The organism is Cellulomonas sp. (genome assembly GCF_017744555.1).
Lineage (GTDB): Bacteria > Actinomycetota > Actinomycetes > Actinomycetales > Cellulomonadaceae > Cellulomonas.
This window is the reverse complement of sequence record NZ_JAGIBD010000006.1, coordinates 57414-115084: the sequence shown is the minus strand read 5'-3', so window position 1 is coordinate 115084 and position 57671 is coordinate 57414. Positions and strand designations below refer to the sequence as shown.

At 74.3% G+C, this 57671-nt stretch carries 50 protein-coding genes (2 of these 50 cut by a window edge); 32 read left to right on the top strand and 18 right to left on the bottom strand.

What is annotated here, in order from left to right; all coding sequences use genetic code 11:
• From J7523_RS06065 to J7523_RS06050, 4 genes are all read left to right on the top strand, one after another.
• Positions 1-700 carry the 3' portion of a thymidylate synthase gene (locus J7523_RS06065; protein ID WP_291883630.1) on the top strand. It extends 116 nt beyond the left edge of the window, so 700 of the gene's 816 nt are visible here — the last part of the coding sequence; its start codon lies off the left edge, out of view; the stop codon is at positions 698-700.
• Entirely contained in the window at positions 697-1203 is a 507-nt protein-coding gene (locus tag J7523_RS06060; protein ID WP_291883626.1) for a dihydrofolate reductase, read from the top strand. Before J7523_RS06065 ends, J7523_RS06060 begins: the two co-directional genes overlap by 4 nt.
• Positions 1204-1268: 65 nt before the next feature.
• Positions 1269-2186, top strand: coding sequence for a 4-hydroxy-tetrahydrodipicolinate synthase (dapA, locus tag J7523_RS06055; protein WP_291883623.1), 918 nt, complete (start codon positions 1269-1271; stop codon positions 2184-2186).
• Between the two features lie 14 nt (positions 2187-2200).
• On the top strand, positions 2201-3886 hold the full coding sequence (locus J7523_RS06050) for a ribonuclease J (protein ID WP_291883620.1): 1686 nt from the start codon (positions 2201-2203) through the stop codon (positions 3884-3886).
• A 97-nt stretch (positions 3887-3983) separates the two neighbouring features.
• Here J7523_RS06050 and J7523_RS06045 read toward each other — a convergent pair whose 3' ends face one another.
• Together J7523_RS06045 and J7523_RS06040 are read right to left on the bottom strand one after the other, a co-directional pair.
• Positions 3984-4949 carry a DMT family transporter gene (locus J7523_RS06045; RefSeq protein ID WP_291883618.1) on the bottom strand — a complete coding sequence of 322 codons (966 nt, stop codon included), beginning with the start codon at positions 4947-4949 and terminating at the stop codon, positions 3984-3986.
• Between the two features lie 131 nt (positions 4950-5080).
• Positions 5081-6034 (bottom strand): helix-turn-helix domain-containing protein, encoded by a 954-nt coding sequence (locus tag J7523_RS06040; RefSeq protein ID WP_291883615.1) that lies wholly within the window; start codon positions 6032-6034, stop codon positions 5081-5083.
• Between the two features lie 70 nt (positions 6035-6104).
• Between J7523_RS06040 and J7523_RS06035 the strand changes: the two genes are divergently transcribed.
• Entirely contained in the window at positions 6105-6887 is a 783-nt protein-coding gene (locus tag J7523_RS06035) for an MBL fold metallo-hydrolase (protein WP_291883614.1), read from the top strand.
• Between the two features lie 61 nt (positions 6888-6948).
• Here J7523_RS06035 and J7523_RS06030 read toward each other — a convergent pair whose 3' ends face one another.
• Together J7523_RS06030 and J7523_RS06025 are read right to left on the bottom strand one after the other, a co-directional pair.
• Complete coding sequence (locus J7523_RS06030) at positions 6949-8115, bottom strand: crosslink repair DNA glycosylase YcaQ family protein (RefSeq protein ID WP_291883613.1); 1167 nt, start codon at positions 8113-8115, stop codon at positions 6949-6951.
• 79 nt (positions 8116-8194) lie between these two features.
• The gene (locus J7523_RS06025) at positions 8195-8794 is read right to left on the bottom strand and encodes a TetR/AcrR family transcriptional regulator (protein WP_291883610.1); all 600 of its coding nucleotides are present in this window, start codon (positions 8792-8794) and stop codon (positions 8195-8197) included.
• 77 nt (positions 8795-8871) lie between these two features.
• On the opposite strand from J7523_RS06025, the gene J7523_RS06020 reads away from it, so the two are divergent.
• The 3 genes from J7523_RS06020 to J7523_RS06010 all read left to right on the top strand — a co-directional run bounded on the left by J7523_RS06020 (position 8872) and on the right by J7523_RS06010 (position 14229).
• Positions 8872-9282 carry a hypothetical protein gene (locus J7523_RS06020; protein ID WP_291883609.1) on the top strand — a complete coding sequence of 137 codons (411 nt, stop codon included), beginning with the start codon at positions 8872-8874 and terminating at the stop codon, positions 9280-9282.
• Positions 9283-9526: 244 nt separating this feature from the next.
• Positions 9527-12037, top strand: coding sequence for a DNA translocase FtsK (locus J7523_RS06015; protein WP_291883606.1), 2511 nt, complete (start codon positions 9527-9529; stop codon positions 12035-12037).
• On the top strand, positions 12034-14229 hold the full coding sequence (locus tag J7523_RS06010; RefSeq protein WP_291883603.1) for a GGDEF and EAL domain-containing protein: 2196 nt from the start codon (positions 12034-12036) through the stop codon (positions 14227-14229). Before J7523_RS06015 ends, J7523_RS06010 begins: the two co-directional genes overlap by 4 nt.
• A 16-nt stretch (positions 14230-14245) precedes the next feature.
• On the opposite strand, the gene J7523_RS06005 is transcribed toward J7523_RS06010, so the two are convergent.
• Positions 14246-15622 (bottom strand): CapA family protein, encoded by a 1377-nt coding sequence (locus J7523_RS06005; protein ID WP_291883600.1) that lies wholly within the window; start codon positions 15620-15622, stop codon positions 14246-14248.
• 86 nt (positions 15623-15708) lie between these two features.
• Here J7523_RS06005 and pgsA point away from each other — a divergent pair, with 86 nt between their 5' ends.
• From pgsA to J7523_RS05990, 3 genes are all read left to right on the top strand, one after another.
• Positions 15709-16302, top strand: coding sequence for a CDP-diacylglycerol--glycerol-3-phosphate 3-phosphatidyltransferase (gene pgsA / locus J7523_RS06000; protein ID WP_291883597.1), 594 nt, complete (start codon positions 15709-15711; stop codon positions 16300-16302).
• Positions 16303-16324: 22 nt separating this feature from the next.
• Positions 16325-16816, top strand: a complete 492-nt coding sequence (locus J7523_RS05995; RefSeq protein ID WP_291883594.1) for a CinA family protein — start codon at positions 16325-16327, stop codon at positions 16814-16816.
• 236 nt (positions 16817-17052) lie between these two features.
• Positions 17053-17394 carry a helix-turn-helix transcriptional regulator gene (locus J7523_RS05990; RefSeq protein ID WP_203755220.1) on the top strand — a complete coding sequence of 114 codons (342 nt, stop codon included), beginning with the start codon at positions 17053-17055 and terminating at the stop codon, positions 17392-17394.
• A 93-nt stretch (positions 17395-17487) separates the two neighbouring features.
• Here the strand turns inward: J7523_RS05990 and J7523_RS05985 are convergent, their stop codons facing one another.
• Both J7523_RS05985 and J7523_RS05980 read right to left on the bottom strand, forming a co-directional pair.
• Positions 17488-18273: a DNA-formamidopyrimidine glycosylase family protein gene (locus J7523_RS05985; RefSeq protein WP_291883587.1), complete on the bottom strand. Its 786-nt coding sequence runs from the start codon at positions 18271-18273 to the stop codon at positions 17488-17490.
• A gap of 33 nt (positions 18274-18306) precedes the next feature.
• The gene (locus tag J7523_RS05980) at positions 18307-23223 is read right to left on the bottom strand and encodes an ATP-dependent helicase (protein WP_291883584.1); all 4917 of its coding nucleotides are present in this window, start codon (positions 23221-23223) and stop codon (positions 18307-18309) included.
• 65 nt (positions 23224-23288) lie between these two features.
• Here J7523_RS05980 and J7523_RS05975 point away from each other — a divergent pair, with 65 nt between their 5' ends.
• The 6 genes from J7523_RS05975 to rny all read left to right on the top strand — a co-directional run bounded on the left by J7523_RS05975 (position 23289) and on the right by rny (position 30013).
• Positions 23289-23522, top strand: coding sequence for a DUF3046 domain-containing protein (locus J7523_RS05975; RefSeq protein ID WP_291883581.1), 234 nt, complete (start codon positions 23289-23291; stop codon positions 23520-23522).
• Between the two features lie 3 nt (positions 23523-23525).
• Positions 23526-25592 (top strand): alkaline phosphatase family protein, encoded by a 2067-nt coding sequence (locus J7523_RS05970; protein ID WP_291883578.1) that lies wholly within the window; start codon positions 23526-23528, stop codon positions 25590-25592.
• Positions 25589-26356 carry an MBL fold metallo-hydrolase gene (locus tag J7523_RS05965; protein WP_291883575.1) on the top strand — a complete coding sequence of 256 codons (768 nt, stop codon included), beginning with the start codon at positions 25589-25591 and terminating at the stop codon, positions 26354-26356. Before J7523_RS05970 ends, J7523_RS05965 begins: the two co-directional genes overlap by 4 nt.
• Before the next feature lie 234 nt (positions 26357-26590).
• Entirely contained in the window at positions 26591-27631 is a 1041-nt protein-coding gene (recA, locus tag J7523_RS05960) for a recombinase RecA (RefSeq protein WP_291883572.1), read from the top strand.
• Between the two features lie 17 nt (positions 27632-27648).
• Positions 27649-28221, top strand: coding sequence for a regulatory protein RecX (locus J7523_RS05955; protein WP_291883569.1), 573 nt, complete (start codon positions 27649-27651; stop codon positions 28219-28221).
• 256 nt (positions 28222-28477) lie between these two features.
• On the top strand, positions 28478-30013 hold the full coding sequence (gene rny / locus J7523_RS05950; protein WP_291883566.1) for a ribonuclease Y: 1536 nt from the start codon (positions 28478-28480) through the stop codon (positions 30011-30013).
• Positions 30014-30098: 85 nt separating this feature from the next.
• On the opposite strand, the gene J7523_RS05945 is transcribed toward rny, so the two are convergent.
• The 4 genes from J7523_RS05945 to J7523_RS05930 form a co-directional block, all read right to left on the bottom strand.
• Entirely contained in the window at positions 30099-30965 is an 867-nt protein-coding gene (locus J7523_RS05945; RefSeq protein WP_291883562.1) for an amino acid ABC transporter permease, read from the bottom strand.
• Positions 30962-31651 (bottom strand): amino acid ABC transporter permease, encoded by a 690-nt coding sequence (locus J7523_RS05940; protein ID WP_291883560.1) that lies wholly within the window; start codon positions 31649-31651, stop codon positions 30962-30964. The genes J7523_RS05945 and J7523_RS05940 overlap by 4 nt, the downstream gene beginning before the upstream one ends.
• A gap of 118 nt (positions 31652-31769) precedes the next feature.
• Positions 31770-32633, bottom strand: a complete 864-nt coding sequence (locus J7523_RS05935) for a glutamate ABC transporter substrate-binding protein (protein ID WP_291883557.1) — start codon at positions 32631-32633, stop codon at positions 31770-31772.
• 92 nt (positions 32634-32725) lie between these two features.
• Positions 32726-33466, bottom strand: a complete 741-nt coding sequence (locus J7523_RS05930) for an amino acid ABC transporter ATP-binding protein (RefSeq protein ID WP_363266556.1) — start codon at positions 33464-33466, stop codon at positions 32726-32728.
• Between the two features lie 189 nt (positions 33467-33655).
• Here J7523_RS05930 and miaB point away from each other — a divergent pair, with 189 nt between their 5' ends.
• Positions 33656-35284 (top strand): tRNA (N6-isopentenyl adenosine(37)-C2)-methylthiotransferase MiaB, encoded by a 1629-nt coding sequence (gene miaB, locus J7523_RS05925; protein ID WP_291883552.1) that lies wholly within the window; start codon positions 33656-33658, stop codon positions 35282-35284.
• A 150-nt stretch (positions 35285-35434) separates the two neighbouring features.
• Here miaB and J7523_RS05920 read toward each other — a convergent pair whose 3' ends face one another.
• Together J7523_RS05920 and J7523_RS05915 are read right to left on the bottom strand one after the other, a co-directional pair.
• Complete coding sequence (locus tag J7523_RS05920) at positions 35435-35956, bottom strand: YbjN domain-containing protein (RefSeq protein WP_291883549.1); 522 nt, start codon at positions 35954-35956, stop codon at positions 35435-35437.
• Positions 35957-35969: 13 nt separating this feature from the next.
• Entirely contained in the window at positions 35970-36581 is a 612-nt protein-coding gene (locus tag J7523_RS05915) for a YbjN domain-containing protein (protein WP_291883546.1), read from the bottom strand.
• An 85-nt stretch (positions 36582-36666) separates the two neighbouring features.
• Between J7523_RS05915 and J7523_RS05910 the strand changes: the two genes are divergently transcribed.
• From J7523_RS05910 to J7523_RS05890, 5 genes are read left to right on the top strand one after another with little or no spacing between them, the layout of a single operon-like run.
• Positions 36667-37437, top strand: coding sequence for a hypothetical protein (locus J7523_RS05910; RefSeq protein WP_291883543.1), 771 nt, complete (start codon positions 36667-36669; stop codon positions 37435-37437).
• Between the two features lie 43 nt (positions 37438-37480).
• A complete protein-coding gene (locus J7523_RS05905) occupies positions 37481-37921 on the top strand; it encodes a YbjN domain-containing protein (RefSeq protein WP_291883540.1) in 441 nt (146 codons plus the stop codon).
• A 4-nt stretch (positions 37922-37925) separates the two neighbouring features.
• Complete coding sequence (miaA, locus tag J7523_RS05900) at positions 37926-38882, top strand: tRNA (adenosine(37)-N6)-dimethylallyltransferase MiaA (RefSeq protein WP_291883537.1); 957 nt, start codon at positions 37926-37928, stop codon at positions 38880-38882.
• A complete protein-coding gene (dapF, locus tag J7523_RS05895; RefSeq protein ID WP_291883534.1) occupies positions 38879-39877 on the top strand; it encodes a diaminopimelate epimerase in 999 nt (332 codons plus the stop codon). Before miaA ends, dapF begins: the two co-directional genes overlap by 4 nt.
• Positions 39877-40191 (top strand): thioredoxin family protein, encoded by a 315-nt coding sequence (locus J7523_RS05890; RefSeq protein WP_291883531.1) that lies wholly within the window; start codon positions 39877-39879, stop codon positions 40189-40191. Before dapF ends, J7523_RS05890 begins: the two co-directional genes overlap by 1 nt.
• An 87-nt stretch (positions 40192-40278) precedes the next feature.
• On the opposite strand, the gene J7523_RS05885 is transcribed toward J7523_RS05890, so the two are convergent.
• Complete coding sequence (locus J7523_RS05885; RefSeq protein WP_291883528.1) at positions 40279-40890, bottom strand: methyltransferase; 612 nt, start codon at positions 40888-40890, stop codon at positions 40279-40281.
• 128 nt (positions 40891-41018) lie between these two features.
• Here J7523_RS05885 and hflX point away from each other — a divergent pair, with 128 nt between their 5' ends.
• The 3 genes from hflX to J7523_RS05870 all read left to right on the top strand — a co-directional run bounded on the left by hflX (position 41019) and on the right by J7523_RS05870 (position 45779).
• Complete coding sequence (hflX, locus tag J7523_RS05880; RefSeq protein ID WP_291883526.1) at positions 41019-42542, top strand: GTPase HflX; 1524 nt, start codon at positions 41019-41021, stop codon at positions 42540-42542.
• A 53-nt stretch (positions 42543-42595) separates the two neighbouring features.
• On the top strand, positions 42596-44701 hold the full coding sequence (locus J7523_RS05875; protein ID WP_291883523.1) for an ATP-dependent DNA helicase: 2106 nt from the start codon (positions 42596-42598) through the stop codon (positions 44699-44701).
• A gap of 76 nt (positions 44702-44777) precedes the next feature.
• Positions 44778-45779: an L-lactate dehydrogenase gene (locus J7523_RS05870; RefSeq protein WP_291883520.1), complete on the top strand. Its 1002-nt coding sequence runs from the start codon at positions 44778-44780 to the stop codon at positions 45777-45779.
• Positions 45780-46243: 464 nt separating this feature from the next.
• Here the strand turns inward: J7523_RS05870 and lexA are convergent, their stop codons facing one another.
• Positions 46244-46957: a transcriptional repressor LexA gene (gene lexA, locus J7523_RS05865; protein ID WP_291883690.1), complete on the bottom strand. Its 714-nt coding sequence runs from the start codon at positions 46955-46957 to the stop codon at positions 46244-46246.
• A gap of 372 nt (positions 46958-47329) precedes the next feature.
• Here lexA and J7523_RS05860 point away from each other — a divergent pair, with 372 nt between their 5' ends.
• The 3 genes from J7523_RS05860 (at position 47330) to J7523_RS05850 (ending at position 50697) form a co-directional block, all read left to right on the top strand.
• Positions 47330-47749: a LysM peptidoglycan-binding domain-containing protein gene (locus J7523_RS05860; protein ID WP_291883516.1), complete on the top strand. Its 420-nt coding sequence runs from the start codon at positions 47330-47332 to the stop codon at positions 47747-47749.
• Positions 47750-48153: 404 nt separating this feature from the next.
• Positions 48154-48675 carry a transcriptional regulator NrdR gene (gene nrdR, locus J7523_RS05855; RefSeq protein ID WP_291883515.1) on the top strand — a complete coding sequence of 174 codons (522 nt, stop codon included), beginning with the start codon at positions 48154-48156 and terminating at the stop codon, positions 48673-48675.
• 9 nt (positions 48676-48684) lie between these two features.
• Complete coding sequence (locus J7523_RS05850) at positions 48685-50697, top strand: S9 family peptidase (RefSeq protein WP_291883512.1); 2013 nt, start codon at positions 48685-48687, stop codon at positions 50695-50697.
• A gap of 18 nt (positions 50698-50715) precedes the next feature.
• Here J7523_RS05850 and J7523_RS05845 read toward each other — a convergent pair whose 3' ends face one another.
• A complete protein-coding gene (locus J7523_RS05845) occupies positions 50716-51732 on the bottom strand; it encodes an aldo/keto reductase (RefSeq protein ID WP_291883509.1) in 1017 nt (338 codons plus the stop codon).
• A 192-nt stretch (positions 51733-51924) separates the two neighbouring features.
• Here J7523_RS05845 and J7523_RS05840 point away from each other — a divergent pair, with 192 nt between their 5' ends.
• Positions 51925-52116, top strand: a complete 192-nt coding sequence (locus J7523_RS05840) for a DUF5302 domain-containing protein (protein WP_291883506.1) — start codon at positions 51925-51927, stop codon at positions 52114-52116.
• 63 nt (positions 52117-52179) lie between these two features.
• Here the strand turns inward: J7523_RS05840 and serA are convergent, their stop codons facing one another.
• Together serA and J7523_RS05830 are read right to left on the bottom strand one after the other, a co-directional pair.
• A complete protein-coding gene (serA, locus tag J7523_RS05835) occupies positions 52180-53379 on the bottom strand; it encodes a phosphoglycerate dehydrogenase (protein ID WP_291883504.1) in 1200 nt (399 codons plus the stop codon).
• Positions 53380-53441: 62 nt separating this feature from the next.
• Positions 53442-55685 carry an AAA family ATPase gene (locus tag J7523_RS05830; protein WP_291883502.1) on the bottom strand — a complete coding sequence of 748 codons (2244 nt, stop codon included), beginning with the start codon at positions 55683-55685 and terminating at the stop codon, positions 53442-53444.
• 217 nt (positions 55686-55902) lie between these two features.
• On the opposite strand from J7523_RS05830, the gene J7523_RS05825 reads away from it, so the two are divergent.
• Entirely contained in the window at positions 55903-57117 is a 1215-nt protein-coding gene (locus J7523_RS05825) for a SpoIIE family protein phosphatase (protein WP_291883500.1), read from the top strand.
• Positions 57114-57671, top strand: partial view of an ATP-binding protein gene (locus J7523_RS05820; RefSeq protein ID WP_291883497.1) — the beginning only. It continues 1005 nt past the right edge of the window; 558 of the gene's 1563 nt are visible here — the first part of the coding sequence; it begins with the start codon at positions 57114-57116; the stop codon falls past the right edge of the window. The genes J7523_RS05825 and J7523_RS05820 overlap by 4 nt, the downstream gene beginning before the upstream one ends.

Genomic DNA, 57671 nt, shown 5'->3' with positions numbered 1-57671 from the left:
GCACCAGATGCGGTTCGACCTGTCGGCCGGGTTCCCGCTCGTCACGACCAAGCGCGTGCACCTGCGGTCGGTCGCCTACGAGCTGCTGTGGTTCCTGCGCGGCGAGTCCAACGTGCAGTGGCTCCGCGACCACGGCGTGACGATCTGGGACGAGTGGGCCGACGCCGACGGCGAGCTCGGGCCCGTGTACGGCGTGCAGTGGCGCAGCTGGCCGACGCCCGACGGCGGCCACGTCGACCAGATCGCGCAGCTCGTCGAGAACCTCACGCGGGACCCCGACTCGCGCCGGCACATCGTCTCGGCGTGGAACGTCGCCGACATCCCGTCGATGGCGCTCGCGCCGTGCCACGCGTTCTTCCAGTTCTACGTGGCCGACGGGAAGCTGTCGTGCCAGATCTACCAGCGCTCCGCCGACCTGTTCCTCGGGGTGCCGTTCAACATCGCGTCGTACGCGCTGCTCACGCACATGGTCGCCCAGCAGACCGGGCACGAGGTCGGCGACCTCGTCTGGACCGGCGGCGACTGCCACGTGTACGACAACCACGTCGACCAGGTCACCGAGCAGCTCTCGCGGGAGCCGTTCCCGCTGCCGACGCTGCAGCTGCGCAAGGCCGCGTCGATCTTCGACTACACGTTCGAGGACATCGAGGTCGTCGGCTACCAGCACCATCCCGGCATCAAGGCGCCGGTGGCGGTGTGATCGGTCTCGTCTGGGCGCAGACGCCGGACGGGGTGATCGGTCGGGACGGCACGCTGCCGTGGCGGCTCCCGGAGGACCTGGCCCGGTTCCGCACGCTCACGTCCGGCCACCCGGTGATCATGGGCCGCGCGACGTGGGAGTCCCTGCCGGCGCGGTTCCGGCCGCTGCCAGGGCGGGACAACATCGTGCTGTCGCGGACCGCCGGGTACGTGGCCGAGGGTGCGCACGTGGTCGACGGGCTCGACGAGGCCCTCGCGCTCGTCGGCGACCGGGACGCGTGGGTGATGGGCGGCGGCGCGGTGTACGCCGAGGCGCTGCCGCGCGCCGGCCGCGTCGAGGTGACCGTCGTCGACACGACCGTCGCGGACGGCGACACGTGGGCGCCCACGCTCGACCCGTCGCGGTGGCGTCGCGTCGCGTCGGACCCCGCCGCCGGCTGGCACACGTCGACGACGGACGGCCTGCGGTTCCGCTTCGAGACCTACGAGCCGGTCCCCGCCTGAACGACGGGTTCGTCGCCGCGTGGGCACCGACGTCGGCCCGCGTGCCTGGGCGGTACCGTGGCCCCATGCCGCACGTCACCGACACCACGCGCCCGTTCGGGCGGGTCCTGACCGCGATGGTCACGCCGATGACCACCGACGGAGCCGTGGACCTCGAGGCCACCGTCCGCCTCGCGCGGCATCTCGTCGACGCCGGCAACGACGGGCTCGTGCTGTCCGGCACCACCGGCGAGGCCTCCACCACGCACGCACCCGAGAAGGCCGAGATCGTGCAGGCCGTGGTCGAGGCCGTCGGCGACCAGGCCTACGTGCTGGCGGGCGCGGGCTCCAACGACACCGCGCACGCCGTCCGGATGGCCGAGCAGGCCGCCGAGGCCGGCGCGCACGGGTTGCTCGTCGTCGCGCCCTACTACTCGCGTCCGTCGCAGGCGGGCGTGCTGGCACACTTCGCGGCCGTCGCCGACGCGACGGACCTGCCCGTCATGCTCTACGACGTGCCCGGCCGCACCGGCGTCCGGCTCGCCCCCGCCACGATCGAGGCCGCCGCCGCGCACCCGCGCGTCGTCGCGATGAAGGACGCCGCCGGCGACCCGTACGCGGCGGCCCGCGCGATCAGCCGGACCGGACTCGCCTGGTACTCGGGCGACGACAGCCTTCTCCTGCCGCTGCTGGCCGTCGGCGGCGTCGGCATCGTCGGCGTCGCGACGCACGTGGCGGCCGCACAGGTCGCCGCCGCGATCCGCGCCTGGGAGGCCGGCGACCACGCCGAGGCCCTGCGCGTCTTCCTCACCATCGCCCCCGCGATCGACGCCGTCAACGGTGCCGGCTTCCAGGCCGTCGCCGCCAAGGCCGCGCTCGAGATCTCGGGGTACCTGCCCACCCGCGCCGTGCGCCTGCCGCTCGTCGCCGCCTCGGACGACGAGCTCGAGACGATCCGGGCCGGCCTGCGCGCCGCCGGGCTGCTCGACATCGCGCTCCGCTGACCCCAGGAGACCCATTGAGTCACCCGCACCCCGAGCTCACCCTGCCGCCGGCCCTGGCCGACGGTGCACTGCGCGTCGTCGCACTGGGAGGGCTCGGCGAGGTCGGCCGCAACATGGCCGTGCTCGAGTTCGCCGGACGCCTGCTCGTCATCGACTGCGGCGTCCTGTTCCCCGAGGACCACCAGCCCGGCGTCGACCTGATCCTCCCGGACTTCGACTACATCCGGGACCGTCTCGACGACATCGAGGCGATCGTCCTCACGCACGGCCACGAGGACCACATCGGCGCCGTGCCGTACCTGCTGCGGCTGCGGCAGGACATCCCGCTGGTCGGCTCGCAGCTCACGCTCGCGTTCGTCGAGGCGAAGCTCAAGGAGCACCGCATCGCGCCGCTCACGCTCGCGGTCCGCGAGGGCCAGACCGAGCGGCTGGGTGTGTTCGAGTGCGAGTTCGTCGCCGTCAACCACTCGATCCCCGACGCACTCGCCGTCGCGGTGCGCACCCCGGCCGGCACCGTGCTGCACACCGGTGACTTCAAGATGGACCAGCTGCCGCTCGACGGCCGCATCACCGACCTGCGGGCGTTCGCGCGGCTCGGCGAGCAGGGCGTCGACCTGTTCATGGTCGACTCCACGAACGCCGAGGTGCCGGGCTTCGTCGCGCAGGAGCGCGGCATCGGACCGGTGCTCGACGGCGTGTTCGCCGACTCGGCGAAGCGCATCATCGTCGCGTCGTTCGCGTCGCACGTGCACCGCGTGCAGCAGGTGCTCGACGCCGCGCACGCGCACGGGCGGCGGGTCGCGCTCGTCGGCCGGTCGATGGTCCGCAACATGGCCATCGCGTCCGACCTCGGCTACCTGCACGTCCCCGAGGGCGTGCTCATCGACCTCAAGCAGGTCGACCAGCTGCCCGACGACGAGATCGTGCTCATGTGCACCGGGTCGCAGGGCGAGCCCATGGCGGCCCTGTCGCGGATCGCGAACAACGACCACAAGGTGTCCGTCGGCCCCGGCGACACCGTGATCCTCGCGTCGTCCCTCATCCCCGGGAACGAGAACGCCGTGTTCCGGGTCATCAACGGGCTCACCCGGCTCGGCGCCCGCGTCGTGCACTCCGGCAACGCCAAGGTGCACGTGTCCGGCCACGCGAGCGCCGGCGAGCTCCTGTACTGCTACAACATCCTCAAGCCGCGCAACGTCATGCCCGTGCACGGCGAGGTGCGGCACCTCGTGGCCAACGCGGCGCTCGCCGTCCAGACCGGTGTCCCGGCCGACCGTGTGGTGCTGGCCGAGGACGGCGTGGTCGTCGATCTCGTCGACGGCAAGGCGTCGGTCGTCGGCGCGGTGCCCTGCGGGTACGTCTACGTCGACGGCTCGAGCGTGGGCGGCATCACCGAGGCCGAGCTCAAGGACCGCCGCATCCTCGGCGACGAGGGCTTCATCTCGATCTTCGCGGTCGTGAGCTCCGCCGACGGGAAGGTGCTCGCCGGACCGCAGATCCACGCCCGCGGGTTCGCCGAGCAGGACCACGTGTTCGAGGACATCCTCCCGGACCTCACGCGCGCGCTCGAGGAGGCCGCGCTCACGGGCGCGACGGACACGCACCAGCTGCAGCAGGTGATGCGGCGGGTGGTGGGGCGCTGGGTCTCCAACCGGCTGCGCCGCCGCCCGATGATCATCCCGGTCGTCGTCGAGGCCTGAGCCTCCGCCAGGCCAGGCCAGAGCACGGCAGGGGCAGGGCAGGACGCGGTCGCCGGATGCCGGGAGCCGTCGCTCCTCGCCACCCGGCCTGGCCGGGTCAGCTCGGACGGGTCCTCGCTCCTTCGCCGTCCCGCACGAGGTCGTCCTCGTCGGCGACGTCGTCGGCGCTCACGGCCACCGTCACCTCGCCCGCGGGAGCCGCAGCGCTCGTCGACGCACCCCGACGTGAGGCCGCGGCCGAGCCCACGAGGATGAGCACCGTCGCGATGACGACCGTCACGGTGATCGGCTCGTCGAGGATCAACGCCCCGAGGCCCACGGCCACGATGGGGTTGAGGTAGGCGACGAGCGTCGAGCGGGCCGCACCGACCTCGGCGATGAGCCGGAAGAACAGGACGAACGCGAGCGCCGTGCAGAGCGCGCCGAGCAGCGCGAGGGACAGGACGGCGTCGGCCGTCGGCCACGGGTGCGGGCCGGTGAGCAGCACGACCGGCAGGTAGACGAGCGCGGTCAGGCCCAGGCACGCGGTGGTGAGCGGGATCGCGGGGACGTCGCGCAGGTACCGGTCGGCGATCATCGGCGCCGTCGCGTACCCGAGCGCGGCGAGCAGCACCTGCGTCACCGCCCACGGGTCGTCCGCGCCGGCGCCCGGTCCGAGCAGCAGGGCCACGCCGCCGAGCGCGACGAGCAGACCGACCCAGCGGACGAGCGCCACGCGCTCCTTGTCGACGATGCGGCCGAGCACGACGGCCGCGATGGGCACGGTCGCGATGAGCAGCCCGGTGAGCGAGCTCGACAGCGTGCGCTCGGCGTTCGACAGCAGGATCCACGGGCCGACGAGCTCGAGCGCCGCGAATGCGACGACCGCGGGCCAGTGCCGTCGGAGCACGCGGAGCCCGCCCGCACGCCACGCGAACGGCACGAGCAGGAGAGCGCCGAGACCCGTGCGCACGAACACGACCGTCGCGGGCGTGACCTCGCCGACGGCGACCTTGATCAGCAGGTACGGGACGCCCCAGATGAGGCCCATCGACAGCAGCAGGATCCATCCGCGGCGGCTCATGGCTTGACCGTCCGGGGGAGGTGGGTGCGCATGCCGTCACAGTAGGCGCGACCACCGACATCGACCGCAGGGATAACCGCCACCGACCGTCGACGTCCTGCCAGCGTCGCGCGGACGAGCGATCCTGCAGGTCAGGGCGCCGACCGGAACGCCGCCCGGTGCTGGTGCGGGCTCGTGCGGAACCGCTCGGCGAAGTGCTGGCGCATCGTCGCCGCGCTGCCGAACCCGGCGCGCCGGGCGACCGTGTCGACAGGCTCGTCGGTCGTCTCGAGCAGCACGCGGGCGCGGGTGAGCCGCTGGTGCAGCAGCCACTGCGCCGGGCTCGTGCCGGTGCGCGCGCGGAACTGGCGCGTGAACGTGCGGCGCGACAGGTGCACCGCGTCGGCCCACGTGTCGAGGTCGACGGGGTCCCCGAGTCGGTTCTGCGCCCAGGCGATCGCGTCGTCCACGGGGTCACCGCCCGCGCTCGGGGCGACAGGGGCCGGGATGAACTGGGCCTGCGACCCGTCGCGGTGCGGCGCCAGCACGAGCGAGCGCGCCACCTCGGTCGCGATCCGGGCGCCGAGGTCGGTCCGCACGACGTGCAGGCAGCAGTCGAGCGCGGCGGCGACGCCGGCGGACGTGAGCACGTCGCCGTGGTCGCTCCAGAGCACGTCGGATCGCACCCGGACCGCGGGGTACCGGGCGGCGAGCTCGGCGGCGGCGTGCCAGTGGGTCGCGACCTCGCGACCGTCGACGAGCCCGGCGGCGGCGACGACGAACGCGCCGAGGCACAGGCTGACGACCCGCGCGCCGCGGGCGTGGGCCGCACGGACGGCGTCGAGAAGCGGCGCGGGCGGCTCGCGGTGCACGTCCCAGCTCGGCAGCACCACGGTGTCGGCGCGGTCGAGCGCCTCGAGCCCGTGCGCGACGTGAATGTCGTAGCCGGCCTCGGTGGGGACAGGGCCGGGCGTCGGTGCGCACACGACGACCCGGTAGGGCCTGCCCGGCGTACCGCCGTAGCGGGCGGTGAAGACGGCCGACGGGACCGCGAGGTGGAACGGGCTGATGCCCTCGAACGCGACGACAGCCACCGTGTGGACCATGGCCCGATCCTAGCGATAGGTGTCCTGCGGGCCACTGGCGTACGGGTGACCTGCGGAGCAGTGTGGAGACATGACCACCACAGCGAGCGACGCCATCCGCACGACGACGACGGCGACCTGGGTGGGGGGACCGACGCTGCGGTTCACCTACGCCGGCCTGACGTTCCTCACCGACCCGACGTTCGACGACGCCCCCGCCGACTACGAGGGCCGCACCACCTTGCACAAGCTGGTCGGTCCCGGTGTCAGGGTCGAGGACATCGGGCACCTCGACGTGGTGCTGCTCTCGCACGACCAGCACGCCGACAACCTCGACGTCGCGGGACGCGCCCTGTTGGCGACGGTGCCGGCCGTGCTCTCGACGCCCGACGCCGCCGAGCGGATCCCCGGCGTCCGCGGCCTCGCGCCGTGGGAGCAGGTCGTGCTCGCGGACGACGTGCGCGTCACCGCCGTCCCCGCGCGGCACGGTCCCGAGGGGGCCGAGGCGCTGAGCGGCGAGGTCACCGGCTTCGTCCTCGAGGCGCCCGGCGAGCGCACCGTGTACGTGTCGGGCGACAACGCCTCGCTCGACGTGCTCGACCAGGTGGCGCGCCGGTTCGAGCGGATCGAGCTCGCGGTCCTGTTCGTCGGCGGGGCGAACGTCGGCCGGTTCGGGGCCGAGCCCCTCACGCTCGACGCCCCCCGGGCCGCGGCCGCTGCGGCGCTGCTGCCGCTCGCGACCGTCGTGCCCGTGCACCACACCGACTGGGCGCACTTCGTCGACCCGCTGTCAGCGGTGCAGGACCGGTTCGCGGCCATCGGGGCGAGCGACCGGCTCGTCGTGCTCGGGCGCGGGGAGCCGACGGCACTCTGACGGCGGCCGTGGCCCGGACGTGCGGCGGGTCGCCCCGACGTGCAGCCGGGTCGGCCCGACGTCAGGCCGGGTCGGCCCCGCGGAAGGCCGCGAGCCGTTCGTGCTCCGCGGCCACCGCGCGGCGGGTCGTCGCGTCCCACGGCACCCACTCGTCGAGCTCGAGCGCGAGCCGCCGACCCGACGCGCGAGGTCGCCACGTGCCGGCGACCTCGCCGTCGACGAGCACGGCGCCCGGCCGTCCGAGCACGGGCCACAGCGCCTTGTGCCGACCGGCGTCGGGCACGAGCAGGTCCCGGTCGCGTGCCTGCAGGTAGAGGTCGTACGGCCCGACCAGGCGGACGACGGGTGGGCTGCCGCGGTCGGTGGTCTCGAGCGCCGGCACGTCCTCCTCGAGCAGGTCGGCGGTGCCGACGTCCTCGATCGCGACGGGCACCACGTCGTCGGGCCAGCGTGCGGTCACGTCCTTGACCGGCGCGTCGAGGAACGCGGCGACCTGCCGGGGGGTCAGGGGGCCGAGCAGGTGGAGCACGAGCCGGACGAGGTCGAACGGTCCGTCGTCGTCGTCCTCCGCGCGGGCGACGACCCCGATCTGCGCGGAGGGGAAGCCGGGCGAGCGGCCGACGACCGGCGGCGACGTCCCTGGCTCGAGCTCGAGACCGGCGTGCAGCGCGGCCAGGCGGAACGGCATCTCGTACATGTGGGTCGCGCCGCACGGCGCGCACCAGCGCAGGTAGGGCTCAGGCAGCTCGGCGGTCATCCGGGTCGAGAGGCTGCCCTTGTCCAGCGGGTCCGTGACGACGTCGCGCATGGTCCGCGCGACGTGCTCGAGCGCGTCGACCGGGGTGATGCCGGCGCTGCGCAGGGGAGTGGCGGCGTTCATGATCCGCTTGGCTGCGTCGGCGTCCGAGCACGGTCGCACGGCACGCTGCACGGCGGGCAGGTCCTGACGGCGGTACGCGTGGGGTGCGCCCCGGAGCGTCCAGGCGAGCGCGAGGTCGTCGGGCCACCGGTCGGCGGTCGCCTCCACGCCGCGGACGACGAGCGCCCAGAGCGACCCGTCCGGCCCCGTGTCCTGGACGCCGAGGCTGAGCACGGCGACGTCGTGCGGCCCGGCCGCCGTCCCGGGCGCGCGGTCGAGCTGCTGCGCGCGCACCCGACGCCGGAGCACCTGGCCGCGGGTCACGGTGCGGGCTGCGCCTGCCAGTCGTGCCGTGCGCGAAGAGGTCACACGGACACCGTTCCACGGGGCACCGACACCCGCACCGCTGCCGCCGCGACCCGGCACCGGGCGCGGCCCGGCACGACCGTCAGGCCGCGGCGAGCAACCCCGGCCCGGCCGCGCGGAGCGTCGCCGCGTACCGCTCGGCGGCGGCCGCCTCGTCGCCGGGGACCAGCCCGTCGAGCTCGAGCTCGACGAGCCCGTGCACGAGCGCCCACAGCCCGAGGGCGGCGCGCTCCGCACCGGCGACGGGTGCGCCGCGGGCGGCGAGCACGGCGGCGACCGCGTCGCGCAGCACGAGGAACGTGGGTGCTTGCGTCATCGGCCCGTGCGAGCCGTCCTGCGCGCCCGTGCCGGGGGTCCCGAACATCGCGCGGTAGAAGTGCGGCTCGTCGCGCGCGTACCGCCGGTACGCCAGACCGAGCGCCAGGAGGTCGGCCTCGGGGTCGTCCGTGCGGGGGACGGCGGCCAGACGGTCGGCGAAGCGGGCGAACGCCTCGTCGCCGACGGCGCGGACGAGCTCGGGCCGACCGCCGAACAGGGAGTACACCGCCGAGGTCGAGGTGCCCGCACGCGCGGCGACGTCGCGCACGGTCAGGCCTGCGGTCCCGTCCTGCGCGAGCGCGGCTGACGCCGCCTCGAGCAGCTGCGACCGGAGTGCGTCGTCGTGCAGTCGGGGTCGACCCATCCGGCGAGTGTAGAAGTCTTGACGGGAGTTTGCGAACGGTGTTCTATAACAACGTTCGCAAACCCAGGAGGCAGGCCATGCTCGAGCTCACCGACGCCGCACGGGTCACCGCCGGGATCGTCGCGCTCACCGTCGTCGGCATCGAGTCCGGCGGGTGGTTCCTGTTCCGCGTGACGACGGGACGGGAGCAGGCCACCGACTTCCAGCGCGCCTTCTACCGCGCCGGCCACGCCCACGCGGGTGTGCTCGTCACGCTCGGGCTGGTGTGCCTGCTGCTCGGCGAGGCGACCACCCTGAGCGGTGGATGGCGGTGGCTCGCTCAGACCGGCGTGCTCGTCGCCGCGATCGTCATGCCCGCGGGGTTCTTCCTGTCGGCGATCGGCCGTGGCCGCGACCGTCCGAACCGCTGGGTCGTGCTGCTGGCCGTCGGTGCCGTCGTGCTCGCCGCAGGCGTCCTGACGCTCGGGGTGGGCCTGATCGTGGGGTGAGGTGCAGCGACACGCACCCCGCGCCGCCGTCCTGACGGCACCGACCCCGGCTAGTTTGAGGACCATGGCGACACGTACGTCCTCCCCGCGGCCGCGCAACGGCGCGTCCGGTGCCGCCGCCAGCCCTCGGTCCTCGGGTCGTCCGGCCGCGGCACGCGGCGGCTCGACGCGCCCGGGTGCGCGGACCCCGGCCCCGGCGCCGCGCCGGCCGGCGCTCCCGCTGCGCATGATCCGCGGCGTCTGGATGGGTTCGGCCCACCTGGTCGGCGGCGCCGCGCGTCACCTCGGCCACGGCGCGCGCGACCTCGACCCGTCGCACCGCAGGGACGGCCTCGCGTTCACGCTCCTCGGGCTCGCGATCGTCATCGCCGCGCGCGAGTGGTGGAACCTGTCCGGCACGGCGGGCACCGCGGTGCACGCGGTCGTCGCCGGCACGTTCGGCCGGGTCGGCGTGGCCGTGCCCGTGGTCCTGCTCGGTCTCGCCGTGCGGCTCATGCGGCACCCCGACAAGGTGCAGGCGAACTCGCGCATCACCATCGGGATCACCGCGATCGCCCTCGCGGCGTGCGGCCTCGTTCATCTCGGCCAGGGCCTGCCGGGCACCGACGACTTCGCAGCGCTGCGCGCCGCGGGCGGCATGGTCGGCTACCTCGTCGGGACGCCGCTGTCGACCCTGCTCACCACCGGCGTCGCCGTGGCCCTGCTGCTGCTGCTGGCCTTCTTCGGCGTGCTCGTCGTGACCGCGACCCCGGTGCACCAGATCGTGCCCCGGCTGCGCGGCGTGTACGACCGGCTGACGGGAAACCACCGCGCCGCCGAGGAGGCGGAGGACGACGACGCGCCGCTCGTCATCAACGCCGGGCACACCGCGGTCGAGGAGGTCGGGCCTCCCGCCCGCAAGCGTGGCCTGCTGGGCCGCCGTCGCCGTGCCGACGCCGTCGACGACGCCGACCCCACGCGCCTCGACGCCTACGTGGGCGACGAGGCGTTCGAGCGGGCCGCCCTCGTCGACGCCGCGCGCCGTGCGGAGGAGGAGGCGACCGAGCAGGTCGCCCCGGTCACCGCACCCACCGAGGTCGTCCGCCCGCGGCCGCCGAAGGAGCTCGTCGCGCCCGAGCCCAAGGGCGTGCCCCGCGGCGAGCAGCCGATGCTCGAGGGCGACGTGCTCTACACGCTCCCGTCCGAGGACAGCCTCGCGAAGGGTGCCCCGCACAAGGTGCGCTCGGCCGCCAACGACCGGGTCGTCGAGTCGCTCACGACGGTGCTCGACCAGTTCGAGATCGACGCCAAGGTCACGGGGTTCACGCGCGGTCCGACGGTCACGCGGTACGAGGTCGAGCTCGGGCCGGCCGTGAAGGTCGAGCGGGTCACCGCCCTGAGCAAGAACATCGCGTACGCGGTGGCCAGCGCCGACGTGCGCATCCTGTCGCCGATCCCCGGCAAGTCCGCGATCGGCATCGAGATCCCGAACACCGACCGCGAGACCGTCTCGCTCGGCGACGTGCTGCGCTCCAGCGCCGCCAAGCGCACCGAGCACCCGATGGTGATCGGCGTCGGCAAGGACGTCGAGGGCGGCTACGTCACGGCGAACCTCGCCAAGATGCCGCACCTGCTGGTCGCGGGCGCGACCGGCGCGGGCAAGTCGAGCTTCGTGAACTCGATGATCGTCTCGATCCTCATGCGGTCCACGCCCGACGAGGTGCGCATGGTGCTCGTCGACCCCAAGCGCGTCGAGCTGACGATCTACGAGGGCATCCCGCACCTCATCACCCCGATCATCACGAACCCGAAGAAGGCCGCCGAGGCCCTCGAGTGGGTGGTCCGGGAGATGGAGGCGCGGTACGACGACCTCGCCATGTTCGGCTTCAAGCACGTCGACGACTTCAACGTCGCGGTGCGCGCCGGCAAGGTGAAGCCGCTGCCCGGGTCGGAGCGCAAGATCGCGACCTACCCGTATCTCCTCGTGATCGTCGACGAGCTTGCCGATCTCATGATGGTGGCCCCCCGGGACGTCGAGGCGTCGATCCAGCGCATCACCCAGCTCGCGCGCGCCGCGGGCATCCACCTCGTGCTCGCGACGCAGCGGCCGTCGGTGGACGTCGTGACGGGTCTGATCAAGGCCAACGTGCCCTCGCGACTCGCGTTCGCGACGAGCTCGCTGACCGACTCGCGCGTCGTCCTCGACCAGCCGGGCGCCGAGAAGCTCATCGGCCAGGGTGACGCGCTGTTCCTCCCGATGGGTGCCGCCAAGCCCATGCGCACGCAGGGCGCCTGGGTGTCGGAGTCCGAGATCCACGCGGTGGTCGAGCACGTCAAGAAGCAGCTCAAGCCCGTGTACCGGCAGGACGTCACCGCCGCTCCCGCGAAGAAGCAGGTGGACGAGGACATCGGCGACGACCTCGACCTGCTGCTGCAGGCCGCGGAGCTCGTGGTCACGACGCAGTTCGGCTCGACGTCGATGCTGCAGCGCAAGCTGCGGGTCGGGTTCGCCAAGGCCGGGCGCCTCATGGACCTGCTCGAGTCCCGCGAGATCGTCGGTCCGTCGGAGGGTTCGAAGGCGCGCGAGGTGCTGGTGCAGCCCGACGACCTGCCGGCGACCCTCGCGATGCTGCGCGGGGACCAGGGCAGCGGCGGGGCCGACGACCGCTATGCCACGGACGAGGGCGCCATGCCGGGCGACCCGCCCGTCGCGACCGACTACTTCGACGACGCGGAGGAGGACGACGCCGGACGCTGGTCCGGCGGCGCTCGGTGATCGCAGCGGCCGCCGCGCCGCTCGGTGTGGTCAGTCTCGTCATCGCCGTCGTCGCCGTCGTCGCCCTGGTCACGGTGCTCGTCCTGCTCGGACGCCAGCGCGCGCAGGTGCGCAAGGCGAACGACCTGCTCGACCTGTCCCGCGAGCTGCGGCACCGGTACGACGCGCTCCAGTCGGTGACCAAGGAGGGCGTGCTCGTCCAGTCGCTCGGCGGGCAGGTGCTCGACATCTCGGAGCGGGCCGCCGCGATCCTCGGTGTCGACGCGTCGACGTCGGTGGGGCTGCGGGTGGCGAACCTGCCGATCGTGCTGCTCAACGAGCAGGGCCTCGCGATGAACCCGGCGGCGGTCCTCGGCAACGGCCGGGTGCCCGTGCCGGGTCACGTGCCGGAGCCCGAGCTCGTCGGCATCGCGCTGCCCGGCACCGTCGGGACCCCGCCACGCATGGTGCAGGTGTCGAGCCAGCTCGTGCCCGGCGCCGACGGCGAGTCCGCCGCCGTGCTGACCACGCTCGTCGACGTCACCGGGCGGCGCGAGGTCGAGGCGGCCCTGACGCGCTCCGAGATGCAGTTCCGGGTCGCGATGGAGAACGCGCCGATCGGCATGGCGCTCGTCGACCTGGACTGGCGGATCGTCGAGGCGAACGCCGCGTTCGCGGAGCTGCTCGGCACGAGCGTCGGCGCGCTGCGCGGCTACCTCATGGAGGACCTGTCGACCCCCGAGGAGCGAGCCGCGGAGCGCCTCGAGGTCGACCGGCTGCTCGGCGGAGGCCAGCACCGGTTCTCGATCGAGAAGCGCTACCAGCGGGCCGACGACCACCTGGTGTGGGTCGTGCTCGACACCGCGCTGGTCCGGACCCCGGCGGGCGACCCCGACCACTTCGTCGTGCAGGTGCGGGACTCGACCGAGTCGCGCCTGCAGGCGGAGATGCTCACGCACCGCGCGATGCACGATCCGCTGACCGGCCTCGCGAACCGGACCTTGCTCCAGGAGGTCCTGCAGTCGGTCCTGGAGCAGCCGGGGGTCGTCGACCGGGTCGCGGTGCTCGCGTGCGACCTCGACGGCTTCAAGGAGATCAACGACCGGTACGGGCACGCGTCCGGCGACGAGGTGCTCGTGCACGTCGCCGGTGTGCTGCGCGCCGCGACGGGCCGCCGCGGCACGGTGTCGCGGCTGGGCGGCGACGAGTTCGTGGTCGTCGTGCAGGACCCCGACGGGCCGCGCGCCGTGTTCGAGGTCGCCTCGGCGATCCACGCCGCGCTGCACGAGCCCGTCCGCGTGGCCCGGCGCCGGCTGACCGTGGCGGCGAGCATCGGCATCGCGCTCGCGACGCCGGACCTCGTCGAGGGCGGCGCGCCGTCACTGCTCGCCGCCGCTGACGCCGCGCTGTACCGCGCCAAGGCCGCCGGGCGCAGCCGGACCGAGGTGTACGACGCGTCGATGGAGCAGGCGACGACCGCCGGTGCGCACCGCGAGCTGGTCGCCGCGATCGAGCATGACCAGCTGGTCGTCCACTACCAGCCGATCGTCGACCTCACCGACCAGCAGGTCGTCGGCTACGAGGCGCTCGTCCGCTGGCAGCACCCGCACCGCGGCCTGCTGCTGCCGGGTGCGTTCCTCTCGTCGGTCCAGGAGGCCGGCCTGTCGGTGCCGTTGGGGCAGCTCGTCGCCACGCAGGTCGTCGACTTCGTCTCGCACACGAGCGACCAGTCGCGCTGGGTCTCGGTGAACGTGTCCGCGGACCAGCTCGGGGACGGCGAGTTCGCGACGACGCTGCTCGCGGAGATCTCCCGCCACCGCGTCGCGCCCGGCCGCATCGTCGTGGAGCTCACCGAGTCCTCGCTCGTCGCGTCGGGCACCCGCATCCGGCACGAGCTCACGCAGCTGTCGGCGGCGGGCGTGCCGATCCTGCTCGACGACTTCGGCACCGGCGTCTCTCCGCTGTCGTACCTGCGCGACCTACCGGTGGCCGGGGTCAAGCTCGACATGTCGTTCACGTCCGGGATCCCCGAGGACCCGACCGCCGGCAAGGTCGCGCGTGCGCTCGGGGCGCTCGCGCGCGAGCTCGCGATGGTGACGATCGCCGAGGGCATCGAGAACGACCAGCAGGCCGACTACCTGCACCGCAACGGATGGCGCTACGGGCAGGGGTGGTTGTTCGGCGGTGCTCAGCCGCCCGACTCGATCCCCTGACGCCTGGGTGCCGCGGTCAGCGCGTGCGCGGCACCACGACGGCTGGCGGCCCGGTGGGCGTCACGGGCGTGGTGCGCTCGGTCGCCTGCGTCCCCGCGACGGCCCGGACCCGCGCGAGCCGGTCGGCGACCTGCGACGCCGGAAGCGTCCCCGTCCCGTCGGGGATGTCGGCCAGCGCGTGCACCTGGTGACCGCCCTTGCGGTCGACCGTGACGGGCGTCCACTCGACGCCCGTGATGCGCGCGGGACCGGCGGGCGAGCCCCGGCCCGGGTCGGCGCCCGTGGCCAGCACGTGCGCCGTCAGCAGCAGCCCCGACGCGGTGTCCGGCGAGCAGCACGCGCCGTCCTGGTTCGACAGCAGGTTGCCCAGGCCGTACGCGACCCACATGCCCTCGCCGCGCGGCCCGCCCGAGAGCCGCACGACGGGCTGGGGCACGTGCGCGTGGTGCCCGAGGACGAGGTCGACGACCCCCGAGTCGGCGAGCGCCTGGTCGATCGCGACCTGCTCGGGCGTCGGGTCGGTGCGGTACTCGACGCAGCAGTGGATGCTCGCGACGACGAGGTCGGCCCCGGCGGCACGGGCGGCGGTCGCCTGCGCGACGATCGCCGGGACGTCGATCCGGTCGACCGACCACGGCTTGTCGCCGTCCACCGGCATCCCGTTCGTGCCATACGTCGCCGACACGTGGGCGACCGTGACCGTCCGGCCCGCGCGGTCGAGGCGGTAGAGCTGCGGCTGCGCCTGCTCCGTGGGCGTGCGGGCGGTGCCGACGTGCCCGAGGCCGGCCAGGTCGAGCGCGTCGAGCGTCGCCGTGACGCCCGCGAAACCACGATCGACCGCGTGGTTCGACGCCGTCGAGCAGCCGTCCCAGCCCTGCGCGGCGAGGCCGGCCGCGATCTGCGACGGGATCCCGAAGACGGGGAACCCGCTGGGCCGCGAGCCGGCGGGGGCGACGGGCACCTCGAGATGGCACAGTGCGAGGTCGGCCGGCTCCACCCAGCGGTCCAGCGGCGCCAGGAGGGGACCGAAGTCGTAGCCGTCGGCCGTGCGTGCGGAGCCGACGACCGGCAGGTGCGGCAGCACGTCGCCCGCGGCGACGATCGTCAGCTCGACGTCCGGGTCGGGCGTCGGCGCGGGTGCGGGGGCGCGCGTCGGCTCGGAGGACGGCGCGGTGCCGGTCGCGGACGGAGGGGAGGTCGACACGGAACCCGTGGTGCGCGGCGCCGGGAGCACGGTGGCCACCGCCCCGGCGGGCGTGTCGGGCGTGACGGGCCGCTGACGCGCGGTCGCGGCCCCGGTGGCGGCCCCGACCATGGTGCCCGCGACGACGAGCACCGCCGCGAGACCCGCCCGCCACGGTGATCTCCGACGGCCGCGGGCGTGGCGAGTCACGCGGAGACCGTACTGGACACTCGTCCATCTGCGTGACCGCCACTCGGGTGCACGGTGCGGGGTTCGCCTCGATCTAGGCTGTCCGGGTGATCGACGCCGCTCCCTCCGCCTGGAACCTGGCGAACGTGCTCACGGTGCTGCGCATCGTCCTCGTCCCGTTCTTCGCGTGGGCGATGCTGGTCGACGGCGGCCACACGGTCTCGGGGCGGCTCACGGCGACGGCGATCTTCGTCGTCGCGGCGCTGACCGACCGGCTCGACGGCTGGGTCGCGCGCCGCTCGGGGCAGATCACGGACCTCGGCAAGCTGCTCGACCCCATCGCGGACAAGCTGCTCGTCGGCACCGCCCTCGTGCTCCTGTCGGCCCTGGGCGACCTGTGGTGGTGGGTGACCGTCGTCATCCTGGTCCGCGAGCTCGGCATCACCCTCATGCGGTTCTTCCTGCTCCGGTACGTCGTCCTCCCGGCCTCGCGCGGCGGAAAGCTCAAGACGGTCCTGCAGTCGTTCGCGATCGGCCTGTACCTGTTGCCGCTCGACCACCTCCCCGCGTTCGTCTCGGTCGTGGCCGCGGTGCTCATGGCGGCCGCGGTGCTCGTCACCGTCGTCACCGGGCTCGACTACGTGCGCGCCGCCGCGCGCATCCGCCGGGCCGCGGTGGTGCCGCCCGGCGCCGGGATCTGAGCCGGTGCCGCACGCAGCGGTCGTGGACGCGCGCGCCGCGAGCCTCGTCGCCGCGCTGACCGACCGTCGTCTCACGCTCGCCGTCGCGGAGTCGCTCACCGGCGGCCTGGTGTCCGCGACGCTCGTGGGCGTGCCGGGCGCGTCGGCGGTGCTGCGCGGCGCCGTCGTCGCCTACGCCACGCCGCTCAAGGCCGACCTGCTCGGCGTCGACCGTGACCTGCTCGACGCTCGTGGCGCGGTCGACCCGGACGTCGCGCGCCAGATGGCCGACGGGGTCCGCGTCCGGCTCGGCGCCGACGTCGGCCTCGCCACGACCGGCGTCGCCGGCCCGACGGAGCAGGACGGTCACCCGCCCGGGACCGTGCACGTCGCGGTGTCCTCGGCGGACCGCGTCGCCGTGCGCTCGCTCGTCCTCGACGGCGACCGTGCGCAGGTCAGGGCGGCGACCGTCGACGCTGTCCTCACGCTCGCGCAGGAGGTCCTGGGCGTGCGGTCGGGTGAGCGCAGCGGGTGATTCCTCGGTGCTGTGTCGATGTGGCCGAGACCACAGGGAACACCACGACCAGCCGGATCGTTGCAACGCACGTGATGAGCACTCGACCGCCGGTCCGCGGGAAGATCACGCACGCGGGCGGTGCAAGGTACGGTGGAACTCTCCCGGTCAAGGGTATGCCGGGGGCGGTGAAGAGCCCGGCGCACGCCACGATGCCGGTCGACGGGCAGGGACGCGACGCGAGGGGGGGAGCCCGGATGGTTGTACTCCGCCGAGAGATCGGCGACGTGCTGCGGGACGCGCGCCAGCGCCAGGGGCGGACCCTGCGCGAGGTGTCGTCGGCCGCCCGTGTGTCGCTCGGATACCTCAGTGAGGTCGAGCGAGGTCAGAAGGAGGCGTCGTCCGAGCTGCTGAGCAGCATCTGCGACGCGCTGGCCGTGCCGATGTCGCTCGTGCTGCGTGAGGTCAGCGACCGGGTCGCCGTCGCCGAGGGTCTGCTGATCCCCGACACAGTGCCCGCCGACCTCGCGGCGTCGCTGGGTGGCACCGCCGACGGCGGCTGGGCACGGCCCCGCGCCGAGCTCGCCCCGATCGGCTGACGACACGAACCACATCGACGAGGCCCGCGTCCCTCTCCCAGGGACGCGGGCCTCGCGCATTCCCGCACGGTGCCGTCGCACGGCAGACGTGCGTCAGGCACCTGCCGGCCGCGTGACGGGCGACGGCGCGGCCTGGCACCGAGGGCAGTAGAAGACCGGTCGCTGCATCGGCGGTCGCCGCGCCTCACCACGAGCGACCGGCGTGCCGCACCGCACGCACGGCCGCCGGAACCGCCCGTGCACGTGCCCCGGCGGGCGTCCGCTCGTGACGGACCGCTGCATGAGTCGGCGTGCCACCAGCAGCAGCCGCCCCGGGTCCGGCACCTGGTCGGCGGGGAGCCACGGCCACAGCCGCTCGGCGAACAGCGACTCCGCCATGAAGATCGTGCCGATGCCCGCGACCACCGTCTGGTCGAGCAGCACCTCGGCGGCCGGCGTGGCGCCCTGGGCGGCCCAGCGGGTGAGCGCCTCGGCGGCGTCGAACGGGTCGTCGAGCACGTCCGGTCCGAGGTGGCCGATCAGCGTGTGCTCGTCGCGTGTCGCCACGACGTCGAGCATGCCGAGCAGATGGCCCACCGCCGTCCAGGTGTCCGTCGCGAGCACCGCCCTGATCTGCGGCGACCGCTCCCTCGACCCGGACGGCTCGGTGCGGTGGACCCGCCAGTAGCCGTCCATCCGCAGATGGGTGTGCAAGGTCCGGCCGTCGTCGAACCGGGTCAGCAGGTGCTTGCCGTACGGGCGGGTGCCCAGCACGGTCCGCCCCACCAGGTCGACGGTCGCGGCGGTGGGCCAGCGCAGGTCCGCGCGGGCGAGCGGCGACCCGACGAGCGCGAGGTCGAGCCGCGCGGCGGTCCGGCGCAGCACGTCACCCTCGGGCACGCGCGCCCCCGTCCGTCGTCCTGGCCGGGCGGCTCACGACGAGCCCCGCAGCCGCAGCCCGCGCGGCGTCGGCGCGAAGCCGGCGGCGACGAGCGCCTGCCCCACCGGCCCGTGCAGGGCGCCGCCGGCGAGCACCTCGACGCCGTCGACCCGGCTCACGGTGAGCCGCCCGGCGTGCCGCACCCGGACGGTCGTCGCGAGTCCGTCGGCGGCGGCCCGCAGCACGTCCACGTCGTCGTCGAACGAGAGCAGCGTGCGCCCGCCCCGTTCGAGGTAGAGGACGAGCGCCCCGTCGACGAGCACCACGAGCGCGCCCGCCTTGCGGCCAGGCCGGTGCCGGCCGGTCGTCCCGTCGCCGGGCGACCCCGGGTCTGGCCACGCGAGCGCCGCGCCGTACGGGTTGCCGGGGTCGGTCGCCGCGAGCACGACGACCAGGCGCTCCGGTGTCGCATCGACGTCGGTGGCCCGCTCGACCACCTGCGCGTCCACCCGCAGCCGGTCGACCGCGCCCGGCAGCGCGAACTGCGAGCCGCCCAGCCGCTCGACGAAGTAGCCGCGGCGTACCTGGCCGCCCTGCTCGAGCGCGGCCAGCACACGGTAGACGTCCGCGAACCGGGTGCCGAGGCCCTCGGCAGGCGCGACGGCACGCGTGAGGACGCCGTGCCGGTCGAGCAGCTGCGCGGCCAGCGCGTGCGCGCGCAGCGTGGGGTCGGCCTCCCGCGCCGGCAGCAGCGACCAGCGGCCGCCGCCCGCGACCGCTCCGCCGTCGCCCGCTCTCCCGGCCGCACCCGCAGCGCCCGCGGCCGCGCCGGCGACGCGGAGCTGCGCGCGCAGGCCGAGCCGAGGGCGCAGGGGGTGGCTCCGGGGCGTGGCCGCCCGGCTGCGGTGCGCGGTCGGACCGGTGCCGAGCCAGGCCCGCAACGGCGCGAGGCTGTCGTTCGTGACCCGGCCCGCCCACACGAGGTCCCACAGCGCGACGGCCACGTCGGCCGAGGACGTCCGGGGCCGTGGCGGGTCGGCGTCGGCGGGCTCGAGCAGCACCTGCACGCGCTCGGTCAGCGCGCCGAGGAACCACGCCCCGCCGCCGGCGAGCGCGTCGAGCACTGCGGCGTGCAGGGGCGTGTCGACCGATGCGGTATCGGGATCGACCGGCGGGAGCGTCAGGTCGGCCACGCTCGTCGGGTGCAGCGACACGAGACCGTCGTGGCCCGCGAGCGCACCGTGACCGGCCCAGAGCACCTCTCCGGCGGCGGTGAGCTCGTCGAGCATCGCCGGGGAGTAGTCCCGCACGCGAGCCGGGAGCACATGCGTCTCCCAGGCAGAGGCGGGCAGGACGGTCCCGGCGAGCTGCTCGACGACCCGGGCGACGCCGTCGACGCCGCGCAGCGTCCCGGTCGCCGAGGCGTGCCCGGCCCGGTCGACCGGGTGCACGCCCTGCCAGCGGGGCAGGAACACGCCGAGCGCCTGCGGGTCGACGGGCTCCACCTGCGCGCGCAGCGCGGCCAGCGACCGCCGGCGCAGCGTCCGCAGCACCTCCGCGTCGCAGAACTCGTCGCCCGTGCCGCCCAGCTCGGTCGGCCGAAGTCGACCCTGGACGAGCACGCCCGCCGACTCCAGGCGGCGCAGCGCGTCGTTCACGACGGCGACACCCCAGCCGAACCGTGCCGCGGCCTGCGCGGCGGTGAACGGGCCGTGCGTGCGGGCGTGCCGCCGCAGCAGGTCGCCCACCGGGTCGGGCACGACCTCGGTGAACACCTCCGGCACCCCGACGGGCAGGGCGACGCCGAGCGCGTCGCGCAGCCGCCCGGCGTCCTCCACGGCCGCCCACTGCTCGGCCCGGTCGGGCGCGACGCCGCCGAGCCGCACCCGGATGAGGCGTCGCGACCGCTCAAGCTCGGCCAGCCAGCCGGCGACCTCCGTGACGACCTGCGGCTGCACGCGCTCCGCGGCCTCGGTCAGGGTGAGCGGACCCTGGCGGCGGACCATGTCCGCGACCTGCTCGAGCGTGCCCGCCTGACGTTCCGGCGCGCGGCCGCTCAGCTCGGCCTCCGTGCGCAGCACCGCCTGCGGGTCGAGCAGGTCGGCGAGCTGCGACTCCCCGCCCTGACCGAGCAGCTCGGCGAGGAGCGTCGGGTCGAGCGTCAGCGCGGCCGCCCGGCGCTCGGCGAGGGGCGCATCGCCGTCGTAGAGGAACTGCGCGGTGTAGCCGAACAGGAGCGACTGGGCGAACGGGGACGGCTGCGGCGTCGTCACCTCGACCACCCGGACGCGTCGCTGTGCGACGTCGCGCATGAGCGCGGTGAGCGACTCGGTGTCGAAGTCGTCCTGCAGGCACTCGCGCACGGCCTCGAGCAGGATCGGGAAGTCGGGGTACTGCGACGCGACCGCGAGCAGCTGCGCGGACCGCTGCCGCTGCTGCCACAGCGGCTGTCGGCGGTCGGGGCGGCGGCGCGGCAGCAGGAGCGCCCGGCTCGCGGCCTCGCGGAACCGCGCGCCGAACATCGCGGACGAGCCGAGCTCGGCGCGCACGGAGTCGAGCACCTCGTCGGGATCGACGAGCAGGTCGGCGAGGTCGATCTCGGGGCCGGCCGAGTCCGACCACGGGTCGGCCGTCGCCAGGTCACCGGCGTCGAGCACGTCGGGCAGGCGCAGCACGATCCCGTCGTCCGAGTGCATCGCGGCCGCGTCGACGCCGTACCGCTCGCGCAGCCGGGCTCCGATGACGATCGCCCACGGGGCGTGCACGCGCGCGCCGTACGGGGAGTGCAGCACCACCCGCCAGTCGCCGAGCTCGTCGCGGAACCGCTCGAGCACCAGCACGGTGTCCGTCGGCACCTCCCCGGTCGCGGCACGCTGCTCGGCCAGGTAGGCGAGCAGGTTGTCGGCCGCCCAGGGGTCGAGCCCGGCCTCCTCGACCTTCGCGCGCGCCGCGTCGTCGGGGAGCGACCCGAGCTCACGGACCCAGCCGCCCATCGCGGCCCCCAGCTCGGCGGGTCGGCCGGGGGAGTCGCCCTTCCAGAACGGCAGCCGGCCGGGGACGCCGGGCGCCGGCGTGACGAGCACCCGGTCGGGTGTGATGTCGTCGATGCGCCACGTGCTCGACCCGAGCGTGAACGTGTCGCCGACGCGCGACTCGTAGACCATCTCCTCGTCGAGCTCGCCGACCCGCTTGCCGCCGCGCACCCGGCCCCCGGTCCGCTCGGCGTCGACGGGCACGTCGCTCGTCGTCGCGCCGCTCGCCAGGAACACCCCGAACAGCCCGCGGTCCGGGATCGTCCCGCCGCTCGTCACCGCGAGCCGCAGGGCACCGGGCCGTGCGGTGAGCACGTCCCGCACCCGGTCCCAGACGATCCGGGGGCGCAGCTCGGCGAACTCCTCGCTCGGGTACCGGCCAGCGAGCATGTCGAGCACCGCGCGCAGGGTCGCGTCGCCGAGCGCGGCGAACGGCGCCGCTCGCCGCACCACGGTCGCGAGCGCGTCGAGCTCCCAGTCCTCGACGGCGACCATGGCGACGACCTGCTGCGCGAGCACGTCGAGCGGGTTGTGCGGCACGTGCAGCGCCTCGAGCGCCCCGGACCGCATCCGTTCGGCGGTGACCGCGGCGGGCACGAGCTCGCCGCGGAACGTCGGGAAGACGACCCCGCGGGACACGGCCCCGACCTGGTGGCCCGCGCGTCCCACGCGCTGCAGGCCCGACGCCACCGACGGCGGTGACCCCACCTGCACCACGAGGTCGACCGCACCCATGTCGATCCCGAGCTCGAGCGAGCTCGTCGCGACGACCGCCGGGAGCTGGCCGGCCTTGAGCTCGGACTCGGTGCGGGTGCGCTCCGCGCGGCTCATCGACCCGTGGTGCGCCCGAGCGAGGATGGTCGACGCGTCGCGCGTGTCCATGCCGACGCTCGTGCCCGACTGCGCCGGCACGGACGCGGGCTGCAGCGTGCCGGGGTCGGGCACGTCGAGGCCCGACCGCTCCGCCCACACCTCGTTCATCCGCGACGTGAGCCGCTCCGCGCCGCGCCGCGAGTTCGTGAAGACGAGCGTCGAGCGGTGGTCCGCGACCAGGTCCACCACCCGCTCCTCGACGTGCGGCCAGATCGACGGCCGGGGCAACGGCGCCTCGGCCTTGCCCGACAGCTCGAGCTCCAGGTCGGGTGTGCCCTCGCCGCCCGCGGCGCGCAGGTCGGACAGGTCGGGGACCGGGACGACGACGTCGACCTCGATCTTCTTGGTCGACGGCGGCTGCACGACGACGACCTCCCGGCCGCCGTCGGCCACCGGACGGGCACCGCCCAGGAACTCCGCGACCGCCTCGACGGGCCGCACCGTCGCGGACAACCCGATCCGCTGCGCGGGACCCGGACCGCCGGGCCGGTCGAGCAGCGCGTCGAGCCGTTCCAGGGACAGCGCCAGGTGGGCGCCGCGCTTGGTGCCGGCGACGGCGTGGATCTCGTCGAGGATCACGGTGTGCACGCCGGCGAGGCCTGCGCGGGCACCCGACGTCAGCACGAGGTACAGGGACTCGGGCGTGGTGATGAGGATGTCCGGGGGCTTCGTCGCGAACGCGCGGCGCTCGGCGGGCGGTGTGTCCCCGGTCCGGATGCCGACCGTGACGTCCGGCAGCGTCCGGCCCAGCCGCGTCGCGGCCTGCCGGATGCCGACGAGCGGCGACCGCAGGTTGCGCTCGACGTCCGTCGCGAGCGCCTTGAGCGGCGACACGTACACGACCCGGCAGCGCTGCACCGGGTCGTCGGGCACGTCGCCCGTGAGGAGCCCGTCGAGCGCCCACAGGAAGGCCGCGAGCGTCTTGCCCGAGCCCGTGGGCGCGACGACGAGGGCGTGCTGACCGCCGCTCACGGCGGACCACGCGCCGAGCTGGGCGGCGGTCGGCTCCGCGAAGGCGCCCTCGAACCACGACCGCGTCGGGTCCGAGAACCTGCTGATCACCACGCCGCCATTGTGTCGGGCTGCACCGACACGCGCGCCGCAGCCTCGACAGATGGCAGGCTGGCCCCGTGAGGTTCCGCGAGTTCTGGCTGCTGGTCGACGACGTGCTGGGACCTGCGCAGGGACGCGCGCTGACCCGTGAGCTCGTCATCGGCGCGCTCGGCAACAAGACGGCCGAGGAGGCGCTCGCCGAGGGTGTCGAGCCCCGCGACGTCTGGCATGCGCTGTGCGACGAGCTCGACATCCCCGACCCGCAGCGGTGGGGCACCGACCCCCACCGCGTGGCCCCGCCGCGGCGCTGACCCGTGGCGACCTCGCGCGCGTTCCGGCCGACCCTCGCGGACCTCGGGGACGCGGCGCTGAGCCTCGCGACGACGGCGCTGGGTCTCGGCGTCGCGATCGCGCTCGTCGACGGCGTGAGCGCTCCGAACCCCGCGTCCGTCGTGCTGGTCGCGGTCGTCGTCGCCGTCGGCGACCTGCTCCTGCGGGCGCCGCTGCGGGTGTTCGCGCGGTTCGCCGGCGCGATGGGTGCGCTCGCCGCCGGCCTCCTCGTCCAGGTCGGGGTCGCGTGGGCCGCGCTCGCGGTGGTCCCGGGCATCGAGGTCTCCTCGCCGTGGGCCGCGGTCGAGGTGCTCGTCGTCGCAGCCGTCGTGATGGCGGCCGGGCGGTGGATCTGGGGCGCGAACGACAGCGACTACGTCATCGCGGACGTCCTGCGCCGAGCCCGTCGCCGGGCCCGTCGCGCCGAGCCGGGCCGACCCGGGGCTCCGGTCGCGGGGCCCGTCCGGGAGGCCGGGCTGCTCGTCGTGCAGCTCGACGGCGTGGCGTACCCCGTGCTGCAGGAGGCCATCGAGGCCGGGCTCGCGCCCACCGTGCAGCGCTGGCTCACGAGCGGGAGCCACGACATCGAGACGTGGTGGGCCCGCGTCCCGTCGACGACGCCCGCGAGCCAGGCCGGCCTGCTGCACGGCGACTCGACGCAGATCCCCGCGTTCCGCTGGTGGGACCGCGGCCTGCGCCGGCTCGTCGTGACGAACCACCCGACCGACGCCGCACTGGTCGAGCAGCGGCTCACCTCCGGCAAGGGCCTGCTCGCGGGTGGCGGCACGGCGGTGTCGACGATGTTCTCGGGCGACGCGGCGACGAGCTTCCTCGTGATGAGCCGCACCCGCAGCCCGGGCCCCGACGGCAGCCGGGCCGGCCTCGGACCGGGACCGTCGTTCCTGCGGTTCTTCGCGAGCCCCTTCGTCCTCGCCCGCGCGCTGAGCCTGTCGCTCGGCGAGATGGTCAAGGAGCTGTACCAGGCGCGACGGCAGCGGATACGGGGCGTCGAGCCGCGGATCTCGCGGGGCGGGTGGTACGTCGTCCTGCGCGGCGTGACGAACGTGATGATGCGCGACCTGTCTACGTCGCTCGTCGCGGAGGCCCTCATGCGCGGCGACCCGGCCGTGTACGTCGACCTCGTCGACTACGACGAGATCGCGCACCACGCGGGCCCCACCCGGCCCGAGTCGCTGCGGTCGCTCGAGGGGCTGGACCGCGTGCTGCGGACCCTGGAGCAGGTGTGCGAGGTCGCGCCGCGCGACTACCGGTTCTGCGTGCTGTCCGACCACGGGCAGGCGCTCGGGGCGACGTACGAGCAGGTCGAGGGGCGCTCGCTGCTCGACACGGTGCGCGAGCTCATGGCCGACCCCGCCGCCGAGGGCGTCGAGAGCAGCACGACGGAGGACTGGGGCCCGCTCAACGCGCTTCTGACCAGTGCGTTCACCACGCCGGTGCTCGGCCCCGACGGCGCGCGGCCCGGACCCGCCGAGACCGACGAGGAGCTGCCCGAGGTCGTCGTCGTCGGGTCGGGGAACCTCGGCCTCGTGTGGTTCCCGAGGTCCCCGCACCGCCTGGTGCTCGAGGACCTGCAGGAGCGGTGGCCGGGCCTCGTCGCGGGGCTCGCGGCGCGTCCCGCGGTGGGTGTCGTCGTCGTGGACACGCGCGAGCGCGGCCTCGTCGCGATCGGCCCGCGCGGCCTGCGGCTGCTGGAGCGCGACGACGAGGTCGAGGGGGAGGACCCGCTGGCCGCGTACGGTCCCCGCGGCCGCGCCGACCTCGTGCGGGCCGCGCGCCTCGAGCACACCGGTGACCTGCTGCTCGTCTCGGTCGTCTCCGAGCGCGGGCACATCCACGCGTTCGAGGGCCAGGTCGGGTCCCACGGCGGCATCGGCGGGAACCAGAACCGTGCGTTCCTCCTGCACCCGACGCCGTGGCCCGTGGACGACGACCTGCGCGAGGACGTCGGCGGCGACCGGATGCTCGTCGGCGCCGAGCAGGTCCACACGCAGCTCGTGCAGTGGGCCGCGGCCGCGGGGCTGCGCCCGTGACGACGTTCGTCCGCTGGCTCGGCCACGCGAGCACCGCGATCGACGTCGACGGCGTCCGGGTGCTCACCGACCCGCTGCTGCGCCGGCACGCGGGCCTGCTGCGGCGGCGCGGCGAGCAGCCGCTCAAGGAGCACTGGTCGGGTGCGCAGGCCGTGCTCGTCTCGCACCTGCACCACGACCACGCAGAGCTCGGATCGCTGCACCTGCTCGACGGCGTCCCGGTCCTCACGGCCCTCGCCAACGCGCGCTGGCTGCGCGGTCACGGGGTCGCGTCCGCGCAGGGCCTCGGCGAGCGTGCCTGGTGGACCGTGCCGGGCACGGACGTCGAGGTGCGGATGATCCCCGCGGTCCACGTCGACCGGCCGATGCCGCACCGGCCGAACTCCGCGCACGGGTTCCTCGTGAGGTCGCCCTCGACGCGCGTGTGGTTCGCGGGCGACACCGCGCCGTACGCCGCGATGAGCGACCTGCCGGGGCTGGCCGGCGGCCCGATCGACCTGGCGCTCGTGCCGGTGGGCGGCTGGGGTCCTCGGCTCTCGGGCGGTCACATGGACCCGGTGCAGGCGGCGCGCGTGTGCGCGGTCGTCGGGGCGCGGGTGGCGGTGCCGGTGCACTGGGGGACGTTGCACCCGCCGGTGTCCCGCCGCCTGCCGCCGGGGTGGATGGACCGGGCGGGGCCGGCGTTCGCGCACGCCGCCGACCGGGTCGCCCCCGGGTGCCGGGTGCACGTGCTGGCGCCGGGCGAGGGCGTGACGGTCGACTGAGCTCCGTCGCCGACACGCGGTCGGCGTGTCGCTGGCATCGAACACGTGTTCGGCTACTGTGGTCCTCGGGTGACCGCCTCCGAGCCGCCCACAGCCCGCGCCGGCGTCTGCCGGACCCGCGGACCGTGCCGGGGCGGAGGTCATGTCGGTGGTCGGGCATAGCGTCACCCGAGACGAAGACCAGCCCCCGCAGGCGCAGCGCGATCGCTGCACGAGACGAACAGGTGGCAGACCATGCCCGCACCCCAGGACCGCGCGAAGGCCCTCGAGGCCGCCCTCAGCCAGATCGACCGCCAGTTCGGCAAGGGCTCGATCATGCGCCTCGGCGACGAGGGCCGTGCCCCCGTCGAGGTCATCCCCACCGGTTCGATCGCGCTGGACGTCGCGCTCGGCATCGGCGGGCTCCCGCGCGGCCGGATCATCGAGGTCTACGGGCCTGAGTCCTCCGGCAAGACGACGGTCGCGCTGCACGCGGTCGCCAACGCGCAGAAGGCCGGCGGCATCGCGGCGTTCATCGACGCCGAGCACGCGCTCGACCCCGAGTACGCCAAGAAGCTCGGTGTCGACACCGACGCGCTGCTGGTCTCGCAGCCGGACACCGGCGAGCAGGCGCTCGAGATCATGGACATGCTGATCCGCTCCGGCGCGATCGACATCATCGTCATCGACTCCGTCGCGGCGCTCGTGCCCAAGGCCGAGATCGAGGGCGAGATGGGCGACAGCCACGTCGGTCTCCAGGCCCGCCTCATGTCGCAGGCGCTGCGCAAGATCACCGGTGCGCTCAACCAGTCGGGCACCACCGCGATCTTCATCAACCAGCTGCGCGAGAAGATCGGCGTGTTCTTCGGCTCGCCCGAGACGACGACCGGTGGCAAGGCGCTGAAGTTCTACGCCTCCGTCCGTATGGACATCCGCCGCATCGAGACCCTCAAGGAGGGCACCGACGCGGTCGGCAACCGGACCCGCGTGAAGATCGTCAAGAACAAGATGGCGCCGCCCTTCAAGCAGGCCGAGTTCGACATCCTGTACGGCGTGGGCATCTCGCGCGAGGGCAGCCTCATCGACCTGGGCGTGGAGCACGGCTTCGTGCGCAAGTCGGGCGCTTGGTACACGTACGAGGGCGACCAGCTCGGGCAGGGCAAGGAGAACGCCCGCAAGTTCCTCAAGGACAACCCCGACCTCGCGGACGAGATCGACAAGAAGATCAAGGAGAAGCTCGGGGTCGGTGCGCGTGTCGACCTTCCTGCGGACGTGCCGCCGCCGGTCGACTTCTGAGCACGTCGGGGAAGGACGTGACAGGCACGGCACGCCGTCGGGGGTGGCGTCAGGACGAGCCGCCCCCGACGGGTGCCGCCGCGCAGGACGCCGAGCCGGACCACGAGTCCGTGGCCCGCGCGATCGCACTGCGCCTGCTCACGGGCGCGCCTCGGAGCCGGTCGCAGCTCGCCGAGGCGATGGCTCGGCGCAACGTCCCGGAGGACGTCGCCGATCGCGTGCTCGACCGGTTCACCGAGGTCGGGCTCGTGGACGACGCGGACTACGCGCGGACGCTCGTGCGGACCCGCCACGCGGAACGAGGGCTGTCGCGTCGGGCGATCGCCGTCGAGCTGCGCCGCCGCGGTATCGCGGAGGACGTCGCGGGCGAGGCGCTGACCCAGGTCGACGAGGACGACGAGGAGGAGGCGGCGCGCGAGCTCGTGCGCCGCAGGCTGGCCTCGACGGCGGGCCTCGACCCGCAGGTGCGGGCCCGCCGCACGTATGCGGCGCTCGGGCGCAAGGGCTATCCGCCGGGCCTCGTGGGCCGGCTCGTGCGGGAGGCTCTCGCCGCCGAGGGCGCCGGGCAGGACGAGGACGACGTCCTCTAGCCCGCCGGGCCGCGCGCAGGTGGTCGGCGTGACGTGAACCGATGAGGGCGCGCGCGTACCGGGCATTCCGGGACTCTCGTGACGAAGGCCTGCGCCAACGCGCTCGGCAACCGCGTGGAGGTCATCCGCGCCGCGGATCGCGTAGGTGACAATGACGGGACAGGTCGTCGTCCGACGGCAGGTCGCCGCGCACGAGGTCCGGTCCCGGACCCCGCACGCCGTCGTGGGGTGCTCTCCACGAGATCTGGAGGAACAGGTGGAGGCTGGCCCCATCGCCACCGTCATCGGCCTGCTCGGCGCCTGCCTCGTCGCGCTCATCCTGGTGCTCGTCGCGCGCCGGGAGGCGTCGGCCCAACGGTCCCGTGCGGCGGAGGACGTGTCGTCGATCAAGCAGGACGCCCGCGCTCTCCTGGCGGACGCGGAACGGCGCGAGCGTCGCGTCGCGGAGCGGGAGCAGGCTGTCGACGTCGAGAGGGTCCAGGTCGAGGAGCTGGAGGCGAAGGCGCGGGCGCAGGCCGAGGAGGCCGCCGAGGCGCGCCGCGCGAGCGAGCGGCTGCGTGAGTCGGCCGAGCGGGACGCCGAGCGGTTGACCGCCGAGACGGAGCGTGCGGCGGCCGCGCGGCTCGCCGAGGCAGAGCGGCGCGCGCTGGCCGAGCTCGAGCAGGTGAGCGGCCTGTCCGTCGACGACGCCCGGGCCGAGCTCACGCGACGGCTGCTCGAGCAGGCGCAGAACGACGCGGCCGCGCAGGTGCGGCGTGCCGAGGCGCAGGCCCGCCGCACCGCGGACGCGCGTGCACGACGGATCGTCGCGACGGCGCTCCAGCGGACAGCCGTCGCCACGAGCGCCCAGAGCGCGATCACGGTGCTGGCCCTGCCGTCGGACGAGATGAAGGGCCGGATCATCGGCAAGGAAGGCCGCAACATCCGCGCCTTCGAGGCGCTCACCGGCGTCAACGTGCTCGTGGACGAGCAGCCCGACTCGGTGGTCCTGTCGTGCTTCGACCCCGAGCGCCGTGAGGTGGCGCAGGTCGCGCTCGAGGCGCTCATGGCCGACGGTCGCATCCACCCGCAACGCATCGAGGCGGCGTACGCGGAGGCGGTCGCGGGTGCCGACGAGCGCACCGAGACCGCGGGGCACGACGCCGCCGAGCGGGCCGGGGTCACGGGCCTGCACCCGGCGCTCGTCCGTACCCTCGGGCGTCTGCGTCTGCGCACGTCGTACGGGCAGAACGTCCTCGAGCACGTCGTCGAGTCCGCACTGCTCGCGGCCGGGGTCGCCGCAGAGACCGGGGCGGACGTCGAGGTCGCCCGCCGCGGGGCGCTGCTGCACGACATCGGCAAGGCCCTGACCGCCGAGGTGCCCGGCACGCACGCGATCGTCGGCGCCGACCTCGCACGCCGGCACGGGGAGTCGGACGCGGTCGTCAACGCGATCGCGGCGCACCACGACGAGGTGGCCCCCGAGACGGTCGAGGCGGTGCTGGTGCAGGTCGCGGACGCGATCTCGGCTGCCCGTCCCGGTGCACGGCGTGGCGACGAGCTCGACCAGTACGTCGAGCGGATGGACAAGCTCGAGCAGCTCGTCACGGCCCACGCGGGTGTGCGCCGCGCGCTGGCCATGTCGGCGGGGCGCGAGGTGCGTGTCGTCGTGGAGCCGTCGGAGGTCGACGACACGGCGCTGCCGCAGCTCGCCGTGGCGATCGCGCGGCACATCGAGTCCGACCTCACCTACCCGGGCGAGATCAAGGTCACCGTGGTCCGGGAGATCCGCGCGAGCGCCACGGCCGGCTGACCTCGGGGTCCTCGCCGAGGAAGTCGCGAGACGACACGACGACACGACGACACGACGACCGTGCGGCCGGACGAGTGCCGACCCGTCAGGAGTCGCGGGTCGCGACTACCAGCGTCGGGGCCTCCGCACGCGCCCGACCCGCCGTACGGCGCCCCACCCGTCCGGCGAGCAGGCCGGCGAACCGGGTGAGCGCGTAGTTGATGACGATGAAGATCCCGGCGGCAACGAGCAGCGCCTGCAGGATGTTGCCGTTCGCGGACCCGAGCCGTCGGGCGGCGTCGAGCAGGTCGGGGTACGTGATGATGTACCCGAGCGCGGTGTCCTTGAGGATGACGACGAGCTGGCTCGCCAGCGCCGGCAGCATCGCGATGAGCGCCTGCGGCACCTCGACGATCCGGAGCGACTGCGAGCGGCGCAGCCCGACCGCGAGGGCCGCCTCCCGCTGGCCACGCGGCAGCCCGTGCACGCCGGAGCGGACCAGCTCGGCGAACACGGAGCCGTTGTACAGCGTGAGACCGAGGACCACCGCGACGAGCGGCAGGTCCGTGGGGTCGACGAGGTGCAGGTGGCCGAGCCCGAGGTAGAAGAAGATCATCATGAGCAGCACCGGGACGGCCCGGAAGAACTCGACGACGGCGCCGCTCACCGTCCGCACGGCACGCGATGCGGAGAGCCGGCCGAGGCCGAACACGATGCCGAAGATCCCGGCGGTGACGATCGAGATGCCCGCCGCCCGCAGCGTGTAGCGCAGGCCGGGCAGGAGGAAGTTCGTCCAGGCGTCCCCGGTGAGGAACGGGGTCCAGAGCTGCGACTCGAGCTGCCCCTTGGCGCCGAGCCGGACGAGGACGACAGCCCCGATGCCTGCGACGGCGACGGCCGCGACGGCGTTGACCCACCGCATGCGCCGCCGCGCGCGCGGCCCGGGCGCGTCGAACAGGACCGAGTCGCTCATCGGGCCACCGCCAGCCTGCGGGACAGCGCCGTGGTGGCCAGGCCGATGGGGACGACGATGACGGTGAAGCCGGCGGCGAAGGTGAGGAAGATCGCGAGGCTGACGTCGGGGCGGAACTCGATCATGGTGCGCATCAGTCCTGACGCCTCCGCCACCGACCCGGCGGCGGCGACGGTCGAGTTCTTGGTGAGGGCGATGAGGACGTTGCCGAGCGGTGCGATCGAGCCGCGGAACGCCTGGGGGAGGATCACGAGCCGCGCGGCCGGCCAGAAGCCCAGGCCGATGGCCCGAGCCGCCTCCGCCTGGCCGACGGGCACGGTGTTGACGCCGGACCGCAGCGCCTCGCAGACGAAGGCCGCGTGGTAGGCGGCGAGCCCGACCACCGCGAGCCGGAAGAAGTTCGTCTGGAAGTTCGTCGACAGCGTGATGCCGAGCTGGCCCCACAGGCCGAGCACGCAGAACACGATGATGATCGTCAGCGGTGTGTTCCGCAGGAGCGTCACGTAGGTGGACCCGGCCCAGCGCAGGCTCGGCACGGGGGAGATGCGCATGATCGCGAGGATCGTGCCGCCCACGAGGGCCAGGACACCGGCGAAGAACGTGAGCTGGATGTTGACCCAGAACGCCGCGGCCACGTCGAACTCGTCGAACAACGACAGGTACTGGCTGAGGTAGCCGTCGTCCACCGGCTCTCCTTGCGGGTCGGGGTGCGGGTCGGGGGTGCGGGTCGGGGGTGCGGGGCGGCGCTCGCACGGTGGCCGGGGCGGTCCGACGGGTCGTCGAGCCGCCCCGGCCGGCGTCAGGTCAGCCGCACGCGGCGGGCGTCGGCGGGTTGAGGTCCGCGTTGGCCTTGTAGCCGGAGGCGCCGACGTTCTTGTCGAGCAGCTCCTGCCAGGTGCCGTCGTCGATCATCGCGGTGATCGCGTCGTTGATGTCCTGGCACTTGTCGGTGTCCTTCGGCAGGCCGACGCCGTAGTTCTCCTCGGAGAACGGGTTCCCGACGACCTTGACCTTGCCCTTGTTCGCCGGCACCGCCGCGAGGCCGGCGAGGATGATGTCGTCGGTCGTGACGGCGTCGACGGTCCCGGCCGTCAGGGCGGTGACGCACTCGGCGTACCCGGGCTGCTCGAGCAGGTTCGTGCCGGCTGCGTACTCGTCCTTGATGCGCTGGGCGGACGTCGACCCCGTGACGGAGCACAGATTCTTGCCCTCGAGGTCCTCGGGGCCCTTGATGCTGTCGTCGTCGGCCGCGACCAGCAGGTCCTGCCCGGCGACGAAGTAGGGCCCGGCGAAGGAGACGACCTCCTTGCGCTTGTCGGTGATCGAGTACGTCGCGAAGATCATGTCGACCTGGCCCGTCTGCAGCAGGTTCTCGCGCTGGGCGGACGGGGCCTGGACCCACTCGATCTGGTCCTCGGAGTAGCCGAGCTTGCCGGCGACGTACTTCGCGACGTCGACGTCGAAGCCGGTGTACTCGTCACCGTCCTGGAAGCCCAGGCCCGGCTGGTCGAACTTGATGCCGATCCGGACGGTGCCCGAGGCGCCGCCGGTGACGTCGGCGGAGCTCTCGCCCGTCGACTCGTCCCCGCTGTCGCCCCCGCTCGAGCAGCCGGCGAGCGCCAGCATGGCGGCGGCGGTCAGTGCGACGGCCAGTCTTCCTGTGCGCATTGGTGCGTCCCCCTTCGTGTCAGGTGAGGTGTCGGTGCAGTTCTCTCGGGGTGTGTCTCGATCCGTGCTGTCGTGGGTCGGTCAGGGGTGGTTCAGTGGGTGAGGATCTTGGACAGGAAGTCCCGCGCGCGGTTGCTGGTGGGCGCGGTGAAGAACGTGTCGGGGTCGGCCTCCTCGACGATCTGCCCGCCGTCCATGAACACGACGCGGTGCGCGGCGCTGCGGGCGAAGCCCATCTCGTGCGTGACGACGAGCATCGTCATGCCCTCGCGGGCGAGGCCGACCATGACGTCGAGGACCTCGTTGATCATCTCGGGGTCGAGCGCGGACGTGGGCTCGTCGAACAGCATGACCTTGGGGTCCATCGCGAGCGCCCGGGCGATGGCGACGCGCTGCTGCTGCCCGCCGGACAGCTGGGCGGGCAGCTTCGCGGCCTGGTCGCCGACGCCGACGCGGTCGAGCAGCTCGCGGGCGCGCGCCTTGGCGACCGAGCTCTTGACGCCCTTCGCCTTGATCGGCCCGAGCGTGACGTTGTCGAGCACGGTCCGGTGCGCGAAGAGGTTGAACGACTGGAACACCATGCCGACGTCGGCGCGCAGCCGGGCGAGCTCGCGTCCCTCCTCGGGGAGCTCCTTGCCGTCGACGGTGATGGTGCCGGAGTCGATGGTCTCGAGCCGGTTGATCGTGCGGCACAGCGTCGACTTGCCGGACCCGGACGGCCCGATGATGACGACGACCTCACCGCGGTGCACGGTGAGGTCGATGTGCTGGAGCACGTGCAGCGGGCCGAAGTGCTTGTCGACGTCGCGCAGGACGACGAGCGGCTCGCCCACGGGTCGGTCCTCCTGCGCGGAGGCCGGGCCGGGGGTCGGACTCGATACGGGGGGTGCGAGGTCCGCCATCCGTCGAACCTAGGGTGGTTTGTCGGAAAATGCGACCACGATCGGTCACGGTCGTGCAACGACGAGGTCAAGCCGCGCAGGTCCAGGGGGCACGGCGCCGGGGTCGTACCCTTGTCGGTGATGTCCACGACCCTGCCGCTGCCCGCCCTCGACCGCGCCGAGCGCGTCGAGACCGGGACCACGACGACCGACCGGCCCGACGAGCGCACCGGCGCGCCGTCGATCGCGCGCACCTACGTGGTGAAGACGCTCGGCTGCCAGATGAACGTGCACGACTCCGAGCACATGGCCGGCATGCTGGAGCAGGCCGGGTACGTCGCGGCGAGCCCGGCGGACGCCGCGGCCGAGGACGCCGACGTCATCGTCATCAACACGTGCGCGGTACGCGAGAACGCGGCCGACAAGCTGTACGGCAACCTCGGCCGGCTGGCGGGCACCAAGCGGGCGCGTCCGGGCATGCAGATCGCGGTCGGCGGCTGCCTGGCCCAGAAGGACCGCGCGGGGATCGTCGACCGGGCCCCGTGGGTCGACGTCGTGTTCGGCACGCACAACCTCGACGTGCTCCCGGTGCTGCTGGAGCGTGCCCGGCACAACCAGCGCGCCGAGGTCGAGATCGCCGAGTCGCTGCAGGTCTTCCCGTCGACGCTGCCGACCCGCCGCGAGTCGGTCTACGCCGGCTGGGTGTCGATCAGCGTCGGCTGCAACAACACGTGCACGTTCTGCATCGTGCCGCACCTGCGCGGCAAGGAGCGCGACCGTCGGCCGGGCGAGATCCTCGCCGAGGTGCAGGCGATCGTCGACCAGGGCGCGATCGAGGTCACGCTGCTCGGCCAGAACGTCAACTCGTACGGCGTCGAGTTCGGCGACCGCGCGGCGTTCGCCAAGCTGCTGCGTGCCGCGGGCGCGGCCGACGGGCTCGAGCGGCTGCGGTTCACGTCGCCGCACCCGGCCGCGTTCACGGACGACGTCATCGAGGCGATGGCCGAGACGCCGACCGTCATGCCGCAGCTGCACATGCCGCTCCAGTCGGGTTCCGACCGGGTCCTGCGCGCCATGCGGCGCTCCTACCGGTCCGACCGTTTCCTCGGCATCCTCGACCGGGTCCGGGCCGCGATGCCCGACGCGGCGATCACGACCGACATCATCGTCGGATTCCCGGGCGAGACCGAGGAGGACTTCGCGGAGACGCTGCGCGTCGTCGAGGCGTCGCGCTTCTCGTCGGCGTTCACGTTCCAGTACTCGCCGCGCCCTGGCACGCCTGCGGCGGACCTGCCCGACCAGCTGCCCAAGGCCGTCGTGCAGGAGCGGTACGAGCGGCTGGTCGCCCTGCAGGAGCGCATCTCCCTGGAGGAGAACCAGGCGCAGGTCGGCCGCACGGTCGAGGTGCTGCTCGCCGAGGGTGAGGGTCGCAAGGACGGCGCCACCCAACGGCTCTCGGGCCGGGCGGCGGACAACCGTCTGGTCCACCTCGCGCTGCCGCCCACGCTCGCGGACGGCGACGCGCCGCGGCCCGGCGATCTCGTGACCGTCGAGGTCACCCACGGCGCCCCGCACCACCTCGTCGCGGACTCGGCGCTCGTGCCGGGCGGCACGTTCGCCGTGCGGCGCACGCGCGCAGGGGACGCCTGGGACGCCCGGCAGGGCGGGGGCGACGAGCACGCGCACGGCAGCGACGCATGCGGCACCGGCGCCGCTCCGGCCGGACCAGTGAGCCTCGGTCTGCCGACCCTCGGCGTCCCGCGTCGCTGATCGCGCGCCGCTCGTGCATCGTCGCACCCGGCTGCGACGCGCCGTCACCGGCGCTCGGGCGGCCGGCGTGCGCTGAGTGCGTCAGGCGTCGGGCCGGCCCGTCCGCGCGACATACGTCAGTTGTCGGGCAGGTCAGCCGCGCGGCATGCGTCAGTTGTCGGGCAGGTCCGCCGGCGGTGCGTCGTCCCGGGGGAGCAGCCCGTCGAGCGCCGTGAACATCTGCACGCCCGTGCCCAGTCCGCACGCGACGAGCTGAGCGAGCTGCAGATCGGTCGCGCCCGGCTCGAAGTCGGACGACACCTCGCTGTAGAGCGCGAGCACGCCCTCCTCCTCGCGCACGTACGCCTTGGGCCAGATGCGCTCGCGGTTCCAGTCGTTGACCGCGAGGCCGACGGCGGCGCGCTGCTCGAGGGGGAGGGACCGGTGCCAGCGTCCCCGGACCTGCAGGATCTCGTTCTGCTCGCCGAGCAGCAGGAACCAGAACCGGCTCCCGTCCCACGTCCCGGTGAGGTCGCCGTCGTCGTCGACCACGAACCGGTAGCCCCGGCTCAGCAGGTAGTCGCCGACCCGGTCACGCGACAGCGGGCGCGGCGGCTCGTCGTCCGGCGAGGGCCGCTTGGTCGGCTTCGGCAGCCCGCCGAGCACGCGCAGCAGCCAGCCTGGTCCGCTCATCGCACCTCCCCCCTCACGGCGCAGTCCCGGCAGGGTCGGGGTACCGCTCGTCGAGCGCGTCGAAGAACATGCTGCCCGTGGAGAGGCCGCAGAACAGCACCTGGCTGAGCTGCGCGTCGGTCGCGCCGTGCTCGAGATCGGTCGCGACCTCCGACACGACGTGCACGCGGCCGTTGTCACGCACGCGGACGTAGGCCTTGGGCCAGATGCGGTCGGCGTTCCACTCGTTGCACAGGTCGAGCACCTCCTCGAGCCGCTCGATGGCGATCTCCCGGTGCCACTGCCCGCGCACCTGCAGGATCTCGGCCTCCTCGCCGAACAGGAAGAAGTAGAACAGCCGTCCGCGCCACAGGCCGCCGAGGTCGCCGTCGTTGTCGACGAAGTAGCTGAACTGGTTCTGCGTCATCCACCGCGCGATGCGGGCGGGGCTGACCGGCGTCGGCACGTCCTCGGCGGGCTCGGCGACCCCGAGCTCGCGCGCCAGCAGCTCGGCGACCTGGTCGTGCAGCTCGTCGTCGGTCTGCTCGGCGCGGCGCGCGGTCGCGGGTCGCCGGTCGACGGCGCGCGAGGCCGCGCGCGGTCGGCGCGCGATCCATCGACGAGCACGGCGGGCGAACGAGGCCATGGGCCGACACTACCGGGGGGCGCCCACGCCCGGGTCCCGGCGTCGCCTGACCGGGCCCGCCCGGGGTGCCCGCTACGGTCGGCTCATGCTCGTCGCCGCGGCCCTCGTGCCCGACACCGCCCTGCTCGTGCCCGGCGCCGCTGGGACAGCCGACCCGGTCGCCGACCTGCGGGAGGCGGCGCTCCGGGCGGTCGCCGCAGCGGTCGCCGGGGCGGGCACGGTCGTCGTCGTCGCGCCCGGCCGTGCGGTCGCCGAGATCACCGGGACGGTCCGCGGCTCGCTCGGTGCCGCGGGCGTCCCCGACGCGATGCTCGGCTGGCCGGTGCCGGAGCGCACGCTCGGCGGGCCGCCCGACGGCTCGCCGCGCCCCGGTGATTCGGCGGACGGCGCTCCGAGCCTCGGCGTCCCGGCCGCCGTCGCGCTGCACCTGCTGGCCCGCGCAGGCTGGGGCGGTCCGCTGCGGGTGCTCGAGGTCGCCGACGCCGACGACCTCGCCGCTCGTGGTCGCGCTCTCGTCGCGCACGACGACGTCTCGCTCGTCGTCGTCGGGTCGGGCAGCGGCCGGCACGGGCCCGACGCACCGCTCGCCGACGACCCGCGGGCCCCGGCGTTCGACGAGCACGTGCTCGCCGCTCTCGCCGACGGGGGACCGCACGCGCGGGCAGACCTCGCAGCGATCGACCCGGCGATGGCCGGGGAGCTCGCGGTCACCGGCCGGGCGCCGTGGCAGGTGCTGCTCGGCGCGGTCGGCGACGCGGACGTCCGGGCGACGCTGCTCGCGGCCGGCACCCCGTCGGGCGCGCAGCACGCCGTGGCCCTGTGGTCCGTGGCCGGTGGCCCGGCGAGCGGCGGGTAACCTCTCGGTGCCCCCCGAGACGATCCCCAGCGACGAGGTCCCGATGTCCACCGACGCCACCGAGCACGAGATCCGCCCCTTCGTGATGAGCCGGGTGGGAGCGCGGCTCGACGAGCACGGCGACGCGTACCACGTGGACGACGAGGGCAACCTCATCGGCCAGTGGGACGCGCACCTGTTCCGCTTCTTCTCGCTCGGCAACGACGGCGAGGTGCTCCAGATCCGCGGCCGCTGGGCCCGTGAGCTGCCGCGCAGCGAGTTCGGCGCGGTCCTGTTCGCGGCGAACGGCTGGGCGGACAACGTCATCTGGCCGAAGATCTACGTCCGCGTCGAGGACGACATCGTGCGCGTGTACACCGAGCACAGCGTCGACTACACGCACGGCGTCACGGACGCGCAGCTCGACCTGCACATCCGGTGCGGCCTCGGTGCGTCGCTCGGGTTCTTCCAGGCGCTCGACGAGCAGTACCCCGCCGACGAGTGACGCCGTGACGCTCGTGGTGGCGGTCGTCGGCCCGACGGCGACCGGCAAGTCGGACCTCGGGCTGGCCCTCGCGCACGCGCTGGACGGCGAGGTCGTCAACACGGACGCGATGCAGCTGTACCGCGGCATGGACATCGGCACGGCCAAGCTCACGCCCGACGAGCGGGAGGGCGTCCCGCACCACCTGCTCGACGTGCTCGACCCGCACGAGGACGCGACCGTCGCGGACTACCAGGCGCGGGCCCGCGCCGCGCTCCGCGACATCGACGCCCGCGGCCGACGCGCGGTCGCTGTCGGCGGGTCCGGCCTGTACGTCCGCTCGCTGCTCGACCACATGGAGTTCCCCGGCACCGACCCGGACGTCCGCGCGCGGCTCGAGGAGCGCGTCGAGGCCGAGGGGTCGCGCGCGCTGCACGCCGAGCTCGCGGCGGTCGACCCGGTCGCGGCCGAGGGGATCGGCCCACGCAACGCCCGCCGCATCGTGCGCGCGCTGGAGGTCATCGAGCTCACGGGCCGCCCCTACTCGGCGTCGCTGCCGCAGCACGTCTACGAGGTGCCCGCGGTGCAGATCGGGCTCGACTGCGACCGGCCCGTGCTCGACGAACGCGTCGCGGGCCGGGTCGGACGGATGTGGAGCCGGGGGCTCGTCGACGAGGTCGAGCGGCTCGCGGCCGCGGGCCTGGGCCGCACGGCGTCCCGTGCCGTCGGCTACGCCGAGGTGCTCACGATGTTGCGCGGCGAGGCAAGCCCCGACGACACCCGGGCGGCGATCACGGCCGGCACGCGCCGGCTCGCCCGCAAGCAGATGGGCTGGTTCGGCCGCGACCCGCGCGTGCACTGGCTCGACGCGCAGGACCCGGACCTCGTCGAACGCGCCCTCGGACTCGTGTCGCTGGCGGACGCGGGCCGGCTCGGGCTCGCGACGGACGACCCGGCACCGCGACGTAGTCTGGGCTCATGACCTCTGCCGTCGCACCGACCTCGACGGACGCCGCACCGGTGCCCGTGCACGCCTCGGCGACGCTGCAGGTCACCAAGGGGCACGGGACGCAGAACGACTTCGTGCTGCTCGACGACCGCGCCGGCGCCGTCGACCTCGGCGCCGCGCTGGTGCGCGAGCTCGCGGACCGTCGCGCGGGCCTGGGCGGTGACGGCGTGATCCGCATCGTCGCGAGCGAGCGGCTCCCCGAGGGCGCCGCCGTGCTCGCCGAGGAGCCCGCCGCCACCTGGTTCATGGACTACCGCAACGCCGACGGCTCGGTCGCCGAAATGTGCGGCAACGGCGTCCGGGTGTTCGCGGCCTACCTGGAGCGCCTCGGTCTGTGGGACGCCGCCGACGGCGAGCTCGCGCTGGGCACGCGTGCCGGCGTCCGTCGGGTCCGCCGGGTGCCGGTGCCCGCCGGGGTCCCGGACGACGTCTGGTACGCGGTCGACATGGGCCGCTGGTCCGTCCCCGGCGGCGCCGCCGCGGTCGAGGCGGGCGCGGACGCGGACGTCGAGGTCGCGGGCCTCTCCGTCGCGCGCGCGGCCCTCAGCATCGACGTCGGCAACCCGCACACCGTCCTGGCGCTGCCTGACGAGGCCGAGCTGGCCGCCGCCGACCTCACCAGGGCCCCGGTGGTCACCCCGACCCCTCCCGTCGGCACGAACGTCGAGCTGGTCGTGCCGCTCGGTGAGGAGCGCACCCCCGAGGGCACGGTCGTGGGCCGCGTCCGGATGCGCGTGCACGAGCGGGGGGTCGGCGAGACCCGCTCGTGCGGCACGGGTGCGTGCGCGGCCGCGCTCGCCGTCCGGACCTGGGCGGGACAGGGCGCGCCCGACCAGTGGCTCGTCGACGTCCCCGGCGGCACCGTGCGCGTCACCGCGCTGCCCGACGGGCACGTCGAGCTGGCCGGTCCCGCCGTCCTCGTCGCCGACGCGACCGTCGACCTGACGGCCCTCGCCGCCGGGCGTTGATGTCGGTGGAGCTCACCGCGGCGGACCTCGGTGCGCCCCTCGGCGCCCGGGCGACCGTCGTCGAGTTCTCCAGCGCGTTCTGCGCACCGTGCCGGGCCACCCGGCTCGTCGTCGAACGGGCTGTCGCGACCACGCAGGACGTCGCGTTCGTGGACCTCGACGTCGCACGGCACCTGGAGCTGGGGGAGCGGCTCGGCATCGACAGCACGCCCACGGTCCTCGTCCTCGACGCCACGGGTGCCGTGCGGCGCCGGGCGACGGGCACCCCGACCCTCGCGCAGGTCCGCGCGGCGATCGCAGTCGCCGGCGGCTGACGCACGGCCCGGTGACCCGGCCTGACCGGGACCTCGCCGGCGGCGGCGCATGGTCAGTCGTCGCCCGCCGTCCTCCGTGGACGGTCGTCAGCGGTCCCGGACCGTCAGGACGCGGAACCCCTTCGCGCTCGCGGTCCGGTCCACGCTCGACGTCGGCCCGAGCTGCTCCGCGAGCCAGCGCTGCAGCGAGTCGGCGCCGAGGTTCTTCCCGACGACGAGGTGCGCCTCGCCGCCGGGCGCCCGCCGGGGCAGCCAGCGCAGCAGCAGCGCGTGCAGCGCCTCCTTGCCGACGCGGATGGGCGGGTTCGACCAGAGCGCGGCGAACCGGACGTCGTCCGGGACGTCGTCGGGCAGCGCGGCCACGACGTTCGACGCGCCGACGCGCTCGGCGTTGCGACGCACGAGGTCGAGCGCGCGCTCGTTCACGTCGACCGCCCAGACCCGTGCGTGCGGTGAGGCGAGCGCCAGGCTCAGCGCGACCGGTCCCCAGCCGCACCCGAGGTCGAGCAGGTCGCCGGTCGACGGGGGAGCGGGCACGGTACGCAGCAGCACCTGGGTACCGAGGTCGACGTGGTCGGGAGAGAAGACCCCACCTGCGGTCTCGACCTGCAGCGTCCGGCCCGCCAGCTCGACGGTGATCGCGCGCCGCTCGTCGGGGGACGCGGGCTGTGCGGTGAAGTAGTGGTCGTGCCCGGTCACGGCGCCGACCCTACCGGGTGCCCGAGCGCGTGCCCGCACCCGCTCGCGCGCTCGGCCGGGAGCGAAATGCGTCGCCCGTCGGCGGCCCGCGTGCGACCCTGGAGTGACCCCTGGACGAGAGGAACCGCGTGAACGACCCGCAGCACACCACCCGCGAGACCGAGGCCGTCGTGCCGGCCCGGACGCCGCAGGAGGTGGCCGACGACGTCGTCGCGCGCGTGCTCGCCCGGGCAGGCACGGCGGTCCACGACGGAGCCACGGTGCACTCGTCGTACGACGGGGACCAGCTCGACCTCGAGGAGCGCACGTCGCTGCGCCGCGTGGCGGGCCTGTCGACCGAGCTCGAGGACGTCACCGAGGTCGAGTACCGGCAGCTGCGGCTCGAGAAGGTCGTGCTCGTGGGCCTGTTCGGCCAGGGTTCCGCGGAGGACGCCGAGATCTCCCTGCGCGAGCTCGCCGCGCTCGCCGAGACGGCCGGCTCCGAGGTGCTCGACGGCCTCCTGCAGAAGCGCCGCACGCCCGACCCCGGCACGTACCTCGGTTCGGGCAAGGCGGCCGAGCTCGCGCAGCTCGTGGCCTCGGCCGGCGCCGACACGGTCGTGGTCGACGGCGAGCTCGCGCCGTCCCAGCGCCGCGCGCTGGAGGACATCGTGCGGGTCAAGGTCGTCGACCGGACGGCGCTGATCCTCGACATCTTCGCCCAGCACGCCAAGTCCCGGGAGGGCAAGGCGCAGGTCGAGCTCGCCCAGCTCGAGTACCTGCTCCCGCGCCTGCGCGGGTGGGGCGAGTCGATGTCGCGGCAGGCCGGTGGCCAGGTCGGCGGCGCCGGTGCGGGCATGGGGTCGCGCGGTCCCGGTGAGACGAAGATCGAGCTCGACCGGCGTCGGATCCGCAACCGCATGGCGAAGCTGCGTCGGGAGATCGCCGCGATGGAGCCCGCGCGCCTCACCAAGCGGGCGTCGCGCAAGAAGCACGCGATCCCGTCGGTCGCGATCGCGGGCTACACCAACGCGGGCAAGTCGTCGCTGCTCAACCGGCTGACGAACGCCGGCGTGCTCGTCGAGAACGCGTTGTTCGCGACGCTGGACCCGACGGTCCGGCGCGCCGAGACCACCGACGGCCGGGTGTACACGCTCGCGGACACGGTCGGATTCGTGCGCGCCCTGCCGCACCAGCTCGTCGAGGCGTTCCGGTCGACGCTCGAGGAGGTCGCCGACGCCGACCTGATCCTGCACGTCGTCGACGCGTCGCACCCCGACCCCGAGGGGCAGATCGCGGCCGTCCGCCACGTGTTCGCCGACATCCCCGGCGCGATGGACGTGCCCGAGATCATCGTGCTGAACAAGGCCGACATGGCGTCCGCCGAGGCCATCGCTCGGCTGCGGTCCCGCGAGGTCCACTCGGTGGTCGTCTCGGCGCACACCGGTGAGGGCATCGAGGAGCTCCAGGCGCTCGTCGCGGACCAGCTGCCGCGGCCCGGTGTCGCGGTCGACGTGGTCGTGCCGTACCACCGTGGCGACCTGGTCAGCCGCGTCCACGAGCACGGCGACATCGAGTCCGAGGAGCACGTCGCGCACGGCACGGCGCTGCGCGCGCGGGTCGACGCGGGGCTCGCGGCCGAGCTCGAGGCGGCCGCCCAGCCGCGTGCCTGACAGGCGACCGAGAGCCGGTCGGGACGCGTCGCACCGCGCACTAGGCTGACGCGGTGCCTGCGACCGACCCGTCCGTCGACGACCTCCTCGACGTCGCGGTCGGTGTCCTCGGCGGCACCCGCCGGGACGGCCAGCACCAGATGGCTGTCGCCGTGGCGCACGCCCTGGAGACCGGTGAGCACCTGCTCGTGCAGGCCGGCACCGGCACCGGGAAGTCCCTCGGCTACCTCGTACCGGCTGTGCGGCACGCGGTCGTCGCCGACGAGAAGGTCGTCGTCTCGACCGCGACGCTCGCGCTGCAGCGCCAGGTGATCACGCGCGACCTGCCGCTCGTGGCCGACGCGCTCGCGCCGAGGCTGCCGCGGCCGCCCCGGATCGCGCTCCTCAAGGGCTGGCACAACTACGTCTGCGTGCACAAGGTGGCGGGCGGCTACCCGGAGGACGACGCCGGGACGTTGTTCGACCTCGGCGAGCACGCGGGCGCCGCCGAGCACCCCGCCCTCGGCGGTTCCGGGAAGGCGGGCGCGGGCGAGTCGCTCGGCGACCAGGTGGTGCGCCTGCGGGAGTGGGCGGACCAGACCGAGACGGGCGATCGTGACGACCTGGTGCCCGGCGTCAGCGACCGGGCGTGGCGGCAGGTGTCCGTGACGTCGCTCGAGTGCCTCGGCTCCAAGTGCCCGATGCTCGACGAGTGCTTCCCGGAGCGTGCTCGCGCCGCGGCCCGTGAGGCGGACGTCGTCGTCACCAACCACGCGATGCTCGGGATCGCCGCGTCCGGCTCGCCGGGCGTCCTCCCCGAGCACGAGGTGCTCGTCGTCGACGAGGCCCACGAGCTCACCGACCGCGTCACCGCGCAGGCCACGTCCGACCTGTCGCTCGGCAGCATCGAGCACGCCGCACGGCTCGCACGCCGGTACGGCGGGGTGCCCACGACGGACCTCGACTCGGCCGCCCAGGCGCTCGCCGCGGTTCTCCTCGAGCTCCCCGAGGGACGGTTCCCGCAGGGCCTCCCGGACGCGGCGCGCGATGCCGTCGCCGCCGTCCGTGACGCGTCCCGCACGCTGCTCAGCGTCCTCAAGCCCGACACGTCGTCCGGCGCCAAGCAGGCGTCCGGCGACGGCGGCATCAAGATGGCCTCGTCCGCGATGCTGGCGCTGTTCGAGGTCGCGGAGCGCATGGCGGCCGACCCCGAGGACAACCGGCACACCGTGCTGTGGTGCGCCCGCACCGAGGACCGGCGCGGCTCGGTGCAGACCCGGCTGCACGCCGCACCCCTCGCAGTCAACGGGCTCATCCGCACGAACCTCCTCGCCGGGCGCTCCGGGGTCCTCACGTCCGCGACCCTCGCCCTCGGCGGCTCGTTCGACCCGGTGGCGCGTGCGGTCGGGCTGGAGGTCCGGCCCGATGCCGAGCCCGTCGGACCGCGGTCGCTCGCGCCCGAGGAGGGGGACGCCGCGGCGGTGCCCGAGAAGGCCGAGGCGACGGGCACGCCGTGGGTCGGGCTCGACGTGGGCAGCCCCTTCGACTACCCGCGCCAGGGCATCCTCTACGTCGCCCGACGCCTGCCGCCGCCCGGCCGTGAGCCCGCGACCGACGCCCAGCTCGACGAGATCGAGGCGCTCGTCACCGCCGCGGGCGGCCGGACGCTCGGCCTGTTCTCCTCCCGCCGCGCGGCGATCGCCGCGGCTGCGGCCATGCGTGACCGGCTCGACGTCCCCGTGCTGCTGCAGGGCGACGACCAGCTGCCGACGCTCGTCTCCCGCTTCGCCGCGGACGAGCCCACCTGCCTGTTCGGGACGCTCTCGCTCTGGCAGGGCGTCGACGTGCCCGGACCGGCGTGCCGGCTCGTCCTCATCGACCGGATCCCGTTCCCGCGCCCCGACGACCCCGTGCGGTCCGCCCGCTCGGAGGCGGTCGCGTCCGCGGGCGGCAACGGCTTCATGGCGGTGTCCGCGACCCATGCGGCCCTGCTGCTCGCCCAGGGCGCCGGGCGGCTCATCCGCACCGTCGAGGACCGCGGCGTCGTCGCCGTCCTCGACCCGCGCCTGTCGACCGCGCGGTACGGCGAGTACCTCGCGGCGTCGCTCCCGGACTTCTGGCGCACGACGGACCGCGACGTCGCCGAGCAGGCGCTGCGGCGTCTGGCCGCCTCCGACTAGCCTCGACGGTGTCGGGCCTCCGGGCGCCGGCCACGCCGACACCGCCGGGTGCGCGCGTGCGAACCGAGGAGGGTGCATGACCGAGAGCCGCGACAGCGACGACGAGCAGCTCGCGCCGTCGACGCCGCACCGCCGCACGTCCAAGCTCGCGATCGTGGGTGCGGGTGCGGTGGGCTCGACGATGGCGTACGCCGCGCTCATGCGCGGGGCCGCCCGGACCGTCGCGCTGTACGACATCAACAGCGCGAAGGTGAACGCCGAGGTCCTCGACCTCGGTCACGGCATCCAGTTCATGCCGATGGCGGAGGTCGTCGGCTCCGACGACATCGCCGTGTGCGCCGACGCGGACGTCGTCATGTTCACCGCCGGAGCCAAGCAGAAGCCCGGCCAGACGCGCATGGACCTCGCCGAGGCGACCATCTCGCTCGTCCGCAAGGTGCTGCCGTCGCTCGTCGAGGTGGCACCCGACGCCGTGTACGTCATGGTCACCAACCCGGTCGACATCGTCACCTACGCGGCACTGAAGCTGTCCGGGCTCCCGCCCACGCAGCTGTTCGGCTCGGGCACCGTGCTCGACTCGTCGCGGCTGCGGTATCTCATCGCGCAGCAGACGGGCGTCGCGGTGCAGAACGTGCACGCCTACATCGCCGGCGAGCACGGCGACAGCGAGCTCCCGCTGTGGAGCTCCGCGAGCATCGGCTCCGTCCCGCTGCTCGAGTGGAACGGGCTCGGCGAGCACGGGCCCCTCACCGCGCAGGTGCGCGACGACATCGCGCGCGAGGTCGTCGAGTCCGCCTACCGCATCATCGAGGGCAAGGGGGCGACGAACTACGCGGTCGCACTCGCCGGGTCGCGGATCATCGAGGCGATCCTCAACGACGAGCGCCGCATCCTTCCGGTGTCGTCGCTGCTCGACGACTTCTACGGCATCAGCGACGTGTGCCTGTCGGTGCCCGCCATCGTCGGCGCGCAGGGCGTCGGAGACCGGCTCGCGGTCCCGATGTCCGTCGACGAGCTCGCGGGCCTGCGCCGTTCGGCGGACGCGCTGCGCTCGGTCGCCCAGCAGTTCGGCCTCTGATCCGACGCGGGCTCGGACCCGTTCGCCGAGCGGGTCCGGGCTCTTTCGGCGAGCGGGCCCGGGCCCGATCAGCGGACGGGTTCAGGCCAGTTCCGCGGGCCGGTCCCTGCCCGTTCGGCGGTCTGGTCCCGGCCCCGGACTCCGGCCTTCCGGAGCGCCTCCACGAGCTCGGGTCGCCGCATGTGCGACCGACCGCGGATCCCACGGCGCGCAGCCTCGTGCCGCAGCGCCCGCACGGTCCACGTGTCGAGGGGCGCCTCCTGCGCCGCGCCCCGAGTGCCCCGCTGACCGACGGGCTGGACCGCCGGCGCGCCGGTGCTCGTCGCACGCCAGCCGGGATCGCGCACGCGTCCAGGCATCGTGGCTCCGATCCGGCCTGGCTCGCGTCAGGCCTCTCGACGACAGCCTGACCCGAGCCGTCCCCGGGTGCACGCGCGACGCGGCACCCGGGGCGATCGGACCGGTCAGAGGCTGCGCAGCACGCTCACGACACGGCCGAGCACGGTGGCGTCGTCGCCCGGGATCGGCGCGTACGCCGGGTTGTGCGGGAGCAGCCAGATGTGCCCGTCCGTGCGCTTGAACGTCTTGACGGTCGCCTCGCCGTCGATCATCGCGGCGACGATCTCACCGTTCTCCGCGACGGGCTGACGCCGCACGACGACCCAGTCCCCGTCGCAGATGGCGGCGTCGATCATCGAGTCGCCGCTCACCTTGAGCAGGAAGAGCTCGCCGTCGCCGACGAGCTGGCGGGGGAGCGGGAACACGTCCTCGACGACCTGCTCCGCGAGGATCGGGCCGCCGGCGGCGATGCGACCCACGACGGGCACGTAGGACGGCGTCGGGACGGACTCGTCACCGTCGGCGCCCGCGAAGGCGGGGCGCGAGTCGTCGGGCGCGGTCCAGGCGCCGACGCCGCGCGAGTCGTCGGGGTGCACGACCTCGATGGCGCGCGGGCGGTTCGGGTCGCGCCGCAGGTAGCCCTTGCGCTCGAGGGCCATGAGCTGGTGCTTGACGCTCGACGGGCTGGTCAGTCCGACCGCCTCGCCGATCTCGCGCATGCTCGGCGGGTACCCGCGGGACTCGACCGACGACCGGATGGTGTCGAGCACGAGCCGCTGGCGCGCCGTGAGCCCGTCGGGTCCCTGCGCGCCGTCCGGCAGCGCGTGGACGGTCGCCAGGTCAGTCTCGCGCGGGGACGTGTCCCGTGTGTCCGCCACTGCACCCTCCTTCGTCGGGGCCTCGACGTGGCACCCGCGTCCCGTTCCTGCGAGCCGCGGTCGCGGCTCCTCGGGCTGGTCGCCCTGCGGGCCACCCGCCCCGGTCACGGTCGTGTCAGTGGTCGGTGGTGGGCTGTGCTCGCACCGCAAGCCTAGGGATCACGAGCGTCCAGATCAAACATCTGTTCGATCAGATCTCGACACGTGTCGGCGGGTGCTGGTAGAACTCGTACAGGCGTTCGTAGAACACCCGTTCGAAAGCATCTCGGCTGACAGGCCGGGCGACAGCGGATGAGCCGGCACCTGCCGGACCGGAAGAGGGAGCGAGCCACGATGACTGCACTGGTGATGACCCAGCCCCGGGGCGTCCGGGTGCCCGCCTCGGCCCTCCCGGCCCTCCCGGCCCTCCCGGGCGGCGCGGTGCGTCGTGCGCGCTCGGCCGCACCGTCGGACGAGGCGCCGCTGCGGCTCACGGCACGCGGCCGTCGCGTCCTGCTCGTGATCGTGCTGCTCGTGGTCGGCGTCGGTCTCGCGCTCATGCAGGCCGACCGGGCCTCCGCGGACGGACCGACCGGTGCCGTCGAGGTGGTGCGGCACGTCGTTCAGCCGGGGGAGACGCTGTGGGACATCGCACGCCAGGTCGCCGGCCCGGAGGAGGATGTCCGCGACGTCGTCCTGCATCTCGTCGAGCTCAACCGGCTGCCCAGTGGTGGCCTCATGGCGGGTCAGTCCATCGTCATCCCGACGTCCTGACATGAGTTGGGTGACGGTCATCTGCGCCCGATGGGGTGGTGTGCAGGGCGCGCCCGGCGGAGTGGGCGGCGGTCGGTTGACCAGCTACCTGGGCGGCGGCTAGGTTAGCCTTACCTCACTAGGCGGGCTGGGGGGCTCGTCTGAGGAGCGGGACGCCGGTGCGCGAGCACCGACGGCCACCGCAGCACCGGGCGTGGCCGAGGCGAGTCGGCAGCGCCGCGAGGACGGGGGCGTCCTCGTCGGGGGCGGCCGCCGTGCGCGGCCGCCCCCGAGCTGCCCGCGCGACCTCTCCGGCACGTCCGCACGCGTCGCCTTGCATGCGGAGAACACGGTGGCCTAGCGTCGCCTGGACGTCCACGGCGAGCGCGGTCCTGCGTCGTCGGGTCTGCTCGAAGGGGTTCGCGGTGCACTGTCCGTTCTGCCGACACCCGGACTCCCGGGTGGTCGACTCCCGCACGTCCGACGACGGCTCCTCCATCCGCCGACGCCGTCAGTGCCCGCAGTGCAACCGGCGGTTCACGACGGTCGAGACGGCGAGCCTGTCCGTCGTCAAGCGGTCCGGCGTCACCGAGCCGTTCAGCCGCGAGAAGATCGCCGGAGGCGTCCGCAAGGCGTGCCAGGGCCGACCCGTGAGCGAGGACGACCTTGCGCTGCTGGCGCAGCGGGTCGAGGAGACGCTCCGCTCGTCGGGCTCGGCCGAGATCGACGCGTACGAGATCGGCCTCGCGATCCTGGGCCCGCTGCGAGAGCTCGACGAGGTCGCCTATCTCCGGTTCGCGAGCGTGTACCAGGCCTTCGACTCCCTCGAGGACTTCGAGGCGGCGATCACCGTCCTGCGTGCGGACCGCGAGGAGGCCGGACGAGGCGGCCAGGACGCGGTCGCCGACGAGGCCGCGGTCACCCCGGGAGCATCCTCGGCGACGTAGGTTCGTCGGGTGATCCCTGACGACCTGTCCCTGCTCCGTGTCCCCGGCACCGCCGCCGTCCTCCCCGACGGGAGCGCGGCGATCGTGTCGGTGACCCATCCCGACCTCGAGGCCGACGAGTACGTCGGCCAGCTCTGGACCGTGCCGCTGACCGCGGACGGCCCCGCGGCGCCGACGCCGTTCACGCGCGGGCACCGTGACACGTCGCCGGTCGTCTCGCCGGACGGGCGGTGGGTCGCGTTCTGCCGCGCGGAGCCGAAGGGTAAGCCGCAGGTGTACGTCGTCGAGGCGACGGGCGGTGAGCCGGTGCGGCTCACGGACGCCCCGCTGGGTGCGGCGGCGCCGCGCTTCTCGCCGGACGGGACGCGCCTGGCGTTCCTCGCCCGGGTCCCCGACGAGGGCCGGTACGAGCCCGACGGCGACCCGTCGGGCGAGCCACCGCGCCACATCACCGAGCTGCGGTACCGGGCGGACGACCTCGGCTTCGTCAGGGACCGCCCGAAGCACCTGTTCGTGCTGGACGTGCCGACCGGGGACCTGATCGGCGCCGAGCCGCCCCGGCCCGTCGCGCTGACTGCCGGTGACCTGGAGGTCGGTGAGGCGCGGTGGCTCCCGTCGGGTGAGGCACTCGTGGTGACGGCGGCCCGGCACGCGTCCCGCGAGTCCGACCTGCGTGCCGATGCGGTCCTCGTCGATGCACGGCCAACCGGCGAGCCGGCAGCGCCGCGTCCGCTCACGGACGCCGACGCGGGCAGCACCCTCGACGTCCACGTCGCGCTCCCGTCGACGGACGGCAGCACCGTGTGGCTCGTCGCGACCGACCTCGGTCCGTCGGGGCTCGACTTCGTCGCCGCGCAGGCCGGACTGTTCCGGCTGGTCCTCGACGGGAGGGGCAACCCGGTGAGCGCTCCCGAGCGGCTCACGGACGCGGAGTCGGTGAGCCTCGTCGGGTCCGTGCTCGTCGAGGCCGAAGGCTCGCCGCTCGTCGCCGGTGAGCACCGTGGCGCCGTGCACCTGCTCCGGCTCGACGAGCTCGGCGCGCTGGTCCCGGTGCTGGCCGGGACGCATGTCGTGCAGGGCGTCGCGGTGACGGCGGACGGTCGCCGGGCCGTCGTCACGGCGGCTGGTCCGACGACGTCGGGCGACCTGGTCGAGGTCGACCTCGGCACCGGTGCGAGCCGGGTGCTCACCGACCTGTCGGCGCCGCTCGTCGCGACGGGTCGCGTGCGGGTCCCCGCCGAGCTCACGGCGACCGCCCCGGACGGGTACCCGGTGCACGGCTGGGTCGTGCAGCCTGACCCGGAGCGTTTCGGTGCCGGTCCCCACCCGACGGTCCTCATGGTCCACGGCGGCCCGTTCGCGCAGTACACGCACGCGCTGTTCGACGAGGTGCAGGTGCTGGCCGAGGCCGGGTACGCGGTCGTGCTCGGCAACCCGCGGGGCTCGTCCGGCTACGGGCATGCGCACGGGGCGGCGATCCGGGGCGCGTTCGGCACGGTCGACACGGACGACGTCCTCGCGCTGCTCGACGCCGCGTTGACGGACCCGGCGCTCGACGGCGACCGTGTCGGCGTCATGGGCGGCTCGTACGGCGGGTACATGACCGCGTGGCTGACGACGCGCACGGACCGGTTCGTCGGCGCGATCGTCGAGCGCGGCTTCCTCGACCCCGTGAGCTTCGTCGGGTCGAGCGACATCGGCTGGTTCTTCGGGCTGGCCTACCTCGGCGACGACCGGGACGCCGACGGCGCTGCGGCGCTCGCCGCGCAGTCCCCGATGGCGCACGTCGATGCCGTGCGGACACCGACGCTCGTCATCCACTCCGAGCAGGACTGGCGGTGCCCGGTCGAGCAGGGGCAGCGGTGGTTCGTCGAGCTCAAGCGTCGGGGGGTGGAGGCCGAGCTTCTGCTGTTCCCCGGCGAGGGGCACGAGCTGACCCGGTCGGGTCGGCCGCGGCACCGCAAGCAGCGTTTCGACCACGTGCTGGCCTGGTGGGCCAGGCATCTGCCGGTGCAGGCCTGACGGGCGGCGGGGCCGCGGTCACCGGTCGCTCGACCGCGGCCCCCACAGGTTGATGCCCGCCTCGACGGCGTGCGGCTCGATCGCGCGGAGCTCGTCGGCGGACAGCGGCGGGTCGGAGGCGACGGCGAGGCTCTCGTCGAGCTGCTCGACCGTCCGCGCTCCCACGAGCACGGACGTGATGCGGGCGTCGCGCAGGACCCAGGCGAGAGCGAGACGGGGCAGCGTCCGGCCGCCCCCGCGGGCGATCGCGTCGAGTGCTCGCACGTGCCCGAGCACCTCGTCGGTCAGCCACTCCGGTCGCAACGGCCCACCGCGAGCGGCGCGCGAGTCGGCAGGCACGCCCGCCAGGTAGCGTCCGGTGAGCATGCCCTGGCCGAGCGGCGAGAACGCGACGACGGCCATCCCGGCCTGCGCGGCGACGTCGAGCAGGGACCGCCCGTCCGGTCCCGGTCGCTCGACCCAGCGGTTGAGCAGCGAGTACGCGACCTGATGCACGACGAGCGGGACCCCGACCCGGTCGGCGACCCGCAACGCCTCGACGGTCCGCTCGGCGGAGTACGACGAGATCCCGACCTGCCGCGCCTTGCCGGACCGCACGGCCTGCGCGAGCGCCCCCACGGTCTCCTCGAGCGGCGTCGCGCCGTCGAAGCGGTGGCTGTAGAACACGTCGACCGTGTCCACGCCGAGCCGCCGCAGCGACTCGTCGAGCGATGCCCGCAGGTACTTCGCGGACCCGAACTCGCCGTACGGCCCTGGCCACGCCCGGTAGCCCGCCTTCGTCGTCAGCAGCAGCTCGTCGCGGCGGCCACGCAGCTCGCGACCCAGCAACCGGCCCATGGACTCCTCCGCCGCGAACGGCGGGGGTCCGTAGTTGTTCGCGAGGTCGAGGTGCACGACACCGCGGTCCACGGCGTGCAGCACGAGGCGCCGCTGGTCGTCGAACGACGTCCCCGAGCCGAAGTTCTGCCAGAGCCCGAAGGACACGACGGGCAGCGACAGCCCGGACGGCGACCGTCGGTGGGGCAGTGTGCTCACCGGGCGACCGTACCCGGCCGGACCGTCGCGGACGGGACGCGCCAGTCGACGGCCGCCCGCGCCGAGCCGGTGGTCCGAGGACCCGTCCGCGGGTGGGAGCATTCCCCTGGCGCCCTCGCGCCGCGTCGGTCAGGCTGGCCGTCGGGGCCGACGACGCCCTCAGCACCGAGCACCCCACAGGAGGAGACGCCCATGGCGAACGACGAGAGCACCGCCGGGGCGGTGACCGAGGACACGAAGGCGAAGTTCCGGGAGGCGCTGGAGCGCAAGAAGTCCACGCAGCACCGGACCGCCGACGGTTCCGTGAACACCGGTCAGGTGCACGGGTCCGAGACCTCGGGTCCGGCCCAGCGCCGGTTCCAGCGCAAGAGCGGGTCCGCCTGACCTCACGACGACGAACGCCCCCTGCCTCGCACCGAGGCAGGGGGCGTTCCGCGTGTCAGGCGGTCAGGACAGCAGGCGCAGCCGGACCGACTCGGGCCGCGACGACAGTGCCTCGACCACGGCGGCGTCGACCGGCGACCCGGCGTCCGTGACCACGTAGCCGAGCTCGCCGTGCGTCGCGAGGAGCTGGCCCTCGATGTTGACGCCGTGCTCCGCGAGCGTCGCGTTGACCGCGGCGAGGACGCCCGGCACGTTGCGGTGCAGGTAGGCGAGGCGGTGCACGCCCGGCGGCTGGTCGAGCGCCACGTTGGGCACGTTGACCGACAGCGTCGTCGAGCCGGTCGCCAGGTAGTCGCGCACCTTCTGCGACACGAACTGGCCGATCGCCTCCTGCGCCTCCTCGGTCGAGCCGCCGGTGTGCGGCGTGAGGATGACGTTCGGGAGGCCGCGCAGCGGGGACTCGAACGGGTCGCCCTTGCGCTTCGGCTCGACCGGGAAGACGTCGATCGCGGCACCGCTGAGGTGGCCCGAGACGATCGCGTCGCGCACCGCGGCCGGGTCCACGACGAACCCGCGCGACAGGTTGAGCAGCACCGAGCCGGGGCGCATGCGGGCGATCTGCTTCGCGCCGAACAGGCCCGCGTTGCCGCTGCGGCCGTCGACGTGCAGCGTCACGACGTCGGCCGTCTCGAGCAGCTCGTCGAGCGTGTGCATGCGACGGGCGTTGCCGAGCGCGAGCTTCTCCGCGGTGTCGTAGAACACGACGGACATGCCGAGGTTCTCCGCGAGCACCGACAGCTGGGTGCCGATGTTGCCGTACCCGATGATGCCGAGCGTGCGCCCGCGGACCTCGTGCGCACCGGTCGCCGACTTGTTCCAGACGCCGTCGTGCATCGCCTTGTCGAACTCGGTGAGCCGGCGCGTGAGCGCGATGATGTCGGCGATCGCGATCTCGACCACGGAGCGCGTGTTCGAGAACGGCGCGTTGAACGTGGCCACACCGCGCGACGCGGCGGTCGCGAGGTCGATCTGGTTGGTGCCGATGCAGTACGCGCCGATCGCCACGAGGTCGGGCGCGTTCTCGAGCACGTGGGACGTGACGTGCGTCTTGGAGCGGATGCCGAGGAGGTGCACCCCGTCGAGCGCCTCGATGAGCTCGGACTCGTCGAGCGCGCCCGTGCGGGTCGTCACGTCGAACCCGGCGGTCTCGAGGATCTCGCGGGCCTGGGGGTGGAGGTTCTCCAGCAAGAGGGCTTTCAGCACGTCCCTATGGTGCGCCCCTCCTGGGCCGGAACCCAGGACGGTCCGGCCCTCGGACAGCCGTCTCAGGCCAGACCGGCGGGCAGCGGCGCCGAGTGGAGCACGTGCAGGCTGCGCGTGGGTCGGGTCATCGCGACATACAGGTCGCCGGCGCTCGCGGCGAGCACCTCCGCGGGCTCCACGAGCACGACGACGTCGAACTCGAGCCCCTTGGCCTCCTTCGGTGTCAGCAGGACGAGCGTCGCGTCGAGGTCGGCGGCGGACGACGTGGAGCCGACGACGGCCTGGACCCCCGCGTCGGCGAGCACCTGCGCGAGCCCGGCGATGCGCGCGGCGGGGGCGATGAGCGCCACGCGGCCGGCGCCCGTGGCGTCCCGCACCTCGGTCGCCGACTTCTCGGCCCGCCTGGTCGCCGCGACGGCCAGCCCGTCGGCGGGCACCTCCTCGACGACGAGCGCGTCGGGCACCTCGCGAGCCGACGTGAGCGGGCTCACGGGGAGCCCGGCCGCGACGGCCACACGCCGCGCGGCGTCGGCCACGGCGGCGGGCGTCCGGTAGTTGACCGTGAGCTCCGACAGCCGCCAGGTCGAGCGCATCACCGGGTCGAGCATGCGCGCCCAGTCGCGGGCACCCGCGGCGGCGGTCGTCTGCGCGACGTCCCCGACGATCGTGAGCGAGCGGGTCGGGACGCGGCGCAGCAGGCTCCGCCACGCCATGGCGGACAGCTCCTGTGCCTCGTCGACGACGACGTGCCCGTACGTCCACGTCCGGTCGGCGGCGGCGCGCTCGGCTGTCGTGAGGCTCGGGCCGGACGACGCGAACCGGTCGGCGAGCATCTCGGCCGACACGAGGGCGCCGCTGCCGGTCGACGCGAGCACCTGCCGGGCGTACTCCAGCTCGGACTGCCGGCGCTCGGCGGCGGCGCGTGCCTGCGCCCGGGCGGCCTGGTCGTCCTCGCCGAGCAGCTCGGCGGCCTCGTCGAGCAGCGGGACGTCGGCGGGGGTCCACGGCGCGTCCGCGGGCCGCTCGAGCATCGCGCGCTGCGCGGGGGACAGGCCCCGGGCGGCCGACTCCAGGCGCGCCGGCTTGGACCACAGGTCGGAGATCAGCTTCTCGGGGGTCAGCGGCATCCACGCGAGGTTGAGCGCGATGCGCACCTCACGGGTGGTCCGCAGCTCCTCGACGATCTCGCCCCGCTCGTCGGCCGGCACCTCGAACTGCAGCTGGCTCACGTACTGGTCCGCGAGACGCGCGAGCATGTCACGCACGAAGCCGACGCGCGCGAGGTTGTGCGGCTTGTGGTTGCGCCGGGCCCGGGCGATCGCCTGGGCGACGTCCTGCGGCCGGACGACGACGGTGCGCCCGTCGACCCGGATGCGGGTGGGCTGCGCGGGCACCCGCTGACGGTCGTGCACCGCGCGCGCCACGACGTCGGCCATGAGGGCGCGGCCCTTGAGCTCGGCGACGGCCTCGTCCTCGTCGGCGGTCGCGACGATGCCGGGAAACAGCTCGGCGATCGTGCTGGTGACGACGCCGGTCTCGCCGAGGGACGGCAGCACCTGGTCGATGTACCGCAGGAACGTGCGGCTCGGACCGACGAGCAGCACGCCCGAGCGCTCCAGGAGCCGCCGGTGGGCGTAGAGCAGGTACGCGGCACGGTGCAGCGCGACGGCCGTCTTGCCGGTGCCCGGACCGCCCTGGACGACGAGCGCGCCGCCGAGCTCGGACCGGATGATCGCGTCCTGCTCGGCCTGGATGGTCGCGACGATGTCACCCATGCGGCCCGTGCGGCCGGCGGCGAGCCCCGCGAGCAGGGCGCCCTCGCCCGAGAGGCCCGACAGCCGGGCGTCGCCCTCGTCCTCGAGCAGGTCGAGGTCGAGCACCTCGTCCTCGACGCCTGTGACGGTGCGGCCGTGGGTGACGACGTGCCGGCGCAGCACGACGCCGTCCGGGTGCGCTGCGGTCGCCCGGTAGAACGCCTGCGCGGCCGGCGCACGCCAGTCCGTGAGGAGCTGGGTCTGCTCCTCGTCCGTCAGGCCGAGCCGGCCGATGTACCGCCTGGACCCGCCCTCGAGGTCGAGCCGCCCGAACACGAGCCGCTCCTCGACGGCCTCGAGCTGCGCCACGCGGTCCTCGTACAGCGTCGCGAACGCGTCGCGCTCGCTGCGGTTCTGCGGCGACCCCGACGGCCCGGTCCGGCGGACGTGCGCGAGCCGCTCGCGCGTCGCCGCGCGGAGCGCGTCGAGGCGGGCGTAGCGCTCGTCCACGGCCTCCTGCTCGCCGGCGAGCTCGCTGTCGATCCCTGCCACTGCGCGTTCTCCTGTCCGCCGGTGGGGCCCGGCGTCGACGTCCTGCCGCGCGGCGTCCGGACGGTCGGGGGACGGCACGGGCGCGCGAGCGGCCGTCCATTATCCGCCTCCGCGGACGCCGACGCACGCATCCGTCCGGGTGGCGCGTCCCCACCGGTGCGCGGGAGACGGCGTCGCCCCTTACGCTCACTGCCAGTCAGCACCCGAGAGGACATCCGTGCCCCCATCACCGACCGAGGCCGGCGAGCAGCGTCGCGCCGTGCCGGACGCGCCGTCCGCCCGCGCCGGCGACGCGGCGATCCGGCTCCTGCTCGTCGAGGACGACGACGGGGACGCGCTCCTGGTCCGCGAGCACCTGGCCGACGCCGGACTCGTCGCGGACCTCGTGTGGGCCCGCACGCTCGACGAGGCGCTCGACCACCTCGACGTCGACTGCGTGCTGCTGGACCTCGGCCTCCCGGACGCGATGGGGATCGGCGCGCTGGAGCGCCTGCTGGCCGCGGGCGCGCCCGCCGTCGTCGTGCTGACCGGCCTCTCGGGTGCCGATGCCGGCCTGGCAGCGGTCGCCGCGGGTGCGCAGGACTACCTGGTCAAGGGTGAGGTCGACGGTGAGCTGCTCGGCCGTTCGGTGCGCTACGCCGTGCAGCGGCGCCAGCTCGAGCACGCAGGTCGCGAGCTCTACCGCAGCATGGTCAGGGCGGAGGAGACGAACCGGCTGGAGCGCGCCCTGCTGCCCACGCCGTCGGTCCGCGACGCGGGGCTCCAGGTCGGCGTGGGCTACCGCGCGGGGCGGGACGGCCTCCTGGGCGGCGACTTCTACGACGTCGTCGAACGGCCGGACGGCACGGTCCTCGTGATGGTCGGCGACGTGTGCGGGCACGGACCTGACGAGGCGGCGCTCGGCGCGACGCTGAGGACGGCCTGGCGCACGCTCGTGCTGGCCGACGTCCCGGCCGACGAGATCCTGCCGCTGCTCGAGCGCGTCCTGGGCACGGAACGTGCGCACCCGTGGATCTTCACGACGGTCTCGATGCTCGCGGTCGCCCCCGACCGTGCGTCCGCGGACCTGTACCTCGCCGGGCACCCGGTGCCGCTGCTGCTCGGCAGCCCGTCCACGCTGCTGCCGACGCAGCGGCGGGGGCGCGCGCTCGGCATCCCCGTCCCCGGCGGCTGGGCGCCGCAGCGTCTGTCGCTCGGCGACCGGTGGCGGATCCTGCTCTACACCGACGGCGTCCTCGAGGCGACCGTCCACGGCGGCACCGAGCGGCTCGGCAAGGCGGGGCTGCTCGCGCTCGTGGACGCGGCGCTGGCCGCCGACGGCGAGACGGAGGCGGACGGCCTCGTCGACCGGGTGCTGCACGACGTGCGCGTGCTGCACGGCGGCGACCTCGTCGACGACGCCGCCGTCGTCGTCGTGGGGTGGCGCGCGTGAGCGCTCCCGGGCCGCTCGTGCGGCAGACCTCGACGCTGCGCGGGCGCCTGCGGGCCCTCCTCGTCACGGCGGGCGTCGTGCTCGGTCTCGTCCTCACCGCGACCGGTCTCGTCTTCGCCCACCTCGTGGACGTCCAGCACACCGTGACGCTCGAGTACTTCGACGCGATCACCCAGGCGAACGGCGCGTACATCCGGCTCGTCGACGCGGAGACCGCCGTCCGGGGGTACGCCTTGACGGGCGACCCGGTCACGCTCGAGCCGTACGAGCGGGCACGCGAGGAGGGCGTCGACTTCGCGGCCCTCGCCGAGGGCGTCGCGAGCGCCGCCGACGACGAGGAGCTCGCCCGCACGTCCCGGGCGGCCGCGGAGGCCGCCGAGCGGTGGGAGACGGAGTTCGCGGCGCCGCTGATCGCCCAGATCGAGTCGCAGGGGCACGAGTCGGTGCAGCCGGACCAGGTCGAGAGGGGCAAGCGGCTCTTCGACGAGACGCGCACCGCCGCCACCGCGTACCTCGACCACCTGCGGGAGCTGCGGGCCGCCGGTGTCGCGGAC

Bases quoted from the DNA above. Each gene is read 5' to 3' on its own strand.
- dapA (WP_291883623.1), top strand. From the start codon at position 1,269: ATGCCGCACGTCACCGACACCACGCGCCCGTTCGGGCGGGTCCTGACC.
- J7523_RS06045 (WP_291883618.1), bottom strand. From the start codon at position 4,949: ATGAGCCGCCGCGGATGGATCCTGCTGCTGTCGATGGGCCTCATCTGG.
- J7523_RS06040 (WP_291883615.1), bottom strand. From the start codon at position 6,034: ATGGTCCACACGGTGGCTGTCGTCGCGTTCGAGGGCATCAGCCCGTTC.
- J7523_RS06035 (WP_291883614.1), top strand. From the start codon at position 6,105: ATGACCACCACAGCGAGCGACGCCATCCGCACGACGACGACGGCGACC.
- J7523_RS06025 (WP_291883610.1), bottom strand. From the start codon at position 8,794: ATGGGTCGACCCCGACTGCACGACGACGCACTCCGGTCGCAGCTGCTC.
- J7523_RS06020 (WP_291883609.1), top strand. From the start codon at position 8,872: ATGCTCGAGCTCACCGACGCCGCACGGGTCACCGCCGGGATCGTCGCG.
- J7523_RS06015 (WP_291883606.1), top strand. From the start codon at position 9,527: ATGGGTTCGGCCCACCTGGTCGGCGGCGCCGCGCGTCACCTCGGCCAC.
- J7523_RS05990 (WP_203755220.1), top strand. From the start codon at position 17,053: ATGGTTGTACTCCGCCGAGAGATCGGCGACGTGCTGCGGGACGCGCGC.
- recA (WP_291883572.1), top strand. From the start codon at position 26,591: ATGCCCGCACCCCAGGACCGCGCGAAGGCCCTCGAGGCCGCCCTCAGC.
- J7523_RS05945 (WP_291883562.1), bottom strand. From the start codon at position 30,965: ATGAGCGACTCGGTCCTGTTCGACGCGCCCGGGCCGCGCGCGCGGCGG.
- J7523_RS05935 (WP_291883557.1), bottom strand. From the start codon at position 32,633: ATGCGCACAGGAAGACTGGCCGTCGCACTGACCGCCGCCGCCATGCTG.
- miaB (WP_291883552.1), top strand. From the start codon at position 33,656: ATGTCCACGACCCTGCCGCTGCCCGCCCTCGACCGCGCCGAGCGCGTC.
- J7523_RS05920 (WP_291883549.1), bottom strand. From the start codon at position 35,956: ATGAGCGGACCAGGCTGGCTGCTGCGCGTGCTCGGCGGGCTGCCGAAG.
- J7523_RS05915 (WP_291883546.1), bottom strand. From the start codon at position 36,581: ATGGCCTCGTTCGCCCGCCGTGCTCGTCGATGGATCGCGCGCCGACCG.
- J7523_RS05910 (WP_291883543.1), top strand. From the start codon at position 36,667: ATGCTCGTCGCCGCGGCCCTCGTGCCCGACACCGCCCTGCTCGTGCCC.
- J7523_RS05905 (WP_291883540.1), top strand. From the start codon at position 37,481: ATGTCCACCGACGCCACCGAGCACGAGATCCGCCCCTTCGTGATGAGC.
- dapF (WP_291883534.1), top strand. From the start codon at position 38,879: ATGACCTCTGCCGTCGCACCGACCTCGACGGACGCCGCACCGGTGCCC.
- J7523_RS05890 (WP_291883531.1), top strand. From the start codon at position 39,877: ATGTCGGTGGAGCTCACCGCGGCGGACCTCGGTGCGCCCCTCGGCGCC.
- J7523_RS05870 (WP_291883520.1), top strand. From the start codon at position 44,778: ATGACCGAGAGCCGCGACAGCGACGACGAGCAGCTCGCGCCGTCGACG.
- J7523_RS05860 (WP_291883516.1), top strand. From the start codon at position 47,330: ATGACTGCACTGGTGATGACCCAGCCCCGGGGCGTCCGGGTGCCCGCC.
- J7523_RS05840 (WP_291883506.1), top strand. From the start codon at position 51,925: ATGGCGAACGACGAGAGCACCGCCGGGGCGGTGACCGAGGACACGAAG.